Source organism: uncultured Marixanthomonas sp. (assembly GCF_963974425.1).
GTDB lineage: Bacteria > Bacteroidota > Bacteroidia > Flavobacteriales > Flavobacteriaceae > Marixanthomonas.
The window spans coordinates 1-45,912 of record NZ_CAXBCK010000031.1; the positions used below are offsets into that span (position 1 = coordinate 1).

Annotated in this window: 47 protein-coding genes and 1 pseudogene; 16 read left to right on the forward strand and 32 right to left on the reverse strand. The window is 35.5% G+C overall.

Going from position 1 to position 45,912, the window contains the following annotated elements; translation table 11 throughout:
• The 6 genes from AACZ92_RS10115 to hemW all read right to left on the reverse strand — a co-directional run.
• A partial coding sequence (locus tag AACZ92_RS10115; RefSeq protein ID WP_339700645.1) for an MmcQ/YjbR family DNA-binding protein occupies window positions 1-297 on the reverse strand: 297 nt, incomplete at its 3' end.
• 2 nt (window positions 298-299) lie between these two features.
• Window positions 300-1,259, reverse strand: a complete 960-nt coding sequence (locus AACZ92_RS10120; RefSeq protein ID WP_339700648.1) for a transglutaminase domain-containing protein — start codon at window positions 1,257-1,259, stop codon at window positions 300-302.
• Complete coding sequence (locus tag AACZ92_RS10125) at window positions 1,249-1,875, reverse strand: DUF4230 domain-containing protein (protein WP_339700651.1); 627 nt, start codon at window positions 1,873-1,875, stop codon at window positions 1,249-1,251. The genes AACZ92_RS10120 and AACZ92_RS10125 overlap by 11 nt, the downstream gene beginning before the upstream one ends.
• Before the next feature lies 1 nt (window position 1,876).
• Window positions 1,877-2,230 (reverse strand): DUF4260 domain-containing protein, encoded by a 354-nt coding sequence (locus tag AACZ92_RS10130; protein WP_339700654.1) that lies wholly within the window; start codon window positions 2,228-2,230, stop codon window positions 1,877-1,879.
• A complete protein-coding gene (locus AACZ92_RS10135; RefSeq protein ID WP_339700657.1) occupies window positions 2,231-2,977 on the reverse strand; it encodes a cyclase family protein in 747 nt (248 codons plus the stop codon).
• A gap of 43 nt (window positions 2,978-3,020) precedes the next feature.
• Window positions 3,021-4,145 carry a radical SAM family heme chaperone HemW gene (gene hemW / locus AACZ92_RS10140; protein ID WP_339700660.1) on the reverse strand — a complete coding sequence of 375 codons (1,125 nt, stop codon included), beginning with the start codon at window positions 4,143-4,145 and terminating at the stop codon, window positions 3,021-3,023.
• Window positions 4,146-4,240: 95 nt separating this feature from the next.
• Here hemW and AACZ92_RS10145 point away from each other — a divergent pair, with 95 nt between their 5' ends.
• On the forward strand, window positions 4,241-5,308 hold the full coding sequence (locus AACZ92_RS10145) for a transporter substrate-binding domain-containing protein (RefSeq protein WP_339700663.1): 1,068 nt from the start codon (window positions 4,241-4,243) through the stop codon (window positions 5,306-5,308).
• A gap of 9 nt (window positions 5,309-5,317) precedes the next feature.
• On the opposite strand, the gene AACZ92_RS10150 is transcribed toward AACZ92_RS10145, so the two are convergent.
• Window positions 5,318-6,013 carry a geranylgeranylglyceryl/heptaprenylglyceryl phosphate synthase gene (locus tag AACZ92_RS10150; protein WP_339700666.1) on the reverse strand — a complete coding sequence of 232 codons (696 nt, stop codon included), beginning with the start codon at window positions 6,011-6,013 and terminating at the stop codon, window positions 5,318-5,320.
• Window positions 6,013-6,654 carry a 4'-phosphopantetheinyl transferase superfamily protein gene (locus AACZ92_RS10155; RefSeq protein WP_339700669.1) on the reverse strand — a complete coding sequence of 214 codons (642 nt, stop codon included), beginning with the start codon at window positions 6,652-6,654 and terminating at the stop codon, window positions 6,013-6,015. Before AACZ92_RS10155 ends, AACZ92_RS10150 begins: the two co-directional genes overlap by 1 nt.
• Window positions 6,655-6,746: 92 nt before the next feature.
• Here AACZ92_RS10155 and ahcY point away from each other — a divergent pair, with 92 nt between their 5' ends.
• From ahcY to AACZ92_RS10170, 3 genes are all read left to right on the forward strand, one after another.
• A complete protein-coding gene (gene ahcY, locus AACZ92_RS10160; RefSeq protein WP_339700672.1) occupies window positions 6,747-8,063 on the forward strand; it encodes an adenosylhomocysteinase in 1,317 nt (438 codons plus the stop codon).
• 185 nt (window positions 8,064-8,248) lie between these two features.
• Window positions 8,249-9,244 (forward strand): alpha/beta hydrolase, encoded by a 996-nt coding sequence (locus tag AACZ92_RS10165; RefSeq protein WP_339700675.1) that lies wholly within the window; start codon window positions 8,249-8,251, stop codon window positions 9,242-9,244.
• Between the two features lie 42 nt (window positions 9,245-9,286).
• Complete coding sequence (locus tag AACZ92_RS10170) at window positions 9,287-9,946, forward strand: transglutaminase domain-containing protein (protein WP_339700678.1); 660 nt, start codon at window positions 9,287-9,289, stop codon at window positions 9,944-9,946.
• 81 nt (window positions 9,947-10,027) lie between these two features.
• On the opposite strand, the gene rpmA is transcribed toward AACZ92_RS10170, so the two are convergent.
• The 8 genes from rpmA to mutY all read right to left on the reverse strand — a co-directional run bounded on the left by rpmA (window position 10,028) and on the right by mutY (window position 16,135).
• Window positions 10,028-10,291: a 50S ribosomal protein L27 gene (gene rpmA, locus AACZ92_RS10175; RefSeq protein WP_339700681.1), complete on the reverse strand. Its 264-nt coding sequence runs from the start codon at window positions 10,289-10,291 to the stop codon at window positions 10,028-10,030.
• A gap of 23 nt (window positions 10,292-10,314) precedes the next feature.
• Window positions 10,315-11,016 (reverse strand): 50S ribosomal protein L21, encoded by a 702-nt coding sequence (gene rplU, locus AACZ92_RS10180; protein ID WP_339700684.1) that lies wholly within the window; start codon window positions 11,014-11,016, stop codon window positions 10,315-10,317.
• A 121-nt stretch (window positions 11,017-11,137) separates the two neighbouring features.
• Complete coding sequence (locus tag AACZ92_RS10185; RefSeq protein WP_339700687.1) at window positions 11,138-11,593, reverse strand: DUF4199 domain-containing protein; 456 nt, start codon at window positions 11,591-11,593, stop codon at window positions 11,138-11,140.
• Window positions 11,594-11,653: 60 nt separating this feature from the next.
• Window positions 11,654-12,526 carry an EamA family transporter gene (locus AACZ92_RS10190; protein WP_339700690.1) on the reverse strand — a complete coding sequence of 291 codons (873 nt, stop codon included), beginning with the start codon at window positions 12,524-12,526 and terminating at the stop codon, window positions 11,654-11,656.
• Window positions 12,527-12,605: 79 nt separating this feature from the next.
• Window positions 12,606-13,157 (reverse strand): gliding motility lipoprotein GldD, encoded by a 552-nt coding sequence (gldD, locus tag AACZ92_RS10195; RefSeq protein ID WP_339700693.1) that lies wholly within the window; start codon window positions 13,155-13,157, stop codon window positions 12,606-12,608.
• Entirely contained in the window at window positions 13,154-14,485 is a 1,332-nt protein-coding gene (locus AACZ92_RS10200; protein WP_339700696.1) for a gliding motility-associated protein GldE, read from the reverse strand. Before AACZ92_RS10200 ends, gldD begins: the two co-directional genes overlap by 4 nt.
• A 46-nt stretch (window positions 14,486-14,531) precedes the next feature.
• A complete protein-coding gene (gene ssb, locus AACZ92_RS10205; RefSeq protein WP_339700699.1) occupies window positions 14,532-15,014 on the reverse strand; it encodes a single-stranded DNA-binding protein in 483 nt (160 codons plus the stop codon).
• Window positions 15,015-15,067: 53 nt separating this feature from the next.
• Window positions 15,068-16,135: an A/G-specific adenine glycosylase gene (mutY, locus tag AACZ92_RS10210; protein ID WP_339700702.1), complete on the reverse strand. Its 1,068-nt coding sequence runs from the start codon at window positions 16,133-16,135 to the stop codon at window positions 15,068-15,070.
• A gap of 118 nt (window positions 16,136-16,253) precedes the next feature.
• Between mutY and AACZ92_RS10215 the strand changes: the two genes are divergently transcribed.
• The 3 genes from AACZ92_RS10215 to AACZ92_RS10225 all read left to right on the forward strand — a co-directional run bounded on the left by AACZ92_RS10215 (window position 16,254) and on the right by AACZ92_RS10225 (window position 19,031).
• Window positions 16,254-16,544 carry an HU family DNA-binding protein gene (locus tag AACZ92_RS10215; RefSeq protein ID WP_116693152.1) on the forward strand — a complete coding sequence of 97 codons (291 nt, stop codon included), beginning with the start codon at window positions 16,254-16,256 and terminating at the stop codon, window positions 16,542-16,544.
• Between the two features lie 367 nt (window positions 16,545-16,911).
• Window positions 16,912-18,453, forward strand: a complete 1,542-nt coding sequence (locus tag AACZ92_RS10220; RefSeq protein WP_339700710.1) for a ribonuclease E/G — start codon at window positions 16,912-16,914, stop codon at window positions 18,451-18,453.
• 104 nt (window positions 18,454-18,557) lie between these two features.
• On the forward strand, window positions 18,558-19,031 hold the full coding sequence (locus AACZ92_RS10225) for a regulatory protein RecX (protein WP_339700713.1): 474 nt from the start codon (window positions 18,558-18,560) through the stop codon (window positions 19,029-19,031).
• Between the two features lie 52 nt (window positions 19,032-19,083).
• Here AACZ92_RS10225 and AACZ92_RS10230 read toward each other — a convergent pair whose 3' ends face one another.
• From AACZ92_RS10230 to AACZ92_RS10245, 4 genes are all read right to left on the reverse strand, one after another.
• Complete coding sequence (locus tag AACZ92_RS10230; RefSeq protein ID WP_339700716.1) at window positions 19,084-21,516, reverse strand: ribonucleoside-diphosphate reductase subunit alpha; 2,433 nt, start codon at window positions 21,514-21,516, stop codon at window positions 19,084-19,086.
• Between the two features lie 125 nt (window positions 21,517-21,641).
• Window positions 21,642-22,619 carry a ribonucleotide-diphosphate reductase subunit beta gene (locus AACZ92_RS10235; RefSeq protein WP_117157932.1) on the reverse strand — a complete coding sequence of 326 codons (978 nt, stop codon included), beginning with the start codon at window positions 22,617-22,619 and terminating at the stop codon, window positions 21,642-21,644.
• A gap of 409 nt (window positions 22,620-23,028) precedes the next feature.
• Complete coding sequence (locus AACZ92_RS10240) at window positions 23,029-23,631, reverse strand: hypothetical protein (protein ID WP_339700721.1); 603 nt, start codon at window positions 23,629-23,631, stop codon at window positions 23,029-23,031.
• A 237-nt stretch (window positions 23,632-23,868) separates the two neighbouring features.
• Window positions 23,869-24,432, reverse strand: a complete 564-nt coding sequence (locus AACZ92_RS10245; RefSeq protein ID WP_339700723.1) for a DUF3109 family protein — start codon at window positions 24,430-24,432, stop codon at window positions 23,869-23,871.
• Window positions 24,433-24,552: 120 nt separating this feature from the next.
• Between AACZ92_RS10245 and AACZ92_RS10250 the strand changes: the two genes are divergently transcribed.
• Both AACZ92_RS10250 and AACZ92_RS10255 read left to right on the forward strand, forming a co-directional pair.
• Window positions 24,553-25,134, forward strand: a complete 582-nt coding sequence (locus AACZ92_RS10250) for a MarC family protein (RefSeq protein ID WP_339700725.1) — start codon at window positions 24,553-24,555, stop codon at window positions 25,132-25,134.
• A gap of 9 nt (window positions 25,135-25,143) precedes the next feature.
• Window positions 25,144-25,350, forward strand: a complete 207-nt coding sequence (locus AACZ92_RS10255; RefSeq protein WP_339700728.1) for a hypothetical protein — start codon at window positions 25,144-25,146, stop codon at window positions 25,348-25,350.
• Window positions 25,351-25,384: 34 nt separating this feature from the next.
• On the opposite strand, the gene AACZ92_RS10260 is transcribed toward AACZ92_RS10255, so the two are convergent.
• From AACZ92_RS10260 to AACZ92_RS10270, 3 genes are all read right to left on the reverse strand, one after another.
• The gene (locus tag AACZ92_RS10260; protein ID WP_339700731.1) at window positions 25,385-26,983 is read right to left on the reverse strand and encodes a S41 family peptidase; all 1,599 of its coding nucleotides are present in this window, start codon (window positions 26,981-26,983) and stop codon (window positions 25,385-25,387) included.
• A gap of 3 nt (window positions 26,984-26,986) precedes the next feature.
• Window positions 26,987-27,415, reverse strand: a complete 429-nt coding sequence (locus tag AACZ92_RS10265; protein WP_339700734.1) for a dCMP deaminase family protein — start codon at window positions 27,413-27,415, stop codon at window positions 26,987-26,989.
• A gap of 130 nt (window positions 27,416-27,545) precedes the next feature.
• Entirely contained in the window at window positions 27,546-28,133 is a 588-nt protein-coding gene (locus AACZ92_RS10270) for a HupE/UreJ family protein (RefSeq protein WP_339700737.1), read from the reverse strand.
• Window positions 28,134-28,215: 82 nt separating this feature from the next.
• On the opposite strand from AACZ92_RS10270, the gene AACZ92_RS10275 reads away from it, so the two are divergent.
• Window positions 28,216-28,917 (forward strand): T9SS type A sorting domain-containing protein, encoded by a 702-nt coding sequence (locus AACZ92_RS10275; protein ID WP_339700740.1) that lies wholly within the window; start codon window positions 28,216-28,218, stop codon window positions 28,915-28,917.
• 238 nt (window positions 28,918-29,155) lie between these two features.
• Complete coding sequence (locus AACZ92_RS10280; RefSeq protein WP_339700743.1) at window positions 29,156-30,370, forward strand: site-specific integrase; 1,215 nt, start codon at window positions 29,156-29,158, stop codon at window positions 30,368-30,370.
• A 142-nt stretch (window positions 30,371-30,512) separates the two neighbouring features.
• On the opposite strand, the gene AACZ92_RS10285 is transcribed toward AACZ92_RS10280, so the two are convergent.
• The 3 genes from AACZ92_RS10285 to AACZ92_RS10295 all read right to left on the reverse strand — a co-directional run bounded on the left by AACZ92_RS10285 (window position 30,513) and on the right by AACZ92_RS10295 (window position 35,556).
• Complete coding sequence (locus AACZ92_RS10285) at window positions 30,513-32,042, reverse strand: T9SS type A sorting domain-containing protein (protein WP_339700746.1); 1,530 nt, start codon at window positions 32,040-32,042, stop codon at window positions 30,513-30,515.
• Between the two features lie 114 nt (window positions 32,043-32,156).
• Complete coding sequence (locus tag AACZ92_RS10290; RefSeq protein ID WP_339700748.1) at window positions 32,157-35,231, reverse strand: tetratricopeptide repeat protein; 3,075 nt, start codon at window positions 35,229-35,231, stop codon at window positions 32,157-32,159.
• A 40-nt stretch (window positions 35,232-35,271) separates the two neighbouring features.
• Entirely contained in the window at window positions 35,272-35,556 is a 285-nt protein-coding gene (locus AACZ92_RS10295; protein ID WP_339700751.1) for a transcriptional regulator, read from the reverse strand.
• 297 nt (window positions 35,557-35,853) lie between these two features.
• On the opposite strand from AACZ92_RS10295, the gene AACZ92_RS10300 reads away from it, so the two are divergent.
• Together AACZ92_RS10300 and AACZ92_RS10305 are read left to right on the forward strand one after the other, a co-directional pair.
• Window positions 35,854-36,639 carry a sigma-70 family RNA polymerase sigma factor gene (locus AACZ92_RS10300; protein ID WP_339700754.1) on the forward strand — a complete coding sequence of 262 codons (786 nt, stop codon included), beginning with the start codon at window positions 35,854-35,856 and terminating at the stop codon, window positions 36,637-36,639.
• Between the two features lie 2 nt (window positions 36,640-36,641).
• Window positions 36,642-37,730, forward strand: coding sequence for a hypothetical protein (locus AACZ92_RS10305; RefSeq protein ID WP_339700757.1), 1,089 nt, complete (start codon window positions 36,642-36,644; stop codon window positions 37,728-37,730).
• A gap of 173 nt (window positions 37,731-37,903) precedes the next feature.
• Here the strand turns inward: AACZ92_RS10305 and AACZ92_RS10310 are convergent, their stop codons facing one another.
• A complete protein-coding gene (locus tag AACZ92_RS10310) occupies window positions 37,904-38,245 on the reverse strand; it encodes a BfmA/BtgA family mobilization protein (RefSeq protein ID WP_339700761.1) in 342 nt (113 codons plus the stop codon).
• Between the two features lie 784 nt (window positions 38,246-39,029).
• Between AACZ92_RS10310 and AACZ92_RS10315 the strand changes: the two genes are divergently transcribed.
• The 3 genes from AACZ92_RS10315 to AACZ92_RS10325 all read left to right on the forward strand — a co-directional run bounded on the left by AACZ92_RS10315 (window position 39,030) and on the right by AACZ92_RS10325 (window position 40,599).
• A complete protein-coding gene (locus AACZ92_RS10315) occupies window positions 39,030-39,236 on the forward strand; it encodes a hypothetical protein (RefSeq protein WP_339700764.1) in 207 nt (68 codons plus the stop codon).
• A complete protein-coding gene (locus tag AACZ92_RS10320) occupies window positions 39,185-40,120 on the forward strand; it encodes a Fic family protein (RefSeq protein ID WP_339700767.1) in 936 nt (311 codons plus the stop codon). Before AACZ92_RS10315 ends, AACZ92_RS10320 begins: the two co-directional genes overlap by 52 nt.
• Before the next feature lie 257 nt (window positions 40,121-40,377).
• On the forward strand, window positions 40,378-40,599 hold the full coding sequence (locus AACZ92_RS10325) for a tyrosine-type recombinase/integrase (RefSeq protein ID WP_339700782.1): 222 nt from the start codon (window positions 40,378-40,380) through the stop codon (window positions 40,597-40,599).
• A gap of 194 nt (window positions 40,600-40,793) precedes the next feature.
• Here the strand turns inward: AACZ92_RS10325 and AACZ92_RS10330 are convergent, their stop codons facing one another.
• The 5 genes and pseudogenes from AACZ92_RS10330 to AACZ92_RS10350 all read right to left on the reverse strand — a co-directional run.
• Window positions 40,794-41,762, reverse strand: coding sequence for a hypothetical protein (locus AACZ92_RS10330; protein WP_339700770.1), 969 nt, complete (start codon window positions 41,760-41,762; stop codon window positions 40,794-40,796).
• Window positions 41,763-42,167: 405 nt separating this feature from the next.
• Entirely contained in the window at window positions 42,168-42,434 is a 267-nt protein-coding gene (locus AACZ92_RS10335) for a hypothetical protein (RefSeq protein WP_339700773.1), read from the reverse strand.
• Window positions 42,435-42,514: 80 nt separating this feature from the next.
• A complete protein-coding gene (locus AACZ92_RS10340) occupies window positions 42,515-43,435 on the reverse strand; it encodes a type IX secretion system membrane protein PorP/SprF (RefSeq protein ID WP_339700776.1) in 921 nt (306 codons plus the stop codon).
• A 17-nt stretch (window positions 43,436-43,452) separates the two neighbouring features.
• Window positions 43,453-44,673: a gliding motility-associated C-terminal domain-containing protein gene (locus tag AACZ92_RS10345; protein WP_339700779.1), complete on the reverse strand. Its 1,221-nt coding sequence runs from the start codon at window positions 44,671-44,673 to the stop codon at window positions 43,453-43,455.
• 169 nt (window positions 44,674-44,842) lie between these two features.
• Window positions 44,843-45,912: pseudogene (locus AACZ92_RS10350) on the reverse strand (hypothetical protein); the annotation flags it as partial.

A 45,912-nucleotide genomic window follows, 5' to 3' on the forward strand; every position in this document is an offset into this window, starting at 1 on the left:
ATGGTCAATTAACTCTAGTAGCAAATCGGCTGGAATGTTGCGTTCCAATTCGACAGTGTTCCAGTGTTTTTTGCTCATATGATAACCGGCTGTGATGAAGCCGTCATATTCCTCTCTCAATTCAATAGCCCGTTCTGGATCGCATTTTAGGTTGGCAGTAGCAGGCATTTTTTCTAAAGCACATAAGGCAAACATTTTATCCATTACTTTAAAAACTAAAACATCTGGACCAAATGGTAGCGATTCGGTTACGCCTTTTTTTGATAAGCAATAGTCTCGAAATGCTTCAATATTCATCCTTAATCAATTTTATAGCCTAACGCTGGTTCGCCGTCAAAGTAAATTAAAAGTGTGGAAACACCTAATTGCAACGGAACTTTAAACGTAATGACATTCGCTTCTTTTTTAATTTCTGAAATAGCAATCGGTTTTTCCCCGAAGCTGTACGAAATGGTGGAAGCATTACTATTTCGGATTTGAAAATCAATATACCCATCATCATCTTCCGAAGAAATAACACCAGCTAACGGCTTCTCCACATCTTCCCTTCGTAGGGTTTCTGGAATAATAATCGGCATATTAGCGAATACTTCTTTTGAAATTACAGCATCAATCAACGCATCTTCATACATCGCCGGATAATGGGTTTTAAAAAACAGTTTAGGTGGCGTTTTGTAATAAAAATAAGTAGGTTCTTTTATAAACTTCCCATTGTATTTTCCCGCTCCCCACGTAGGATCGAATAGGTATTGCTTTCCATCAATGGTGGCGATATTCCACATATGTGTGTTTTTAAAAGGGCGGCCAATATCATTAAAACTGGCTTTTATATCACCCCTAACCAAATAGTTTTTAATTCCCTGAAGTTCACACAAACGCTCAAAAAGCATCGCATAACCTTCGCAAACGGCGATTCCTTCTTGTAGGGTACGTTCGATTATTTTTTTTCGAGTCGCTTCTTCCTTTTGGTTTCGCTCTCTAAAATTTTTAAAGTTATAATTGAATTTTTTGTATTCCGAAGGTTCATAAGCCACGTTGTTTATAATCCAAGTATAAATGGCGCGAACTTTATCTTCTTCGGAAATAAAATCGCGCGAAATAAACTTTGAAAGCTTTTCGGGGTTGTCAAACTCATTAGGATACAATTGAATAGTAGCATCTACTTGCTCATAGTTTTGGGCTTTCACAGAAAATGAACCGCTCCCAAATAGAAAGCAGAAAATTATTGCTTTAACATATGAATAAAGCTTACTTCTCACCTCTTTCTGAAATTTTTTCTTGAGCGTTGCGATCGGTTTCCAAAGCCGAATAATCCAATTTCCAATTGATGGTTTCTACCAATTTTTCCATCAGTTTTATAGTTTCCATCGCTTGGTTGGAAGCTTCTAGTAACAAACCACTGCTTGGTACTTTATCGATAATATGTTGTTTGGCTTCGCGGTTAATATCGGTTAAGTCGGATGACGTAAACGGGTTTGCCCACCCTTCGCGTTTGTCGTAATATTTAAAGTCGGTTTCGATGGTCATCAGTTCCGGTTGGGGGAAATTGGTCAACGTGATCATTTTATTTTTGGTATCGGCATTCATGTTAATCTTCGTGAGGTCGAACCCCACGTGAGCTTTCGCTTCAATTAAAATAAGCGCTTTTTTCTTTCCTAAAATAACGTTGAGCCATTTGTCCTTTACGCTTTCGTAGTGGTAAATTTCAGAAAAATCGCCTTCCACCGTGATAAACTTACAGACACTGCGAATGCGCTCCATCAATACCACGGATTGTGAATGTACTTTCTCTTTTTTTCGAGAACCCACAAACCAAGAGAAAATAAAGTACGCCACTACAGCTCCGACAGCCAGACCTATAAAAAGTAATTCCATATTAATTGTTTCCTATGCTTCCTAAATGTGTGTTTTTAAAACTGTCTGGATATTTTAAGCCATACTCAAAAATCCGATCCATTGCTGAATGGGAAAACAGAATAACACCTATTAAAGTACAAATTTCACCAAAATAAAGCATTCCTGCTATAATAAATAGGATTGCGACTGCTTTATGATGAAACAAATTATAGGTGACCGCACCTACTTTTGTATTAAACAGATATCCCAACATACCTATATCGGGCAGTAATAATAGGATGGGGAAAACCCACCACGAAAATTCCAGTTGTGAAAACAACAAGATTCCAAATATAAACTGGGCAAACTCCTCAATTTTAAGTGTTGTTTTCATCTAGATAAATTTATACAAAACTGGTTTACTCGGCGTCGCATCGTTATGAAACGAAGCAATTTGTAGGTTTAGCAAGTAACTGCCGTCTTTCACTTGGTTGGGCACATAAATAAATTCGGTTATGGTTGCTTGGTATCTTGGCTTTTCTGGATAGTTCCAAAATGCTTTGTGTGCCAACAGTTTTCCCTCGTCCTTTTCTTTATCTACTGAAGGCAAATCTATCAACAGGTGTTTCACTCCTTTTTCACGTAACAATAACGCGGCCTCTTCATGTAAATACGGCCAATTGGTGTTTGAATAGTGTCTTTCTTTTTTTTCTGAAGTATTCGGCAAGGTTCTAATGACAATTGCTTCGGGGTTTCTGTTTTCAAGGGCTGATTTAATTTCGCAAGCCGGAATTATTTGATCTTCACCTATTTTTTCTGGAACGAGTGAAATTACTTCCGCCGAAAAAAAGAAGGTTTTTAATGCTTCGTTCACTGAATAAAATTCTTCTGAAATATGCCCCACACATTCCGTATGCGTTCCGTGGGCATGTGGATTAAAAGCAATGTTATTAAAATTAACCGAAGCGCCTTCGCTTACTTTTGCCACCCAATCGTCCATTTTAACGGGTTCAATTTTAGGCGGTTTTAAATACCAAGCTTCCGGATTCTTTTCTGAAGCTCGTAATGGGATTGAAAGATCTAAAGGCTTTGAAAGATCGACCGTTTTTAAAATTCCGTCTATGTTAAAAGTGGCGCGCAAATACTTGGTTTTTAAAAATGTAATATACGATTCTATTGTGAGATTAATCTGTTAAAAACAAATCGGAAGCAATGCCATCACTTAAGAACTTTCCCTTTTTTGAAACTTTAAGCGAGTCTTCTTCTAAAAACAACAAGCCTTTATCTAAATGCTGAGTCGCTTGTTCTAACGCGTACTCTTTATATTTTTTTCCGAAGGAATTTTCCAATTTATCCAAGGAAACACCCCATTTGGTTCGTAAACCAGTCATAATATATTCGTTGTAACGATCTTTTATTGAAAGTATTTCCTGCTCTTGCGGAAGTTCTCCGGCAGTAATTGCCTGAATGTATTTGGCATTGTTGGCAACATTCCAACTACGCGTCTTACCGTCAAAACCGTGTGCCGAAGGACCGATGCCCAAATACGGTTTTCCTTGCCAATAAGCAGTGTTGTTTCGGGAATAATAACCCGGTTTTCCAAAATTTGAAAATTCGTAGTTTTCAAATCCGGCGCTTTCGGTTTCTTTGAGCAGCGTTTTATAATGCGTTTCAGCAACGGCATCTTCGACTGGCGGAACAATCCCTTTCTCAATAAATTTTTTCAAGGCTGTTCTAGGCTCAACAGTTAAAGCATAACACGATAAATGTGGAATATCAAGCGAAATGGCAGTATGCAGATTCTGTTTCCAGCGTTTATTGGTCATTCCCGGAATACCGTAAATAAGGTCGATACTTATATTGTCGAAATTCTTTTTAGCTTCTTCAATACATGAAAAAGCTTCTTTTTCATTGTGGGCGCGGTTCATTAGGGTTAAATCTGCTTCAAAAAAAGATTGTACACCGATGCTTAACCGATTAATTGGACTGTTCGCTATTGTTTCAATTCGGTCTTTTGTTAAATCGTCTGGATTAGCTTCAAGGGTGATTTCAGCATCGGTAGCTACTGTAAAATTTTTAAATATCGTTTCAAAAATCTGCTTTAATTCTTCTGAAGTTAGCAATGACGGGGTTCCGCCTCCAAAATAAATAGTTTGCACGGTTTCAGTTACTTCTTTTTTCCGAAGGATTAATTCTTCACACAATGCATTGACCATTGCTCCTTTTTTCTTTATCGAAGTTGAAAAATGGAAATCGCAATAATGGCAAGCCTGTTTGCAAAAAGGGATATGTAAGTAAATTCCGCTCATTCAGTACTAAAAAGGGTTCAGTTATTGTTTTTGACAAAAATACGCTATATTTTATGGCAGACCTTACAGTCCTTATATAAACCCAATTCATTTTTATGATCAAAAATGCTATTTATCTTTTATTTTTTGCCATTAGCCTTTCAGTTTTAGGACAAACAGCAAAGGATTCTACCTCATTACGGGTGGGTATTGCTGGCTCTGCTCCTTTCTACATTAATAATGAAAAACCTGAAGGCATTGTACCCGATTTATGGCGAGAAATCGCTTTTAATATTGATAAACAATACACGTATAAAAATTACGCCTCGGTGGAAGAAGGCATGCAAGCCACTACAGATGGGGATATTGATGTGCTAATCGGACCTATAACTATTAACTCGTTACGGGCAGAAACCGTTAGTTTTTCACATCCGTTTTATGACACCGAATTAGGTATCTTAGCTCCGGTATTGGAGCTCACGTTTTGGGATCATTTAAAACCTTTCTTTTCTTCTACCTTTTTATATGCTGTGGGCTTTTTACTAATTGTCCTTACCATCGTAGGTAAATTATTTTGGTTATTGGAAGGTCGTAAATTCCCTGATGAATACAGCAAACACCCTATAAAAGGAATTGGTGGCGGAATCTGGCTAGCGATTGTAACGATGACGACGGTTGGGTACGGTGATTATGCCCCTAAAACAATACCGGGACGCTTTTTAATGGGCGCTTGGATGATTATTTCTTTAATTATGGCAACTTCTTTTGTAGCGGGAATTGCCACTACTTTGACCGTGAGCAGCCAACAGGAAAAAACAATTAAATCATTAGGACAATTAGAAGGAAAAAAAATTGCTACGCCAAGCTATGATAAAGTACTTAATCAAGTACGAAACGTAGGCGGAACGCCCGTTCCAGTAAAAAATGTAAATGAAGCGTATGATTTACTTTTAAACGAAGAAGTAGATGCAGTTTTATATGATGTAGTTCCGTTGGAATATGTTTTCAGTAATAAGGAAAAAGAAAATTTTGAATTGAGTAAAAAAAATATTCAACCACAACATTATGGTTTCATTTTTCCGTTAGACAGTCCTTTACGAAGAGAAGTGGATTTACAGATTATTCAATTGCGGGAAGACAATGAAATTGAAGATATTGTTACGCAATGGATTAATACGAAGTAATGAGCTACATTATTTTTCAAAAACGGTACCCATTACTATCAAATCTGCTCCGGCGATGTAAGCTGCTTGTTTCTGGGCTTCGGTTTTAATACCGCCACCTACAATAAGGGGAATGTTAATGGCTTTTTTTACTTCGGAAATAATTTCTGGCCTCACCGGATTAATCGCTCCGCTTCCGGCTTCTAAATAAATTAATTTTGCGCCCATAAATTCGCCAGCAATTGCCGTATGTACAATTGTTGAAACTGCACCTTGGGAAAGCGGTTTTGTATTGCTAACTCGTGCTACGGCAGATTCAGTTCCACCATCCACCAAAATATAACCGGTAGGAATTACTTCCAATTTTGATGCTTTTAGCTTCTCAACAGCTTTTAATTGTTGGCCTACCAAATATTCTGGATTGCGACCTGAAAGTAGGGAAAGAAATAAAATAGCATCTGCAAACTTGGTGATATGTGTATGATCGCCTGGAAACAAGATTACAGGCAACTGAGAATGATTTTTTAGTGCTTTTACTGTAGCTTCGGTATGACCATTGGCATCTGTACTGCCACCTACAAATAAATGTGTAGTTTCGGTTGGCAGTTGTTGAAGAAAAGAAGCGGTGTCAAACGTTGAAAATTTATCAGGGTCTATTAAAATTGCTAAGCTTTTTTTCCCTTCGGAAATATCACTTAATATATTTTGATAATGAAACTGGTTCATTATCTAATTTTTTCAGAAATTAGCGCGTAAGCACACGTAAACCCTTCAAATTCTAAAAACCATACTTTATAGGTTTCTTCTTTGTCTTCAAAAGAAACTTCGGCAGTAGATTGCAGATCGTCCAACCTGAAATCCTCAACATAAATATGTTCTAAAAAACTGACGCCTTTTCGGGCAAAACTTTTATACAACGATTCCTTTGCGCCCCAAACCATGGTGAGTTTCCGCATCACGGCATCATCGTTAGCGAGGGTTCTATATTCTTCAATCGGGGTAAATTTATGAGCGATTTTTAATATTTTTTGACGTTGTTTTTCAATATCAATCCCCACTTCTTGGTCACTGATTATAATCGCCGAAAAAATAAAAGAATGCGTAATCGAAATATGTTTATCATCGGTTAAATGTGGCTTGCCTTTATCATCATAATACAAGTCGTGATCCGTATAACCGGCAGCTGCCAATAAATGACGAACGCTCATAAATCCGCGCCGGTGTAGGTCGCTTTTCATACCATCTACACGTTCTTGGCAATGATTGGTTAGTGAAATTCCGTCCGAAAGAAATTCGTACGATTCTTCTATCTTCCAAATCAAGACCTTAGTCGTTTTATTTACTGTTATAGTTTTGTAAAGTGGCATAAACGTTTACTAGATATTATGTATTTTTGCAACCTGAAAACTGAGCAATATCAGTTAGCAGATAAAAAAATTGTTAATTCAAAGATAAGAATATGTCAACGAAAACAGTGCCTTACACGGCGTATAAAGTAAAAGATATTTCCCTAGCAGATTGGGGACGTAAAGAAATTGAGCTAGCTGAAGCAGAAATGCCAGGCTTAATGTCGCTACGTGAAGAATATAAAAACGAGCAGCCTTTAAAAGGTGCCCGTATCGCCGGATGTTTGCACATGACCATACAAACTGCGGTTTTAATTGAAACCCTTATTGAATTGGGCGCAGAAGTAACTTGGAGCTCGTGTAACATTTTCTCTACCCAAGATCAAGCTGCCGCAGCCATTGCTGATGCTGGAATTCCGGTATATGCTTGGAAAGGAATGACCGAAGAAGAATTTAACTGGTGTATTGAACAAACACTTTTCTTTGGGGAAGATCGTAAGCCGTTAAATATGATTCTTGATGATGGTGGAGACCTTACTAATATGGTTTTTGATAAATATCCAGAACTGGCTTCTGGAATTAAAGGCCTTTCTGAGGAAACAACAACTGGGGTGCACCGTTTATACGAACGTATGAAAAACGGAACATTGGTCATGCCAGCAATAAACGTAAATGATAGTGTTACTAAAAGTAAATTTGACAACAAATACGGATGTCGCGAAAGTGCCGTAGATGCTATTCGTCGTGCTACCGATGTTATGCTAGCTGGAAAGCGCGTTGTGGTATGTGGCTATGGTGATGTAGGTAAAGGTACTGCTGCTTCTTTTAGAGGTGCTGGAGCGATTGTTACGGTTACTGAAATTGATCCAATTTGTGCATTACAAGCTGCAATGGACGGTTTTGAAGTGAAAAAACTGGAAACTGTTGTTGGTAAAGCTGATATTGTAATTACCACAACTGGAAATAAAGATATTGTTCGCGGTGAGCATTTTGAAGCGATGAAAGACAAAACCATCGTTTGTAATATTGGCCACTTTGACAATGAAATTGCTGTTTCTTGGTTAAAAGAAAACCACGGAAATTCGCACGTAGAGATAAAGCCACAAGTAGATAAATATACCATTGATGGTAAAGATATTATTTTGTTAGCTGAAGGTCGTTTGGTAAACTTAGGTTGTGCCACAGGTCACCCAAGTTTTGTGATGAGTAACTCGTTTACAAATCAAACATTAGCGCAAATTGAATTGTGGAAAAACACAGATCAATATGAAAACAAAGTGTATATGCTACCAAAGCATTTAGATGAAAAAGTAGCGAAGTTACATTTAGAAAAAATTGGTGTAGAATTGACTGATTTAAGCGAAGAGCAAGCCAAATACATCGGCGTGGAAGTAGAAGGCCCATTCAAGCCTGAATACTACAGATATTAGATCGCTTCGCTATTAGAATTTAGACTGCGCTCCGCGCATTAGAAAAAAGAAAACCCTCACAGTTATTGTGGGGGTTTTTTATTTTTGAGACTAATTTAAGCTGTAAAACCTTAAGGTCTACTTAAAACTTTCACTATTACAACTAGCTTTCATAACTTTATATAGATTTAATTTAAAACACTCTTATGAAACTTAAAGTAGCTATCCTCACTTTATTTATATGTTTTAGTTCGTATGCCCAAAAAGACGATTTAAAGCAACTAGATATCATGTTGAATAATTATGAATATCCTTTTAAAGTAGATTTCATCAATCTTGATATTCAGCAGCAGGAATTAAAAATGGGTTATATGGATGTTACCCCAGATAATTACAATGGAAAAAACATTCTTTTATTCCACGGAAAAAACTTCAATGGTGCTTATTGGGAAACTACCGCTAAAGCACTTCTTAAAGAAGGTTTCCGAGTTATCATGCCTGATCAAATTGGATTTGGTAAATCTTCAAAACCAGCGCATTTTCAATATACATTTCAGCAGTTAGCAGAAAATACAAAACAGCTTTTAAATACTTTGGAAGTTTCAGAAACAGCAGTTTTAGGGCACTCGATGGGAGGTATGTTAGCTACCCGATTTGCCTTAATGTATCCTGAAGCCATAGAAAAATTAATTTTAGAAAATCCAATTGGCTTAGAAGATTGGAAACTAAAAGTTCCGTATCAGTCTATAGATTGGTGGTACAAAAATGAGTTGAAAAAAGACTACGAAAAAATTAAATCGTACCAGAAAAGTAATTATTACGATGGAAAATGGAAGCCTGAATATGATGAATGGGTTAATTTATTAGCAGGATGGACACTAAGTCCTAACTATGAGACCATCGCTTGGAATGCTGCCTTAACTTATGATATGATTTTTACACAACTGGTGGTTTATGAGTTTAAAAAAATCACTAGTCCTACGCTATTAATTATAGGAACGAGAGATAGAACAGCTTTAGGAAAACCATTGGTTAGTGAAGAGGTGCGAAAAACAATGGGTTTATATGATAAGCTAGGAAAGGCTACTCAAGAAAAAATCCCGAATTCAAAATTAGTAGAGATTGAAGGTATTGGCCATTTACCTCATATTGAAAGTTTTGATAAGTTTATTACGCCTTTAATTCAGTTTCTAAAAAAATAAATTGATTTGTTACTCGTTTTAGCATAAGGTAATACTTCTGCTATGGGCAAATACACTTTAGTTATTTTTTTATGCATTGGTCTTTCTGTTATGAATGGCTATGCTCAAATAGGCGATGTAATTAATACACGTGTTTCTTCTGAAAGAGTAAAGGTTTCAAAAAAAGGAATGCCAATCAATACTAAAAGCCTAGCAAAGCAGATTACTAAATATAGCCGCACAGACTTCGAAAAAGCAAAAGCTATTTTTTTATGGATAGCCAGCAATATTGAATATGATAATGAATTGCGCACCGATGCTAACCTTCAGAAGTCAATATACACTTCAGAATACAATGTACTTAAAAGCGTATTGAAACGTAAAAAAGCACTGTGTGGTGGGTATGCATTTTTATATGGAGAGCTTTGTAAGCAAGCAGGGATTGAGAGCCAAGTAATACACGGCTATAGTAAAAAGTATTACAGTACAAATAATAGAAAGCAAGTTGACCATACTTGGAATGCAGTGAAAATTAATGGCAAATGGCATTTATTGGATATTAGCTTAGCAAGCAGTCAAAAAAGAAACCACAAACCAAACATGTATTGGTTTAATACGGATCCTACATATTTTATTAAAACACATTACCCAGAAGATATAAAATGGACCTTAATGTCCAACCCTATATCTAAAAAAGAGTTTGAACAGCTTCCCACTATATAATGGAATAGAACCAAATTAGAACACAAAAAACCCTTAGATAAAAGTTAACTAAGGGTTTTAAAAATTTGTAATAACAATTACTTATGCTTCTGCACTAGGTACAATAGAAACGTACGATTTGTTATTTCTCTTCTTGGTAAATTTCACAACACCATCTACTTGTGCGTGCAATGTATAATCCTTACCGGCATATACATTATCTGCTGGGTGATGCTCCATACCTCGTTGTCTTACGATGATATTTCCTGCGATAGCTGCTTGGCCACCATAAATCTTCACACCTAAGCGTTTCGATTCTGACTCTCTACCGTTTTTAGAACTACCTACTCCTTTTTTATGTGCCATAATTCAGGGGTTTTTAAATGTTATTATTTTCTTCCACCGTCAAGTTCGTCTTGTAACTTTTCTAGTTCGTCCCACTTACCATCTGCAGCTAATTGAGCTTGCTGTGGCCAAGTGTCGGTAACTAAATGAGCTAATCTTGAACTTGCTTCAGTTAGAATTTCAGTTAATTTTTCAGGTTTTGCCTTTGCTACTTTTGCAAAAGTATCAATTCCTGCATCAACCATCGCTTCCATAGCTTTTGGTCCAACTCCTTCAATCTTTTTAAGGTCGTCTGCCTTAGTTGACTTTTTTGGAGCTGCCTTTTTAGGTTCAGCTTTTTTGGTTTCTGCTTTAGGAGCAGCTGCTTTGGTTTCTTTTTTCGGAGCTGCTTTTTTAGTCTCTTCTTTTTTAGCAGAAGATTTCTTTTTAGCTCCAGAAGAAGCAATACTTTCAATTACGATTTCAGAAAGGGCTTGTCTGTGACCGTTTTTAACACGGTAACCTTTTCTACGTTTCTTTTTGAAAACTATTACTTTGTCACCTTTTAGGTGTCTTAAGACTTTTGCTCCAACAAGAGCTCCGTCTATAGCCGGGGCGCCAACAGTAACATTGTCTCCGTCACCAATAAGAAGTACGTTGTCGAAATCGACATTTTTTCCTTCTTCTGTGGCCAAACGGTTAACAAAGACTTTTTGGTCTTTCGCAACTTTAAATTGCTGCCCTGCTATCTCTACAATTGCATACATAGCGTATCGTTTATGATATTAATTTATTTAAAGCTTTTCACTATAAAAAGCCCGCCTATATTTAAGGCGGGTGCAAATATAATTCTAATAATTTAAACTTACAACCTGTTTTGAGAGTAATTTACATTGTATTTCGTTTACCCTCAGGGGTGTTCCAAGAGTCTTTTAATAATTGCATAAATGCCAAGGTTAGCACCAACGATGTGGAAATCCCCATCATAGCAATTGAAATAATTAAAATAAGCGTTCCTTTATTAAAGTTCATATTCCACGAATCTAATATATAATGCGCGAATTCAGTATCCAATTCAAAAATATACAAAGACATAAAAATAGTGAAAAGCACGGTTGCTATCCCTCCGCAGAGGAAACCGACTTCAAACCCTTTTTCATACTGAAATTTAGTGGCTTCAGCTTTGTATTTCTTTATAGCTAGTAAAATACCTGCTCCATAAATTACACCATTTGCAGCACTTAAAATAGGATATTGATGTAAACCAAATAATTTCAATAACAAAAAATAGATAATTAGTGCCACTGCAATTATAACTCCGTACCGTGAATAAATTTTAAACATAATAGTTGGTTTAGCTTTTAAAGCTACTGAAAGTTACAAAATATTCTTCTAAAGAGTTTGTTAACTTTTCTTTGAAAGTAGCACACCAACTAAAATAACTGCTGCCGCAAACAACTGAAATAAACTAAATTGTTCACCATCTAGAACCCCCCAACATAAAGCAATAATAGGAATGGTATATGTTACTGAAGAAGCAAAAACCGGCGTGCTCATTTGCACTAAACTATTAAATAGAACCTTTGCCAAGCCAGTACCAATGACTGATAAAATTAATAAATATCCTAAGGATGGATATAATTCTTCAGACTGCATTGTAGCTTCAGAAAAAAAGTCCGAACTAAATAAAACAAGGATGGCTGGTACAATAATTACTGAAAATTGCCCTGCGGTAATAGCCAATGCAGAAACATTTTGAAGGTGTCGTTTTATAATATTTACATTACAAGCGTAACAAATCGATGCGCAGAGTATTAATCCGGCATACCAATAATTTTGATTGGGGTTTACCTCACTACCACTCCAAATAAGAAGAAAACTCCCTAAAAGCCCTACTACAACACCAATTAATTGATTTCTAGTAAAACCAATGCTAAAAGCAATAGCCCCCAAAAGAAGAGTCATTATTGGCGTAGTGGAATTTAAAACGGAAGCAATAGCACTATCAATTTCAGTTTCGGCAAAAGCAAAGAGAAAAGCAGGTATAAAGGTTCCTAAAAAGCCAGAAACAGCAATCCATTTCCATTCTTGCTTTTTTATGGTTTTTAATTTTCTGAAACCAATAATCAACAAAAAAATAGCGGCAAATAAGCTACGAAGCGCGCCCAACTGAAGTGGCGTAAGACCAATTAGCGCTTTTTTTATAAGAATAAATGAACTACCCCAAACCACTGAGAGAATAGCCAAATAAATCCATTTTTTATCAATGCCTTTCATGCTTCAAAAATTGAAGCGGCAAAGTTCGGGAAATAGGATGGATTTTTAACCCTTCAGAAGTTCAAAAAAGTAAAAGGGATTATTTCCATTCCATTGTTTCCATCAATACTCTAATATCTTCCCGAAGGTACATGGCTGCCGGATAAATAGAATCGAAATTAGGTTTGGCTTTAAAGTATAAGGAACCAGTGATAAAATGGTTTACACTGTCGGTTACATAAAACTGTGATTGCGTTGCGGCATTGCCATCAATCATATAAAACATACCATACACCTTGTTTATAGAATCTACCCTCGGCTGTTCTAAAATGCTATTGGCTTTTATGGTATGATCGTAGGTGAGCTTTTGAGCATCATACAACAACGAGTCAATATTGTGGTTTTTCACAGATTGGTAGGTAAGGTAAACAGTAGCTTTCATATCTGGATACTCAACATCAAGGTTACAGCCGTGAGTAGCGTCCAATGTAGCATTGGTGTTCATTTTAAAAGAAAACGGACAATCAATAGCCACTTTTTTATAGTTATTTTTCGGGTACTCTAACCTTAGTTTTGCAGCAGGTTTTACAACCACCTCTTCATTACAGGCTATTATAAAAATACAAAGGAAAAGAGCTGCTAAAAACCTCATATTTTGATAGAAAGTTTAATTTGTTTAATACGTTTATTTTCGAACGCTTCAATAGTAAACGAATAGCTATGGAAGGTTATTATTTCGTTTTTCTTCGGAAATCCTTTTGAAATCTCCAATAAGAAGCCTGCAAGAGTCTCGGCCTCTCCTTTTTCAGATTCAAAAACTTGTGGATCTTCCACACTAATTACTTTGTAAAAATCTTTCAATGGCGTTTTACCTTCAAAAACATAATTGTTTTCGTCCAATTTTGAAAAAACCAAATCTTCATCGTCAAACTCATCACTAATTTCACCTACGATTTCTTCAATAATATCTTCTAAAGAAATCAATCCGCTAGTGCCTCCGTATTCATCTACTACAATAGCAAGATGCATTTTCATTTCCTTAAACTCATTAAGCAAATCATCCAGTTTTTTATTTTCGGGCACAAAATACGAATCGCGTTTTAAAGATTTCCAATCAAACGTTTTTCGGTCTATATACGGCATTAAATCTTTTACATATAGAATACCAGTTATATTGTCAATACTATCTTTATACACAGGAATACGGGAATAACCGTTTTCCATAATGTGCGGCATTATTTCCTTATACGACAACTCTTCGTTGAGCGCAAAAATATCCATCCGCGGTTTCATAACCTGTTTGGTGTCAGTATTCCCAAAAGTGACAATACCTCTTAGTATTTTTTGTTCTTCATGAGTGGTATCGGCTTCACTTGTTAAATCTAATGCCTGCGATAGTTGATCTACACTAATATTTGCTTTTTGTTTACCAAACCGATTATGTATATAAATAGTAGTACTTCGCATAGGCAAACTGAGCGGCGAAAATACTTTGTCAAGCACTTGTAATGGATACGCCATGAACAACGAAAAGCTCACCTTATTCCGACTAGCATATATTTTTGGTAAGATTTCTCCAAAAAGCAAAATCAAGAAAGTAGCAACTCCAATTTTTAAAAGTAGCAACAAACTCAATTGAAAAAAGTAAAGGTTTATCGTATAATCTATCCCACTAAACCAGCTATCGCTCAGTGATTCAAACAACAAGACAATAGCTATATTTATAAGGTTATTGGCTATCAATATAGTCGCCAATAGTTTTTTCGGACGATTTAATAACCTTTGGACAATCTCCAGTTTTTTTGAAGCTGCATTATTTTCTTCAGCATCAAAATCGGTTGGAGCAAGTGAAAAAAAGGCCACTTCTGCGCCAGATATTAATGCCGAGCAAAGCAGTAAAACCACAAGTGTGACAATACCGGGTATTTCAGTATAACTTAGTAATGCAGTAATAAATAAACTCGGGGGTTCCGGATCCAAAATTATATGTTATATTAAACTTGAAAGCTTATATTCTCCTTTTATTCTAAAAAGGAAGGTCATCCTCCTCTTCACCAGCAGGTTGTTGAGTTTGCTGCGGTTGATTTTGACGCTGCTGCTGTCCAGAATTAGCGTTATTTGAGTGACTAGTACTTTTATTTTGAGGCATCGCGCCACCTCCTTCGTTTTCATTTTTAGGACTTAAAAAAGTAAAATCGGTACATTGTATTTCGGTGCTATAACGATCGTTCCCGCTATCATCTTGCCACTTACGTGTTTTTATACGTCCTTCAATATAAACCTTATCCCCTTTTTTAAGGTATTTTTCGCAAATTTCAGCACCCTTATTACGCACAACAACGTTATGCCATTCGGTATTAGAAACTCGCTCACCAGTATTACGATTGGTATATGTCTCATTGGTTGCCAGAGGGAAACGCCCAATGCTTCCGCCACCTTCAAAATAATGCATTTTCACTTCATCGCCCGTGTGCCCAATTAGCATCACTTTATTTAATGTTCCACTCATAATTATTGTATTAATTTACAAAGGTATATATAGTTTTAAAGATAGCGAATTTTTCAGTTTTTAAAAACCGAAAAGTTTGAAATAAAATTTTCAATTAAGACGGGTACAGCGTATTGCTCTATTTCTGAAAAAGGAATAGTTTTCTGTTTTATTTCTGAAACTTCAACAATCCAAAAACGTGTAAAAAGATGTTGGTGTGATAATTTATGCACTACTAAAGTGTCATTATATAATGAAATAGAATCAATTTGTATTTTTTCGAAAAAGCTTTGAAACGATTCTAATGCTACTAATTCTTTTTCGGAAACTTCCTTTTTACTTTCAAGCAAGGGAAATTCATACAATTGTTGCCAAATTCCTTTCCCGGTTCGTTGATTAAGTACAGTTTCACCGTTTTCAGAAAGTAATACCATATAATTAAAGTAACGTTTCTTTACTTTATTCTTTTTCAATTTTACCGGAAGAGAGGAAACTAAATCTTTTTTATAAGCTTCGCAACGCTCATTAAATATACAAGTTTCACATTGTGGATTTTGAGGCACACAATACCGAGCACCAAATTCCATAACAGCTTGATTGTAGGTCCCCGGCTCTTTTGTATCAATTAGTTGTTGCGCAAGGCTTTTAAATTCTTTTTTTCCGGCAGTACTATTAATAGGTGTAGCGATTCCAAAAACTCTAGAGAGCACTCGATACACATTACCATCTACCACCGCTTCGGCGGCATCAAAACAAATAGACGCGATGGCACTAGCGGTATAATCTCCTACTCCCTTTAATTTTAAAAGACCTTTATAGTTTGTAGGAAACTCTCCATTTAATGTTTCTGAAACATATTTTGATGAGGCATGTAAGTTTCTAGCACGTGAATAATACCCTAATCCCTGCCATAACTTTAAAACTTTTTCCTGCGGAGCAGCCGCAAGATCGAAAACGGTTGGAAACTCCTCAATAAATGCTAAATAATAGGGTAAACCTTGTGCAACTCGTGTTTGCTGAAGTATAATTTCACTCAACCAAATATGGTATGGATTGGTCGTTTTTCGCCAAGGTAATTCTCGCTTATTATCTAAGTACCACGCTATTAGCTTATTACGAAAAAAATTTGTATTTTCTGGCATCTAGCAAAAATAGGGTTTATCTGTTTATATTTTAAAGGATTAAGGTTTGAGTATTTGATTTTAAAATTGTTATATTTGCCCTCTTGAAAAAAATAACCCTAAATAAAAATTTATAATAATGACGAAAGCAGATATTGTAGCGAAAATCTCAGAAAAGGAAGGAATGGAAAAAGCTGACGTACAGGCAGTGATTGAAACTTTTATGAGTGAAGTTAAAAACACCCTTGAAGGTGGTGACAATGTTTATCTAAGAGGTTTTGGAAGTTTTATCATCAAGAAAAGAGCTGAAAAGACAGGTAGAAATATCTCTAAAAACACAACAATCAAGATTCCCGCACACAACATTCCCGCTTTTAAACCAGCAAAAGTATTTGTAGAAGGTGTAAAAACCAATGTGGAAGTAAAATAATAATAACACAAAAACAAGCTTAATATGCCAAGTGGTAAAAAAAGAAAAAGACATAAGGTAGCGACACACAAGCGTAAGAAAAGAAGACGCGCTAATCGCCACAAAAAGAAAAAGTAGTTTCTAAACTACTTTTTTCGTTTAAAGACCTTTCATTTTGTTGCTTCAAAACTGAAGCAACAAAATGAAATAAAGAAATTTAAAACGTTCTTTGAAAATGAAATTACAACGTTTGCTTACCTTAAAAACTGCGTAGTTTCGACGGGTTATTCTGAATATATTAGTATTCTGAATACAAAAAAACCTGTGATAAAATATTGTTTAATCCATCCCGGAACCCCAATTGGGGCGGGATAAAAATTAATTACAAGTGAGCTACGAATTATTTATTAGATCCAGTTCACAAGAAGTTGATTTTGCCCTTTTAAAAGATGGAAAACTATTAGAATTACATAAAGAAGAAGAGGACAATAAGTTTTCGGTAGGTGATGTGTTTATCGCCAAAATACGGAAAACAGTTCCCGGTCTTAACGCAGCCTTCGTTAATGTTGGTTACGAAAAAGATGCATTTTTGCATTATCACGACTTGGGACCAAAGGTCACTTCTCTTTTAAAATTCGTAAAACGTGTAAGCACAGGTAAACTTAAAGACTATTCTTTAAAGGATTTCCCTTTTGAAAAAGAGATTGATAAAAACGGCGGCATTAATAATGCTTTAAAGTCTAATCAATCTATTCTGGTACAAATTGTAAAAGAACCTATATCCACTAAAGGCCCGCGGATAAGCTCAGAGCTTTCCATTGCTGGTCGGTATATAGTATTGGTTCCTTTTTCAGACCGTGTTTCTATTTCACAAAAAATAGACAGCAAAGATGAAAAAGAAAGGCTAAAACGCCTAGTAACCAGTATAAAACCCAAAGGATTTGGCGTAATTATACGTACTGTAGCAGAAGGCAAAAAAGTAGCAGAACTGGATGGAGATTTACAAAATCTCATGGATCGCTGGACAGCGATGTGTAAAAAGCTACGGGGAGCGCACCACCCCAGCAAGGTGCTAAGCGAGTTAAACCGAGGAGCTTCAATTATTCGAGATGTATTTAACGACGATTTTTCGGCAATACATATCGACGACGAAACCCTTTACTTGCAAATAAAAGATTATGTGCAGCAAATTGCACCTGACAAAGAGAATATTGTCAAATTGTACGACTCGAAAGTACCAATGTATGAAAAATTTGGTATTGAGCGTCAAATTAAAACGTCCTTCGGAAAGACTGTTTCCAGTAGCAGAGGAACCTATTTGGTGGTTGAACACACGGAAGCCATGCACGTAATAGACGTGAATAGCGGTAACCGTAGTAACAAATCGAAAAACCAAGAAGACACTGCGCTTGAAGTAAATTTAATAGCAGCAACCGAAGTGGCCAGACAACTACGCCTACGGGATATGGGAGGTATTATTGTGGTAGATTTCATTGATATGGGAAATGCCAACAATCGTAAAAAGCTCTACAATCATCTTCGTGATGAAATGAAAACAGATAGAGCAAAGCATAAAATACTACCCCCAAGTAAATTTGGATTGATCCAAATTACCCGCCAACGTGTTCGTCCAGAGATGAACATTAAAACAGCTGAAGAAGCTCCAGGCGGTGAAAATGGTGAGATTGAAGCTCCCATAGTAGTAGTAAATAAAATTACCGAAGACCTTAAAAAACTCTTCAACAAGAACCATAAAAAGATGACTTTAAACACACATCCTTTTATAGCAGCCTTCTTAATAAAAGGCTTTCCATCTGTGCGAACCAAATGGTTTATGGAGCACAAAAAATGGGTGAAAATTCAACCAAGAGATGCTTACACGTATCTGGAATATCATTTTTACGATAAAGACGGAGAAATGATTAAATAAATCCAATTAAAAAACCCTTTCAATTTGAGAGGGTTTTTTTTTGCCTTAATTTTTAAATCAACACTTATTCCTTTTTTCTGAAAAACTATCCTTATTTTTCACTTGTGAATACTACAAAAACATATACAGTAGATGAAGCTCGGGCAAAGCTAGAGAATTACTGCGCCTACCAGGAGCGTTGCCATAAAGAAGTAGAGCAAAAGCTAAAGGACATGCGCATGATTCCTGATGCCATTGACCATATAATTCATCATTTATTGCAATATAATTTTTTAAATGAAACTCGTTTTTCCCAAGCATTTGCAAGAGGGAAATTCAAAACTAAAAAGTGGGGTAAACACCGGATTGTTCGTGAGTTGAAATTTCGAGATGTTTCAGCCTACAACATAAAAAAGGCCCTTCAGGAAATTCCTGAAAAAGATTATTATACTACTTTTCACGAACTTGCAGACAAACGAATAAAACAATTAGAGCGAGAAACTAATCTTCAGAAAAAGAGAAAAAAACTGGCTGATTATTTATTGTATCGCGGCTGGGAAAGTAGCTTGGTGTATGAAAAAGTACGCGAAGTGACCTAATAAAAAAAGGAGAGCAAAAGAGCTCTCCTTCTTTCTATAATTAACACAAAAATTAAGATCCACACATCAAGCAATCGTCATCTTCTTCTGCTGTACGTGATTTGGCTAGCATTTCACGTAATTCTTGCGGTGATAGTGGCTTATTGGTAACTGCCGACGTTGCTTCCACTTCTGTTTCGGCTACTTCAGCTGTTTCTTTTACAGGTTCTTTTTTAACTTCTTTTTTCAAAGTAAATTTAATGGCATCTACCGCACTCTTGGTTCGTAAGTAGTACATTCCTGTTTTAAGTCCGTTTTTCCATGCGTAGAAATGCATCGAAGTCAGTTTTGCATAGTTTGCATTTTCCATAAACAAGTTAAGCGACTGTGACTGATCGATAAAATACCCTCTGTGGCGCGACATATCGATAATATCTTTCATACTCAGCTCCCAAACGGTTTTATATAGTTCTTTTAAGTCTTGAGGAATAATATCCACTCCCTGAACTGAACCATTAGCACGCATAATTTCTTCTTTTACATCATCGTTCCACAGTCCTAATTCAACCAAATCTTCCAATAAATGTTTGTTTACCACGATAAATTCACCAGAAAGCACTCGACGCGTATAGATATTTGACGTATATGGCTCAAAAGCTTCATTATTTCCAAGAATTTGAGAGGTTGAAGCAGTTGGCATAGGCGCAACTAATAAAGAGTTACGAACGCCGTTCTTTTTAACTTGCTTACGTAGTTTTCCCCAATCCCAACGGCCGCTTAACTCTTCATCTTTAATCCCCCAAAGGTTATGCTGAAACTTCCCTTCGGAAATAGGAGACCCTTCATAACTTTGGTAAGGGCCATCTTCTTTAGCTTCTTCCATAGAAGCTGTTAGCGCCGCATAATAAAGTGTTTCAAAAATCTCTTGGTTTAGTTTTTTAGCCTCGTCACTAGTAAATGGCATACGTAGCATAATAAATGCATCTGCCAATCCTTGAATACCTAAACCAACCGGACGGTGACGGAAATTAGAGTTTTCGGCTTCTTTTACTGGGTAATAGTTTCTATCAATTACTCGGTTTAAGTTTTTTGTTACTCGTTTTGTTACACGGAAAAGTTCTTTATGATCGAATTCTCCTTTTTTCACAAACATTGGTAAGGCAATGGATGCTAAATTACAAACAGCAACCTCATCCGGCGAAGTATACTCCATAATTTCGGTACAAAGGTTAGAGCTACGGATTGTCCCAAGGTTCTGCTGATTGCTTTTTCGGTTAGCTGCATCTTTATACAGCATATAAGGTGTTCCCGTTTCAATCTGAGATTCTGTTATTTTCTCCCACAGTTCGCGAGCTTTAATGGTTTTACGGCCTTTATTTTCAGCTTCATATTTCGCATATAATGCTTCAAATTCTTCTCCGTGACAATCAAATAACCCTGGGCATTCGTTAGGACACATTAAAGTCCACTCGGCATCTTCTTGAACACGTTTCATAAATAAATCTGGTATCCACATCGCGTAAAATAAATCGCGAGCGCGCATTTCTTCTTTCCCGTGGTTCTTTTTCAAATCAAGGAAATCGAAAATATCTGCATGCCAAGGCTCTACGTAAATTGCAAAAGAACCTTTACGCTTTCCTCCTCCTTGATCTACATAGCGAGCGGTATCATTATATACACGCAACATAGGCACAATCCCGTTTGAAGTTCCGTTGGTTCCTGCAATGTATGAACCAGTCGCTCTCACATTATGGATTGACAACCCAATACCACCGGCAGATTGTGAAATTTTTGCCGTTTGCTTTAACGTATCGTAAATACCATCAATACTATCGTCTTGCATAGTCAACAAGAAACAAGAAGACATTTGTGGCTTTGGAGTACCACTGTTAAATAAGGTTGGTGTTGCGTGTGTAAAGAACTTCTTAGACATGAGCTCGTACGTTTCTTTAGCCGAAGCTAAATCATCTAAATGAATCCCAATAGAAACACGCATTAACATATGCTGTGGGCGCTCTACAATCTGACCGTTTAACTTCAATAAATACGAACGTTCTAATGTTTTAAAGCCGAAATAATCATAGCCAAAATCGCGGTTATAGATAATGGTAGAGTCTAATTCTTCTGCATTATCCATGATTACTTTGTGTACCTCATCACTAAGTAATGGTGCCGCTTTTCCTGTACGAGGATTTACATATTCGTACAGATCGGTCATTACTTCAGAAAAAGTCTTCTTTGTATTTTTATGTAAGTTAGAGACAGATATTCGCGCAGCCAGTCTTGCATAATCCGGGTGCGAAGTAGTCATTGTTGCCGCAATTTCAGCAGCTAAATTGTCCAATTCACTCGTTGTTACACCATCGTATAACCCTTCAATTACGCGCATGGCAACTTTTACTGGATCTACCAATTCATTTAAACCGTAGCATAACTTACGTACGCGGGCGGTAATTTTATCGAACATGATGGGTTCTTTGCGGCCGTCTCTTTTAATTACATCCATACTTTTTTTAATTTGAGGTTAGTGATATAGTTGACTATTATCCTTCTGCGCAGTATTACCTTGCACATTATCAGTTAATTACAAAAAAGCCCGCCCCTTGGGGAGAAAGCGGAAACTTTTATTTTTTAAAAATCTGCGTCGAAGCTGATTTTGTTAGATTCTTTATCTTTATTGGTAACACCTGCTTTTTGGTATTCAGAAACACGTTTTTCGAAGAAGTTCGTCTTTCCTTGTAGGGATATCATATCCATAAAGTCGAATGGATTGGTGGCGTTATATTCTTTTTCGCACTCGAGTTCAACCAATAAACGGTCTGTTACGAATTCTAGGTATTGCGTCATTAGTTTTGAATTCATCCCAATAAGACTTGCGGGAAGAGATTCGGTAATAAATTCACGTTCTATATTAAGCGCATCAACAAGTATTTCTCGAATGCGTTCTTTTGGTACTTTATTTACTAAATGGTGATTGTGAAGGTGAACGGCAAAGTCACAGTGCACACCTTCGTCACGAGAAATTAACTCGTTAGAGAAGGTCAAACCAGGCATTAAACCGCGTTTTTTCAACCAGAATAATGAGCAGAATGACCCTGAAAAGAAAATACCTTCAACCGCAGCAAAAGCGATAAGACGCTCTGCAAATGAATCGGATTCGATCCATTTTAAGGCCCAATCTGCCTTCTTTTTAATAGCTGGGAAGTTCTCTATCGCATTGAAAAGCTTATCTTTCTCTTCTTCATTTTTCACGTAGGTATCAATTAACAATGAATAAGTTTCACTGTGAATGTTTTCCATCATAATTTGGAAACCATAAAAGAATTTCGCTTCGGAGTACTGTACTTCACTTACAAAGTTTTCAGCAAGATTTTCATTTACAATACCATCTGAAGCAGCAAAAAACGCAAGAATATGTTTTATAAAATATTTCTCATCCTTATTTAGTTTGTCATTCCAATCACTAAGATCTTGATGTAAATCTATTTCTTCCGCAGTCCAAAAACTCGCTTCACTTTTTTTATACCAATCCCAAATGTCGTGGTGCTGAATTGGAAAAATTACAAATCTATCTTTGTTTTCTTGCAAAATCGGTTCTACTGCGCTCATTGTCCTTCGTTTTTATATTTGTTAAAATTCGGTGCCACTTGGGACTAACAAATATGGAAAAAATTAAAGGGAATTACCGTAAAATACTGTTTGGGTTTTTAACAAAGTTTTCAACACAACGTATTTACTGGGCCTAAGCAGGGTTAACTAAATAAATAATATATAAAACTGACAAACAGGTTTTTATGCAGTTTTGCTGTCCTGTAACTAACATCAAGTTTTGAAGCTTTAAAACAGCGGTGAACAACCAATTTACAATAGTCTACACAAAGTTTTAATAACTATTTTTAATTTAACATTTTAGCAATTTGCGATTACAAATTTTAACATTTCAACAGCTATTGAATTAACCCATGAAAAAAACCGGAAGTATTTGCTTTCGGTTTTTAAAAATAAAGAAGTTGATTAATTACACTAAATCATCAAGATCTAATTCATCAATAGCATCCCAGGTTTCATCAATATCCATATTGGTACCGTTGGCTTTTATATAAAAACGGCCATCTTCCATTAATTGGATTTCACTGTTGTTATTGTTTTTCTTGTATTCTTCGATGGCTTTATTACCATTCTTTTTTACAGTTCTACGGGTTTTGTACTCGTCTTCCTCTTCAAAATCTTGTGATAGCATCATACGCATTCCGGCAGTGGCAGAAGCGCCCATTTGTCCCGCACCATCGATTACCTGAAATTTAAACTTTTTAGATTTGTCTTCATTAGCATACGTAGCTTCAATAGAAGCAATTTTCATGTAAGAAGCTTGTCCTGCCTTATATGCAATACGTTTCATTCCATCTACCTCATCAGGCAACCATTCTTTAAACTCTTCATTGGTAAGAGGTTCCATTTTTTGAAGCTCTTTGATGTCGTCCCCCATTTTATTCATTTCTTTTACTGCTTTTGTAGTATTTGAAACATTATCACGGGTTTCTTTAATCTTTTTTGAAACGGGATTGTCTTTACAACTGTAGCATATTGCTAATGCACATATTGCTAATAGTACTTTTTTCATTTTTTTGTAAATTTTAAGTTAGTTAGTAGTATATCTAAAATACTAATATACTAAATATCAAGGGTATTCACCTATAAAAAGAAAAAATAAGGGTGTTTACCCCCCTTGCATTTCAAATATAGATGCACTAATTTTAAAGCACTGTTAGTTATGTAACAATAGGTATCACTAATGTTACACTTGCTTAAAAAAGGGATTTTATTAAAAATGAAAGAATTCTATAGAAATACAGTGTTTTTAGTAGTTAGCTGCCACTTTTTCTAATTCGGCATACCAATCTTCGCCATATTTACGTATTAAAGCGTCTTTTACAAACTTATAGATAGGAACTTGTAGTTCTTTCCCCAAAGTACACGCATCATCACATATAGGCCACCTATGATAATTTATGGCTGAAAATTCACTATAATCCTGAATACGGACGGGATACAAATGGCAAGAAATTGGTTTTCTGAAGTCAACCTCGCCAGCATTATAGGCATCTTCTATACCACAACTAGCTGTACCGTTTTCGGTAAAAGTTACATAGGCACATTCTTTTCCGTTTACCAATGGGGTTTCCAGATCAGCTTGCGGGCTTTTTATAAACGTGCCTTGAGCTTCGATGGCCTGAATACCTTCTGGGCGTAAAAAAGGCTTTACTTTTGGATAGATTTCCTTTAATATCTTAGTCTCCTCTTCTGTCACAGGTGCACCAGCCTCTCCTTCAATGCAACAAGCCCCTTTGCACGCACTGAGATTGCACACAAATTCTTTCTCAATAATATCCTCTGAAATAATCGCTTTTCCTAATTGAAACATATGGCAAAGGTACTTGGTTTTCTATGTTTTTAGTGAAAAAAATTTACTAAAAATTTAACACCATTATATAGTTTAAAAACTTCCAATATTAATTACTTTTGCCGGCTTAAATTTTAGGATATGGAATTCAGTTTCAAACAAATAATAACGGCAACTATGGTATTGTTTGCTGTTATCGATATTATAGGAAGTATCCCTGTTATTATTTCGTTACGGGAAAAATCTAAAGAAATAAAAAGTGGTCGTGCCTCTATTATTTCGGCTATTGTTTTAATCGTTTTCTTATTTATTGGAGAGCGTATTTTAAACCTCATTGGCATTAACGTGAACGAATTTGCCGTAGCCGGAGCATTGGTACTTTTCTTTATTGCTTTGGAAATGGTCTTGGGCATTACTTTGTTTAAACAACAAGACAACGATTTAAGCATGGCAACTGTTTTTCCTATTGCTTTTCCCATCGTTGCAGGGCCTGGAAGTTTAACTACATTACTTTCATTACGAGCAGAATTTGAATTGGAAAACATTATTGTTGCTATATTAATCAACATAATTGTTGTTTTTATTGTTTTAAAAACCTCTTCCTCTCTTCAGAGATTTCTAGGTAAGAATGGAATTGGTATTATTGAAAAGATATTTGGGGTAATCTTACTTGCTATTTCAGTAAAACTGTTTACATCGAATATTCAAGAATTATTTAGTTAATTTTGTAGTATGAAAATATTCACATACATACTCATAGCTTTAGCCGTAGGTTTAATAATTTTTAATGCTACAAAATTAGATTTTGATCATCTTTTTGAAGGTGATAGCATGGTGGCCGTAATTAGTGTATTGGCCGGTGCTTGTGCTATTTTACTGTTGGTAATTTTACAGATTTCGCAAATAATCCAGAAGAAAAGTAAAAGAAGAAGATCTTAATTAGCAGGTGGTAATTTCTCTTGTGTTGAGAAAACTATTGCTCTTCTTTTTCTTTCGCCTCTAGCTCCAATACTTTGGTAAGCATAAGGTCTCCTTGGTTTAAAATTAATTCATGAGCATTGGGGCCATAAAGTTGTTGAGCTATATTGGCTTTTAGAGCTTTTTTCAACCTCGCTTCGTAGCCCGTTAAATTTATTTGGGCCTCGTTAAAACGAGCATACTCAATAAATTCTTTTGACAGCGACTCATTGACGGTATAATTTTCAACAAAATCCTTGAAGTTCATTCCGCTGAATTGCTTTCGGTTTTGTTCTAAATATTCAAAAATAAAATAACTCATAAAACCACTCCGCGAAACATAATTAATGGTTTCGCTACCCACACTAGTATCTTTTGGCACAAAAATATCAGGGATTATGCCTCCACCGCCATAGACGATTTTTCCTTTTGGTGTCACAAATTTTAAAGAATCTACCACTTCAATATCTTCTTTATGTTCCAATTCGCCATTTTTATAACGTTTTTCGTAATCACTGTAATAAGCATCGTTGCCATTACCATACGGTCTTTGAATGGAACGACCGGTGGGGGTGTAATATCTGGCAATTGTTAATCGTACAGCGCTACCATCTCCTAAAGACATTTCACGTTGCACCAACCCTTTCCCGAAGGAACGTCGCCCAATAATCACGCCTTTATCGTTATCTTGAAGTGCGCCGGCTACAATTTCGCTAGCCGATGCTGAGTTTTCATTAATAAGCACATAAACTTTTCCATCCTCAAAATCACCACGTCTCGTGGCATAATCTTTATTGATGTCACCACTCTTGTTTTTAGTGATCAATACTAATTTATCATCTTCCAGAAATTCATCTATCACACGTTCAGCAGTTGAAATATACCCACCAGGATTATTGCGAAGGTCTAGAACCAAACTTTCTATATCCTCGTCGATTAAATCATCTAACGCATCTTTAAATTCATTGTAGGTGGTTTCAGAGAATCGATTCAATTTTATATAACCTACATCATCATTGAGCTTATATGAAGCATCTACGCTCACTAAAGGCACTTCTTTTCTTCTGAATTTAAAATCTAGGAACTCATTTTTGTTTTTTCGGTAGACTTTCAGCTTTATCTTAGAGTTTTTTTCACCTTTAAGATACGATATCACGCTATCGCGGTTTATGCTGTCTCCAAAAATTTTTCTTTCATCTGCATACAAAATACGATCACCACCTTTAATTCCGGCTCGTTCTGCTGGCCCTCCTTTTATGGAGCGAATTACAGCAATTGTATCTTTATAGATGTAATAACTAACGCCAATGCCTACAAAATTGCCACGCATATCATCGGCATTTTCTTCATATTCATCACTAGGAATATAAACAGAATGTGGATCGAGGTTTTCCAAAATACCGTTAACGGTAACATCTACAATACTATCGGTATTCACTCGATCTACATATTCGTAGTCTATGTAATCGATAAGGCGATTAAGTTTATCTTTTTTGCTGTTAGTGGCAAAAATCTTTTCGGTAGTGTCGTTAAAATTGAGTTTTGATCCCACAAAAACACCAGCGGCCAATGCCGTACCAATAATTAATGGTAAGTATTTTTTATGGTAGCCCATTTTCTATTCTAAATTTTCAATATGCGTTATGGTAACGCCTGCTTTTTCTAAAAATTTTATACCGCTATTGTCTTTATAGCCCTTATGGTACACCAAACGGGTTATTCCTGCTTGGTGAATTAACTTACTACATTCTTTGCAAGGTGACAGAGTAATATATAACGTGGCACCGTTGCAGGATTGTGTTGACGAAGCTACTTTTAATATGGCATTTGCCTCGGCATGGAGCACATACCATTTGGTATAGCCTTCTTCATCTTCACAAAAATTTTCGAAGCCACTGGGAGTACCATTATATCCGTCGCTAATAATCATTTTATCTTTAACAATAAGCGCGCCAACTTGTTTGCGTTTGCAATAGGAAAGTTTGCTCCATTCTTGCGCCATACGTAAATAGGCGTTGTCGTACTGTCGTTGTTTACTGATATTCATTGAATAAGTAGCGAAATTAGTAGGAAGTTACACGATTGCAAAATATACAGTGTTAAGCATTTGCAAAAGCTTTAAAGTAATAAAAGTATAATTATTTACTGAAACTAAAATGGTTTAACTCCAAGATATTTCAGAAAAAAATAGGAAAACAATTGTCAATAAGCATCGGGATAACCAAACCTATTACTATCGACGAAATTACCAACACCCAATCCCGTTTATTAAAGCGGAAGATAGTTTGTACCAAAAAGGCTAAAATAAGCACTAAAATTACTACAATTAACTGTGCAGCTTCAATACCGAGGGCAAATTCTAATAAGTGCAAAATATCATTATCTCCGCTTATCATCTTAAAATAACCGGCAAAACCAAAGCCATGAATCAATCCAAAAAAGACAGTGGCAACATATAACACCCCTAACTTTTCAGCACGTTTTTCCTTTCCGGCCGTAAACAAATTAAACAAAGCTGTGACCAAAATGGTAATAGGGATTAAACACTCAATCCAACTACTAGAAACACTTACTACACCATAGTTAGCCAATAGAAGCGAGATGGTATGCCCTACGGTAAAAAGGGTTACTAAAATGAGTAATTTTCGCCACGCGTTAAAGTTGTAAGCAGCACAAAGCACTATAATAAAAAGCACATGGTCGTAAGCTTGCCAGTCGAGTACATGTTCTAATCCTAATTTAAAAAAAAGCCAAAAATCGGTCATTGAGGAAGGGTTTAAGATTTTTCAAAGGTAGGAAAAGTCAGCAAAATTTTATAACTTAGTAACCAACTGACAACCAACTATTATGAAAACACTATTACTTTTAGCAACATTTTTAATGGGTTTCACATCCATAAGCCAAGAACCAGACCCAGATTTATACCAAACGTGGTTTTTATATAGTTATGAATATGACCTCGGCGATTATATTTTAGTTTCTGAAATTGATCCAGCTATTTCTCCCAATTTAATAATTGAAGAAAGCTTAGATTTTTTCGGAAATGGTGCCTGCAATGGATACAATGGTAACTTTATATATGACGCTACAGCTGAAACTTTGACACCAGAAAATTTTGTGCAGTCCCTATTAAACTGTGATTATCAATCTCATACAGATTTTGAGCAAGGTTATTTTGGTTTCTTTAGTCCCAACGGAGGGTTTGAATATACAATAAGTACTGTTCCGAATAGTCCCGATGAGCAAGAATTGATTTTATCATTTGCACCAGGGTTTGACCTTACCTATAGAAATATAGAACTTTCCATTTCAGAAAATGAGGCGGTTACTTTTAAAACATACCCCAACCCAGTTTCAGAAACACTTTTTATCACTTCAGAAAAAAATACTATTGAAAAGCTGAATGTTTATTCCATAAACGGACAATTAATCCTTTCAGAGAAAGAAAACACCAGTCAACTAGATATTTCGGCACTTTCCAACGGATTGTATTTTGTGGAGATTACTTCGGAAAACGGAACGAGTGTGGAAAGGTTTGTAAAAAAATAAAGCTCCAACATCTCTGTTGAAGCTTTGTACCTTGGGCGGGAATCGAACCCGCACGTCGTTAGACACTGGATTTTGAATCCAGTTCATTTTTTAACAAATTTCACTAACAATACTCATAATCAATTAATTAACAGTCTTTTAATTTTTTATGATTTTAAATAATATCGATTAAAATCATAATTTGTTGTACCTATGTTGTACCAAAAAAGATTATCTTTATACTATACTACTCAAAGGTATGACTTCAAATGCTAAAATAGTTGTAAGAAAAAAACCGAATAAGGAAGGACTTTATCCATTGGCAATTCGTATTACCAAGAATCGTCATTCTACGTATCATTATATTGGTCATTATATTGATCTAAAATATTGGGATGGAAAGAATATCCGGGTTAGAAAGTCACATCCCAATTCAGATAGGTTAAATCTTTTACTTTCGACCAAACTTTCTGAGGCTAATAAAATGCTAATTGATTTACAATCACAACAGAAAGACATATCAGCTAATCAAATAAAAAAGCAACTTTATTCCTCTCCTGAATCTACTAGCTTTTTTGAAGTAGCAAATGACTTCCTTCATGAGTTAGAACTGAACAATAAACTGTCGAGGCTCTCCGCAGATAAAGCGCGTGTAAAACACGTTTTAAAATTCACCAAATCAAAGCAATTAACTTTCCCGGAGATAAACGAAACGTTTTTAAAAAGATTCCAAACGTACCTACGCAAAAAACACAATCTTTCAGAAAGGTCTATTGTCAATAATTTAGTTGTAATCAGGACTATTTATAATAGGGCTATTAAAATGGGTGTGGTTGATAAAAAGCTATACCCTTTTGGGGCTACTAAAATAAGAATTCGCTTTCCTGAAAGTGAAAAGGCAGGACTTACTAAAGAAGAGGTGAAAAAAATTGAATCTGTTACAGGCTTAACTGAAAATGAAACACATGCTCGAAATGTCTGGCTTTTCAGTTTTTATTTTGCGGGAATTCGAGTATCAGATGTTTTGAAGGTTCGCTGGGATGATATTTATGATGGTAGGCTTCACTACCGTATGAGTAAAAATGCTAAACTACTCTCCCTCAAGATACCAGATAAAATAGTTCCTATTTTAAAACACTACTTAGACGATAAACAGTCAAATACTGATTTTGTTTTTCCGGAATTGAAAAAAGCCAATTTAAGTGACCCAAAGGATATTTTTACCAAATCAAAAACAGCCAACAAAAAATTCAACAAATATCTAAAACAGGTAGCTAGTAAAGCTGAAGTGCAGAAAAAGATTACCATGCATATAGCCCGGCATACCTTTGGAACTATTTCTGAAGATAAAATCCCAATTAATATGCTACAAAAACTATACAGACATTCCTCGATAACTACCACAATAAATTACCAATCAAACTTCATCCATAAGGATACAGACGATGCTTTAGATAGCGTTATCAATTTCTAATAATTATTTGCCGAATTTCACAGAATCATAAAAAAAGAAACCTACAAATACACCTTTATTTTGAATTCCATTTAATAATATAGAAAAGAGCTGTCTATTGTAGACAGCTCTTTAGGTATTAACTATTAACTAAACTCTACTCTCATTTAATTTTTACGATTTTTTTGGTCATTGCTTTTCCTTGGCTAGTTATTATTTTCAAAAAATATATTCCAGTTTTTAATTGAGATACGTTAATAATTTGATCACTAAAAGTTGGAGTCATAACTAGTTTCCCTAAAGCATCATAAATTCCAATTTTAGAGATTAGATTATTGTTAGCATTAATGTGAAGTGTGCTGGAAACAGGATTAGGGTATAAAGATATTTGACTATCAAAATCAGATAACCCTAGATCTTCCGGGATTATTTTCAAAACCCAAATATCAATCCCTCCATTGTTATTTGTAAGGTCTATATCATTAGAGGTACTCTGGCCTGTTATAACAAAGCCACCATCATTTGCCTCTATTATATCATATGTCTGTTCATCTCCTGAACCTCCAAAATTTTGTTCCCAATCTATCTCACCATTTTCATCTAATTTTACTAGCCAATAATCATATCCTCCAAAATTTTCAGAAACATCACCATCAGTTGAGTTAGAATGACCAGAAACAATCCAGCCGTCATTTCCCATAGGTGCTATACCAAAAGCATTTTCTGTACTAGTCCCTCCAAGTGACTTTTCCCATATCATCTCTCCATTACTATCAATTTTTAAAACTAAATAATTCCAATCATCTGGAGCTATAACTTGAAAATAACCAGATACAATAAAACCTCCATCAGATGTTAGCTGTAAATCTTGACTACTATCTGCATTTGTACCTCCAAAAGATTTTTCCCATTCAAGCTCACCTACATCATCAATTTTTATTAACCAAATATCAAAATCACCATTGTTCCCCGTAACATCTCCATCGTTTGATGCAGATGATCCAGTAACAATATACCCTCCATCGCTTGTTTGTTTAATCTTGGTAGGACTATCACCGTTTGAACCTCCATACGATTTCTCCCATTCTATAGTTCCAGAAGAATCAATTTTAACAATCCAATAGTCATTACCTCCTTTGTTTTCGGAAACATCACCATCGTTAGAACCGGATTGACCAGCAATAATGTATCCTCCATCTTCAGTCTGATCTATACTTGCAGCGATATCAAGTCCAGATCCTCCATATGATTTCTCCCATTCTATAGTTCCAGAAGAATCTATTTTAACAATCCAATAGTCGAAAACACCGTTATTGGTTGTAACATCACCATCATTTGAAAGTGATAAACCCGCCATTATATAGCCTCCATCTAAGGTTTGAATTATTTCGTTAACACTTTCGATTTGAGTACCTCCATAGGATTTTTCCCATTCTAATCCACCTAATTCATTTAGTTTTACCACCCAATAGTCAAATTGCCCCTGATTTTCGGATACGTCACCATCTGTAGAGTCTGAACGTCCTGCAACAATGTATCCATTATCTGCGGTTTTTTCTATCGAATAAGAAGTATCATCTCCTGATCCGCCTAGTGAAATTTGCCAGTCAATATCAGCTTGAGCCCATAAAAAAAAGGGAGTGAAAATAAGTAAATAAGTAAGTTTAACTAAAATATGATTAATTTTTTTCATAATTGTTATAATTAATTGAGGTTAAAATTTTATTCTTACAATGTTAAGACAGACCTAACTATAAGACCCAAAAAATTGTAACAACTATCCATATAAATGTAACATGTGAATTAATCAGCTACTTTTTTTTACATATTCTGTTGGTGTTAGTCCAAACTCTTCCTTAAATAGTTTTGAAAAGTAATCAGGAGTATTAAACCCCAAAATATAAGCTACCTCAGCTATATTCTTTTCCACTTTTAAAATATTTTTCGCCTTTTTTAAACGTTCTTTTTTTAAAAATTCAATTGTAGAAAACCCTGACAGTGATTTTAATTTTCTATGTAGTTGCATACGACTCATGCCCATTTCAGTCGCAAATTTTTGAGTAGAGAAGTTTGGGTTAAATAACTGTTCGTCCAAAACTTTTTGTAAATGTATTATAAATTTTTTCTCGGTAGAATTTAAAACTATTCCTTTTGGGTTTAATACTAACTCTTTTCTATAATGGTTACGAAGGTTTTCTCTGGTATTTAAAAGGTTTGAAACTTTCTTTTTTAAAATTTCATGATTAAAAGGTTTGGTTAAGTAAGCATCTGCTTGACTATTGACTCCTTCCAAATAGGATTCATCTCCGGTTTTCGCTGTTAACAAAATAATTGGAATGAATGAGGTTATCTTACTTTCTTTTAGCTTTTTGGTTAGGCTATATCCATCTAATTTAGGCATCATTACATCACTTATAATAATATCCGGGACTTTTTTTTGAGCTATTTTTAAAGCCTCTTTTCCATTTTTGGCTTCTATAACTTCGTAAGATTCTAAGAAAATTGACTTTAATACTGCTCTTATATCCTTATTATCATCCGCGACTAAAATAACAGGGGCATTTTGTTTATTTTCATTCGAACTTATAAGGAATTTTTTATTTTCTTCTACCTCATCATCTAAAAAAACACTTACATCTTTAAGTTTTTCTTTATCTAAAGGAAGTCGCACTAAAAAAGAAAGTGTTTCTTCTTCATTAGTAATAGAAATAGTTCCTTTGTATAAAGTTACAAGCTCTTTTACTAATGCCAAACCTATTCCCACGCCATCAAAAGATTCATTTTTTTGGTAATAACGTTCAAATATTTTTTCTAACTCATTTGGATTCAATTTTACCCCAAAATTAGAAATATTTAAAATAAGTATTTTATTTTCTACTATTGCCTCAAAATTTATTGTATGATCTTTAGGTGTATATTTTAAAGCATTTGAAAGTAGGTTACTTATAATTTTTTCTATAACATCCTTATCAAACCAATTTTGTGCTATTTGAATATCTATTCTTTTTTTGAACACTATTTTCCTTTTTTCGGCTTGATAAGCATAAGGTTCTAATAGTGTTTGTAGAAACTCTTGAATATTTTCTTTCTTTAATAATAGCTTTATGTTATTTGATTCTAATTTAGAAAGCTCTAATAATTGATTGACTAGGTCTAATAGGCGATTGGTATTTTGATCAATTAGTTTTAAATGTTTTTGATCTTCATTAGATAAATGCTTTGAATTCAAAATTTGTAATGGACTTTTTATCAGGGTTAAAGGAGAGCGGAATTCGTGAGAAATATTAGCAAAAAATCTAGATTTTAGCTCATCGATTTCTTTGAGCTTTTGTGCTGTTTTAATTATATTTTGATACCCATAATAAAGAAAAACGCCTACTAATAATAGAACTATAAATGTACCAATAAATAGATTTCTTTGATTTCTTTTCTTTTCTTCTAAAAGACTATTATTAATAGATAGCATTTCAATTTCTTGCTCTTTCTTTTTGCTTTGATATTTTTGTTCTAACTCATTAATCTGTTTTCTATTTTGAATTTCCAATACTTTGTCTTTTAGAGGAATGTATTGTTGATAATAATAAGACGCTTCCTCATATTTCTTCATCAAACTATTTATTTTTGCCAATTTTAAAGTTGCAGTGGATAAAGCTTGAATGTCGTTTGACTTTTTCGATAATTTTTCTGCCTCCAAAAAAAATGGAAGACTTTTCGAATATTCATTTTCGTTTAAATATAGCTCTCCAATTATATAATTTGTTTTAATAATACCGTTTGAATCTTCAATCTGTTCATTAATTTTCAGAGATTTTAATAGTAAATCAAGTGCTTTTGAGTGATTATTAGTCTCGGAGTAAACTTGTCCCAATAAATAAGAAGCTTCTGCATCTCTCAGCATATTTTTTGATTTTTCAAAATACTCTTGAGCTTTTTTTAAATTTATTTCAGCTTCTTCATATTTACGTTGTAAAAGAAATACTCCTCCTAACCCTAAAAGAGCTATCATTTGATTGTTTTCATGAGAAGTTTTTATACTTTGCTCTAACGATCGTGAAAAATAGCTTTCCGCTTTTTCAAAATCATTTATTTCTAAAAATACTCCACCAATATTATACAAGATAGCTGCAACAGCTGGACTATCCTCTGCCTTAGATAAAATTGAGTCAGCTTTAATACAATAGTGAATTGCTTTATTTAATTCTCCTTTTTTATAATAAACCCCTCCTAAAACATTGTAAGCATTAGCCTCTCCTATGGAATTTTTTAAATTAAAATTTAAGGCTCTTGTTTTTTTTATGTGTTTTATAGCTTCATCAAATTGATTTAAATCAGTGTAAGTTATTCCTAATTGATAATGTGTAGAAGCTCGTAGGTTTTTGTTATTTATGTAATTAGCAGCAACCAACGCTTTTTTATAGTATTTCAAAGAACTATCACTTTGGTTGAAACTTGAGAAGTAAATTGCTTTGGTATAGTTCGCAATATGTATTGCATACAAATTGTGGTTTTTCTCCCCAATTTCAAAAATTTTCTTATTATAAATCAGAGAAGAGTCTTTATCTTTTTTTAACGAAGAGAAAAATAATTTTTTTAAATGACTTATTTTAAGGGAGTCACTTGATGTCTCATAAAGTGAAGAAGTGTTATAATCATCAACAATATTTTTTTTTATTTCTAGTTGTCTTTCATTCTTTTGCCAAGAATTATTAATTTCATATAATTCTTGTTGATTCTCAGTTGAATCTCTTATAAAAATATTTGATTCTAAAAGTTCAGTTGTATCACCGACTTCAAGGTTTTCCTTTTCAATTATGGAGTTATTTTTTTGGGTGCAGGAAATTGAACATAAAATAAAAAAATAAGAAAGTTTATTTAAGTTCATATTTAACTTTTACTAAATTATTTAAACTTTCTTTTATTATTCATTTCTTAACCAATTTAAAAAATTCAGAAAGTGTAATATTTCTAGATTGACAGATTTTATAAAGTGTTTCTACAGGAATACGGTATTCTTCAGTACTCTTTATTTTTCTAACAATACTTTCTTCTATATTATGATGGTCGGCAAAAGCTCTTTGGGATTTGTTAGAATTAAGCCAAGGTGTTAACCATTCTTTAGTTATGTATTCAGAAATGAGTTTATTAATGTCAGCCATATAACAAAAAAATAGAATACTTGAAGAATAATTGCGTACGTTCGTGCGCATAACAAAAAGTTTTATTATATTTGTATTAGTTTATTACATTTGCGATACTTCTTAAGTTAAATTATTAGAAGCAATCGCTTTGAATCTCGTACTAGAAAACTGGTAATTTTTATGCAACGAGACGATAAGCAAGATGCTCACGACCCGGGGCGTGGGCTCTCTTATTGTTGCACGGTATACCAGTACCTCTAGTACAATAAGTTGAGACCTGCGCCCTTCTGTATTTAGGTCCTTCTTTTTCGTATTCAAAGCTCATGTTCTTCTTTAAAGAAGCTTTGCAATACATAATAGCTCGTTATGCCACACCAAGAATATGAACGCTTTAAAATGGGATGTCCCGCTGCCCTTGCCCGTATCTATGCCACCTATCGAAGGCGTATCTTCTGGGTGGGATGGGAGCTGCTAAAGGATAGCTTTGTCATTGAATCCCTCGTGCAGGACACCTTCCTAAAACTGTGGATGCACCGTAACAAGATAGAAAGTGCCGACCATATGTATTATTTCCTGCGCTTTGTGATGAAACGCGAATGTATCTCCTACTATACCCGCCCGAGAAACCGTTTCCACAGGACAGTAAACTCTTTGGATCGATATGAAAACTATCAGGACTATATGGCCGGATACGACCCCTTGGCCGATGCCGAGAACCTGAAACGGCAGGAACGTAAACAGGAACTGTTTGACCGTGTCAAAAAAATACTTCCCCTACTCGATACCGAGAAACGGCACCTTTTGGAACTTTGCCTGAAACACGGTTTTCAATATAAAGCAATCGCGGAGGCGATGGGCACGGGCATTACCGAGACCGCGAACCAAGTAAAGAAAACCATTGAAGAGATCAAGAAAATAGTGGACAATGGGTGTACGCTCGAAACCTCCGGCAAAAACAATCTATCAATAAAGGTACAGGGAGAGATGACAAAGAAACAGATCGAGGTGCTGCGGTTGCGTCTGGAAGGCAAACGCTCCTTTGCCGCCATCGCCAATGAGCTAAAACTGTCACAAAAAGAGGTACACCAATCCTTTATGGCCGCCTACCAATTATTAAAGGAAAGAGATGCGCAGCAATTCCAATCCGCCTAATTATGGAGACCATGAAACTCACCCGAAAAATACAACTGCTGATCGACCTGCCCACTCCAGAGGAACGAAAAAAGGCACTCGACACCCTTTACCGGTGGCAGAACCGATGTTTTAGGGCAGGGAACCTTATTGTCTCGCACCTATATGTACAGGAAATGATCAAGGAGTTTCTGTACCTCTCCGAGGGGGTACGATACAAACTGGTCGATCAAAAGAAAGATGACCTAGGAACATTGAACCGTTCCCGTATCAACACCACCTACCGTTTGGTATCGGATCGCTTTAAAGGGGAACTGCCCACCAACATCCTATCCAGTCTGAATATGGTGTTGCATTCGACTTTTAAAAAAGAGCGGGATTCCTATTGGAAGGGCGAGCGTTCCCTAACAAATTTTCGAAGGGATATGCCCTTTCCTTTTAGTATGGAGGGGGTAAGCAAAATCTCATATAATGCTGAGAAAAAAGCATTTTGTTTCAAGCTCTTTGGCCTCCCGTTGAAAACCTATCTGGGGAAAGACTTTACCGACAAGAGGAAGCTATTGGAACAAGCTGTGGAAGGTAAGACCTCTATCTATACTTCTCACTTGCAACTCAAAGACGGAAAGGTGTTTTGGTTGGCTGTCTTTGGGATCGAGAAAGAAAACAACAACGTAAAACCAGAAGTAATTGCAGAGGCTTCCCTCTCCCTGGAGTACCCGATTACGGTAAAGGTGGGCAGGAATAGAAAAACCATTGGCACCCAAGAGGAATTCCTCTACCGAAGGCTTGCCATTCAGGCCGCCCGAAAGCGCGCACAGTCCGGGGCAAAATATACACGACCCGGAAAGGGGCGTAAACGGAAGCTAAAAGCCGTAAAAAAGTTTGAACGAAAGGAACGCGACTATGTTAGGTACCGGATGCACGTCTATAGCAGGGAACTGATTGATTTCTGTGTACACCACCAGGCGGGCACGCTTCTGTTATTGGAACAAAAAGAAAAAGAGGGCATCGCCAAAGGCAAAGCGTTTGTCCTTCGGAACTGGGGCTATTACGGATTGCTTGAAAAAATACAGTACAAGGCCAAGAAGGCGGGCATCGAGGTACTTCTATAAAGACTATTTTGCGAAAAGAGGGTGCTTGTACACCCGTAGGGTGGGGTCAAGCCGAGGCACCCACTAAGTGTCCAAAGAAAGCACATACAACGCGTGGCTCTCTTATTTTTATTGGAGTTCAGAGGCTTGGTTTAAAAACGGGATATGATTTGAAAAGTCTTTCGTCGGACTGTTCATTGGGTATCTCTGCCAAAACTTTTCTTTTCCCTATACATAGGTTTACTCTCACTTTGTTTTTCGAACAGCCTGTCCAGCATCTCCTTGGTTGGCTTTGTCTGCTCCCTTTCTATTTGCCTCAATATGGCGACAACCGCATCCATACGTTTGTCGATCAATAGCTTTAAACTGTGGATGGAATTGTCAAAGGGCACAAAGGGGTCAATGGAATGTTTCTCAAAAAAGTCCAACATTGCCTCTAGGGTTTCGGTATAATTGACATCATTTTCTATGGCGTACTGTTTGAACCGTTCGACGGTATCGGTGTGGAAACTGACTCTTGAAAATCGTGAACTCATAGCTAAAATTTTTAAATTAGGACAATCGATTGTACTGTGAATGGGGCCTACCAGCCTTTTTTGTGAAATTTGTCGTAAACCTGAATTTTGCTAAAAAAACAAAATAAACGTAAAAAACTGTAAAACAAGGTTTTACAAGCTAAAAACAAATACATAACATCGCGCAGCGTGTTATCCTCTTGCTTCTCATTTTTGTCCGCTACGCTCCCCAAAATGGAACCTTTTTCTCTGTAAGGTACGGCTTAAAAACATCATTAATTTCGATAGCAAATGGTACCAGATAAAATGCCAAGAAAAACCATTTACTTATTATATCCAGAGCGTTTTCCTTTCCAATCATGTTAAGTAACACAATCAGTTTTAAAGTATCTCTTTAAAAAAGAATTCATTTTTTTAAACTCATTTCATTTACTTCCTATAGCGCCTTCGCTGTTACCTTTCCGAAACACCTACTTAAATTTAGACTGAGTAAGGACTTATAAAAGGGAGTAGGCGACCGGTTATGCAGTCTGTCTCAGACTAAATTTTATTTCTTTGTGAAGGGAAGGTGATGGTGAGTTGGGATGTTGAATTTTAATGGAGAAGCTATTCACTATATAAATTGATACGCAAATTATAAAAACAAGTAAAACTCAACGGACTCTATTTTAAAATTTTAATTTCGACCTTTCAATTTTTACGGATATTAAAAAAAAAAATTGAGATTGTATCCAAGACAAAGCAATGAAGCGGAAATGGGATGGAACGGGTTAAGTGTAACAAATGTAACTTTTACTCCTTACAGATGGCCGAATTTAAAAGAAATGAGCCTTATAATACTTTGCCAGTACTACCACCCAAGGCAGATTTAGAAACAACAATAGTACTTCGTAAAACTATTGAAGCAAGTAGAGCGTTGGCAAAACTTAATGGGATGCTCATTAATTTACCCAATCCAACTTGTTCCTGGACACTATCCATTTACAAGAAGCAAAAGCAAGTTCAGAAATAGAAAATATCATCACAACAAATGATGATTTATATAAAGCCACTGTTGCAGATAAAAAATTTGAGAATACAGCAATTAAAGAAGTAATAAGCTATAAAGAAGCCTTATGGAAAGGATTAAATACAATTGACAAAAAACCATTTATAACCACAAATCTATGTGTCGAGATCGTCCAGAGTATTAAGAAAAATACAGCTAGCATTAGAACAACACCAGGTACTGCACTCAAAAATTTACAAGGAGAAACTATTTATACGCCTCCTACTGGTGAATCTGTTATAAGAGATAAGTTAGCTAATTTTGAAACCTTTATAAATGAAAAGGAAAACACTATTGATCCAGTAATAAAAATGGCACTAATACATTATCAGTTTGAAGCAATCCACCCATTCACAGATGGCAATGGTCGAACCGGACGAATAATACTCCTACTCTATTTAAAGATTGAAAATCTCTTAAATATTCCAGCCATCTATTTGAGTGAATTCATAATTAAAAATAAAGCGGACTACTATACCAAATTACAAAATGTAACCGAAAAAGGCGCTTGGGAAGAATGGGTTCTATATATGTTAGAAATGATCTCTTTTACAGCAAAAAAGGGATTGAAGTTGTTAGAGCAAGTAAATCAATTAATGCAAGCCTATGCTGAAGAAGTAAAAGTTAGTTTACCCAAGGTTTATTCTAAGGATTTAATTGAAATACTATTCAGGCTACCCTACACCAAAAGACAACATTTAATAGATGCGAGTTTGGGCACTGCTAAAACCGTAGGAAACTATTTAAATGATTTAGAAGATGCAGGTTTTTTATCCTCAGAAAAAGTTGGTAAGGAAAAGCTATATTTCAATTTTAGATTGATGGAGGTCTTGGAAAAAACCAGTTAATTTTACCCTGTCGATAACTTTGACCTAATTATTACATTTGACTAAATTTTCATGATTTGTCGACTATATGGGTGCAATATCCTTCGAATTATTTCTTGCTACACGTTCTTAATTTTCAGACCCTTAATTGAATTACGTTCCCATTCTTAGTCCAAAGTATTAAGAAAAGCATCCATATCATCTCCTCCTCTGCTTTGGATAGCTTGGACAAATATAAAGGTCATCCAAAAGCGTTAAATGATGAATAGGAGCACCCTATATCAAATAACCAAAAGTCAAATGCTTACTTGAAAGAAATTGCTAATCTCTGTAATATTACGAAGAATTTGACGCTCCACTTAGCACGTCACACATTTGCAACAACGGTTACATTGTCTAATGGAGTTTACTTAAAAATAGTTGACAAAACATTAAGGTATAAGAATTTACGAATGACTCAGCGCTATGAAAAAATAATGTACAAGTATTGGTATATATAAACATAAAGGGCAGGTAGGCAAAATATTTTATTAAAAAATATTCTAAACTAACTCTATCTTAACCGTATGTTTGAACATCGATTTTAAGATGCTTTCTAAAAAACCCTAGTGAACTTTCATAATTTTCTAGAAGAAAATATCAACTTGTAATGAAACACACTTTTAAACACTTCGTAAATGAACTTTAAATAATGTTAACCCCCTAAATATATAAATGTATTTACACTTAACGTTTTTGGGGTTATATCTAAGGTTTGTTGTGTCACGCCACCATTAATACTACTAGCTGAAGCCGTATGACCATGGCCGTTCATAGTATTACCTGAAAAACTTGCTGAGTGTGCATGCGTATTCATGGTGTGGCTATGGTTTCCGCTAGATTGGGTACTAACATAATGATCATCACCAGCATATTTTTCATTATCACCAGTAGGATATTGTCCATCACCATTTGAAAAGTTACCATCGTCTTTTTCAACCATATTAAGGCTATGAGTATGGGTTCCATTACTACTCATAGTAGATCTTGTAGAGTTTACATTTACACTTCCAGTAGGTGTGCCTGCACTAGCGGCATTTACTGATACCGTAGGAGTAATATCAGGTAATTGTTCTTGCGCTATTGTTTTTTGATTACTGCTACTAATACTACCTAATGCTGTACCATTTTGAGACAAATAGCTATTGGTAGCATTAGGCAACGTACCAGTAAAACCTAACGCAGTTGCTTGAGCTTGTTGTGTGGCAGTTAAACTACTTATATTTCTACCATCTAACTTTACCCAACCATTATGATCTACTCCTTGAAAGCCTTGTTTAACATCTCCATATACACCATTTGCTACTTCTCCTACCGTTTCCCAATTTGTCCCATTAAAAAAATAATATCCAGTGTCAGTCACTAAACCAGTTTGACTATTATCTGGGTCAGTTCGGGGAGCTGTTATATACACCAGAGCACCCACTTGGTCTGTTGTATATGTTTTGTTATTTAATTCATTACCGGTTAGTCGAGGCGGAATAATACCGTCCATTTCTGATACAACTGAAGGGTTTCCATTAATATCTAAGGTAGCTTTAGGAGATACAGTGTTTATTCCTACTTGAGAATAAACAGTAACAACTATTAATAAAGACAATAAACTTAGTAAATTTCTTTTCATGGTTAAATACTATAAATAATTAAAAATGCTATACTTTGTGGGGAATTTCTTATTTTTTTTCAAAAACATGCCAAATATAATAATTATTATAAGAAATAAATTTTGATAAGCTACTATTTCCACAAATACAAATATGAAGCTATATCGGCTCTATAAAGTAAGATACTGGTAATTAAAATATGTTGTTATTTAATTGGTATTAATTGGACTTAGATAGCTAAGTCAATACTAAGGTAATTATTATATTAAACTCATTAATATTTTTTCTGCAAACTGATGTCAATTCTTACCTCTACCAGTCCCTATTGCCCATCTACTTAAATAATTGGACCGCTTCGCAGCCGTGGCAAAAGACCTTATAATAAACTCAAAGCCATCCGAATTAACACCGGTATGTATAAATTTCTAAATCTGTATTTTAGGCTTTCTTTCCACGCTGCATAGTGCCATACTAAACATGCCAAAATTTTCTGAAAATGTCATAATCACTTCAACCAGATAATATATCTGCCAAATAAGTAGATGGGGGAATATCAAGACATTAAAATAGTAGGAATTGGCCAATTTCTCGAACAGTTCTTGAGATTCAAATCCCGTTTCCACCACATCCCTGTAAATCTCTGCAGCTTTTATATAGGCATGCTCTTCATATTTCTTGTTGGCATCAGTCAATTTTTTCCTGTTGGGCAAAAAGTAACGGATAGCAAAACAATAATTCGATAGTGAGTGTTTTTTTTTCATAATTCTCATAATTAGAAAAATCTTGGACTAATAGTTCTTTGAGTGCGGGTTCCGAGTTCAAACCTCAGAAAGATTTCATGGGAGCCGGAATTGTAGTTTCCAAGTTCTGTAGTATTGTAATCATAGGAGTATCCCAGCATAAGCCCATCACTTACTTGAAACCCTGCCAATGTGCTAAAGGTAACATCATATCGGTATGCCATTCCCAAAGTAAATTTTTCCTGATACATAAAATTGGCAGAAATGTCAACAGAAACAGGAGCACCACTAACCATTTTTGTAAGCACAGCCGGTTTAAACTTAAAGTCTTCATCAAGTTGGAACACATACCCTCCGATAAGATAAATATGGATTTTTTCTGAAGCTGTAGAAACAGCTATTTCATCATAATGTTCCGTCTCTAGAATGTTGGGAGAGGAAAGGCCAAAGTACCAGCGATCACTGTGCAGGTAGAGTCCCGTTCCAACTACAGGAGATTTAACGTTTGTACTTGTCAAATTCACATCGGTTGGATCGTGAATTTCGAGTTTATTTATGTCTATATCCAGTATGTTCAGCCCTCCTTTTAATCCCAAAGAAAGCTTGGTGGATTGGGAGACTGGAATGGTATAGGAAAAGTCGGCCGTAAAGATGTTCTCTATGGAAGGCCCAATTTTATCACTATAGAAGTTAACTCCTAGACCAACGCCTTTTACCCCGACTGGTGAATTAACAGAGAATGTCATGGTTTCAGGTGCACCTTCCATTCCCACCCATTGGTTTCTGTAGATTCCGTTTATACTTAAGACTCCCCTGCTTCCAGCATAAGCCGGATTGATAATAACAGTATTATACATATACTGAGTAAACTGAGAATCCTGTTGAGCAAGTCCGGTATTAGCTGTAAATAGTAACAGACCAAACAATATAACCTTTATATATTTTAATATCATATTATTGTGCTTAAATTTTAATTTCCATTAAGGTACAAGTAGCCTTGCTTTTGAAAAGGCTTTCGATCTCCTTTCTCTGTTTCATATTCAAATTCAAGAACATAGAAATAAGTACCGGCTGGCAGCTGATCTCCTTTGTTCGAATGACCATCAAAAACACGTCCCGCCAACCCATAATTCGTCGTTTCAAAAACTTTCCTACTCCAGCGGTTGAAAATTTTCACAGAAATATTCTGGGCACAGCCTCCATTGTTCAATTGATCAATAAGAAAATAATCGTTTTTCCCGTCTTTATTAGGTGTTATAGCATTATACACCACTAACTCACAGGGTAAAATGTCATCTGTCTCTACAATTGCCAGCGTAAAAATTCCTTTATTAGAAACCACGGCCGACACACTTTTATTCCATTCATCAACCACTCCTCCTTCATCTACCCAAAGTTGTTGTTCTTCATCCCAACGCACAATATGTAATGCTTCTGTATTTTGCAACATTAAATCAGAGGTGGTCGCTTCATTCCAAGAAAGAGTTACAACTACTTCTGAATGCGTTCCAACGGGTTCTAACTTCCAATATTCTGCATTATTAATCGTATTTATAACATCTGCTTTGCTTAGTAAAGGGTATTGGGTATCTGGGTTCTCCAAAAAATAGGTGGCTTTATAAAGAGGGTTTATAGCTTGTGCGTCTGAAATGGCAAGCGTTCTATAATAGCCTTGATGTCCTATGGGGAATTCAAATTCGGTGTTTCCAATTTTTTCGACCGAGCCATCTACATAACTAATATTAGAAGCATTTTTATAGCGAGCTGTTTCTCCAAAAAGAAAACTACCTCCATAATTTCTGTTATCGATAATCCCATTGTTAAAATCCACTTCCCCTTCAATATTGATATCAGCTTGTAATAAAAAAGGAACGGGGTACGTTTTATTTTTAAAGAGGATATTTGAAAAAAAAGTGTCTCCTTCTCCACTTATAAGTTGAGCATCAAAACCAACAAATTGTACTTGAGCGTTTGCTTCATAGTGATCTACCTCTCCGTTATTATAAAAATTGGCATAGCAAAACAGGGTGCCATCGTTAAACAAACTTCCCGTATCAGTATTTTTAAGATTAGAGAGCGTTGAAAATTCTGTGTTAGGAGAAACATACAGCTTTCCTGAATTTACAGTCTGAGCTATTAAAAATGACCCAGAAAAACAGAATGTAACAAGAAAAATAAGAGTCTTATCCATAATCATTAGGTGTTTAATTACAAGGAAGGAACCTCCTAGCCTCTTTTGTAATACGTGCAAAGACGCATTGATCTCTTTTTTTTTGTTTCCTATAACTCCTAACAGTTTTGCTATTAGGAGCGTTAGGGAAAACATTTCTTTTATAAACATATTTGGTGATTTGTAATTATTATTTTACTACAAACACAATGTTCATATAAGAAGAAGGAGTAGCAGTCCCTATAATATCATAGGTTAAAACTCCATTGGCATTAATACTTAAGTTTGAGAATACACTTGCATCATAATGTGTAATGTGGTATTCCAATTCGTTAGCATTTAAAGTAGGTATAGAGGTATTAGCACCTGTACTACTTACCAAAGTTGTTTCAAACTGGTTTTTATATTCCTGAAACAGGTCTTTAGTTAATGCTGTGCCTCCTGCCGAGGTATCAAATATTATTGCTGGCATATAGAAAAACTTAGGCATCGCGGCTTTAACGGATTTTAACACCCCGTCAGCATCTACAACCACTACCTTATCTGTATCCACATTACCAGCCTCATTGGGAAGGTCTGCAATTCTTGCATTCCCGTTTACCTGCAATTTTTGATCAAAGGTTGTGGTTTCAAAATTATCAAACCCAACACCCGTTTTTCCATTTTTCAGGATGGTAAAGGCATCGTGTCTATTGGTATCATGTAATCCAGCTCCTATATTAAATAAACGATCGTTTATATCCCAAGTAGATGAATTAGCCGGTGTGTAATTTGTACTGAAATATCCACCGACAATTTCATAAGCAGAATATGCTGTGTTTTGGGCACCACCTATCACAACAGAAAGAGCACCCGTAGCTTGGTTATCACTACCACCCGAAACGGTTGAACTTTGTCCTGTTACACTATTTTTATAACCTCCAGCGACCACTCCATAAATTCCCGTAACCGTATTGGTAGAACCTCCAGAAATAGTCGAAGCATTTGCTGAAGCTGTATTCAACAGACCCCCAGACACTGTTGCAGCCAAATCAGAAGCTGTGTTTGAAGCACCTCCTCCAATTGTAGAAACGATACCAGAGGCTGTTTGACCTTCGCCAAAAGCCACAGAATAGTTTCCAACACTACCCTGATGATTGCTACCACCACGCACGGCTCCTTCTATATCTATAGCAGCACCTGTATAGGCAGCATCTTTACCTATGGCAATAGTACCCATTTGGTAAATGTTTTCAGTGTTGGAAGTCGCTTCATCTGTGG

Bases quoted from the DNA above. Each gene is read 5' to 3' on its own strand.
- AACZ92_RS10170 (WP_339700678.1), top strand. From the start codon at position 9,287: ATGGGCAAATACACTTTAGTTATTTTTTTATGCATTGGTCTTTCTGTT.
- AACZ92_RS10340 (WP_339700776.1), bottom strand. From the start codon at position 43,435: ATGATATTAAAATATATAAAGGTTATATTGTTTGGTCTGTTACTATTT.
- AACZ92_RS10310 (WP_339700761.1), bottom strand. From the start codon at position 38,245: ATGAGTTCACGATTTTCAAGAGTCAGTTTCCACACCGATACCGTCGAA.
- AACZ92_RS10345 (WP_339700779.1), bottom strand. From the start codon at position 44,673: ATGGATAAGACTCTTATTTTTCTTGTTACATTCTGTTTTTCTGGGTCA.
- rplU (WP_339700684.1), bottom strand. From the start codon at position 11,016: ATGTATGCAATTGTAGAGATAGCAGGGCAGCAATTTAAAGTTGCGAAA.
- gldD (WP_339700693.1), bottom strand. From the start codon at position 13,157: ATGAGGTTTTTAGCAGCTCTTTTCCTTTGTATTTTTATAATAGCCTGT.
- AACZ92_RS10255 (WP_339700728.1), top strand. From the start codon at position 25,144: ATGAAAATATTCACATACATACTCATAGCTTTAGCCGTAGGTTTAATA.
- mutY (WP_339700702.1), bottom strand. From the start codon at position 16,135: ATGCCAGAAAATACAAATTTTTTTCGTAATAAGCTAATAGCGTGGTAC.
- AACZ92_RS10250 (WP_339700725.1), top strand. From the start codon at position 24,553: ATGGAATTCAGTTTCAAACAAATAATAACGGCAACTATGGTATTGTTT.
- AACZ92_RS10315 (WP_339700764.1), top strand. From the start codon at position 39,030: ATGGCCGAATTTAAAAGAAATGAGCCTTATAATACTTTGCCAGTACTA.
- AACZ92_RS10155 (WP_339700669.1), bottom strand. From the start codon at position 6,654: ATGCCACTTTACAAAACTATAACAGTAAATAAAACGACTAAGGTCTTG.
- AACZ92_RS10300 (WP_339700754.1), top strand. From the start codon at position 35,854: ATGCCACACCAAGAATATGAACGCTTTAAAATGGGATGTCCCGCTGCC.
- AACZ92_RS10290 (WP_339700748.1), bottom strand. From the start codon at position 35,231: ATGAACTTAAATAAACTTTCTTATTTTTTTATTTTATGTTCAATTTCC.
- ssb (WP_339700699.1), bottom strand. From the start codon at position 15,014: ATGAGTGGAACATTAAATAAAGTGATGCTAATTGGGCACACGGGCGAT.
- AACZ92_RS10270 (WP_339700737.1), bottom strand. From the start codon at position 28,133: ATGACCGATTTTTGGCTTTTTTTTAAATTAGGATTAGAACATGTACTC.
- AACZ92_RS10235 (WP_117157932.1), bottom strand. From the start codon at position 22,619: ATGAGCGCAGTAGAACCGATTTTGCAAGAAAACAAAGATAGATTTGTA.
- AACZ92_RS10145 (WP_339700663.1), top strand. From the start codon at position 4,241: ATGATCAAAAATGCTATTTATCTTTTATTTTTTGCCATTAGCCTTTCA.
- hemW (WP_339700660.1), bottom strand. From the start codon at position 4,145: ATGAGCGGAATTTACTTACATATCCCTTTTTGCAAACAGGCTTGCCAT.
- rpmA (WP_339700681.1), bottom strand. From the start codon at position 10,291: ATGGCACATAAAAAAGGAGTAGGTAGTTCTAAAAACGGTAGAGAGTCA.
- ahcY (WP_339700672.1), top strand. From the start codon at position 6,747: ATGTCAACGAAAACAGTGCCTTACACGGCGTATAAAGTAAAAGATATT.
- AACZ92_RS10125 (WP_339700651.1), bottom strand. From the start codon at position 1,875: ATGGAATTACTTTTTATAGGTCTGGCTGTCGGAGCTGTAGTGGCGTAC.
- AACZ92_RS10295 (WP_339700751.1), bottom strand. From the start codon at position 35,556: ATGCGCACGAACGTACGCAATTATTCTTCAAGTATTCTATTTTTTTGT.
- AACZ92_RS10240 (WP_339700721.1), bottom strand. From the start codon at position 23,631: ATGAAAAAAGTACTATTAGCAATATGTGCATTAGCAATATGCTACAGT.
- AACZ92_RS10260 (WP_339700731.1), bottom strand. From the start codon at position 26,983: ATGGGCTACCATAAAAAATACTTACCATTAATTATTGGTACGGCATTG.
- AACZ92_RS10275 (WP_339700740.1), top strand. From the start codon at position 28,216: ATGAAAACACTATTACTTTTAGCAACATTTTTAATGGGTTTCACATCC.
- AACZ92_RS10190 (WP_339700690.1), bottom strand. From the start codon at position 12,526: ATGAAAGGCATTGATAAAAAATGGATTTATTTGGCTATTCTCTCAGTG.
- AACZ92_RS10280 (WP_339700743.1), top strand. From the start codon at position 29,156: ATGACTTCAAATGCTAAAATAGTTGTAAGAAAAAAACCGAATAAGGAA.
- AACZ92_RS10150 (WP_339700666.1), bottom strand. From the start codon at position 6,013: ATGAACCAGTTTCATTATCAAAATATATTAAGTGATATTTCCGAAGGG.
- AACZ92_RS10230 (WP_339700716.1), bottom strand. From the start codon at position 21,516: ATGGATGTAATTAAAAGAGACGGCCGCAAAGAACCCATCATGTTCGAT.
- AACZ92_RS10305 (WP_339700757.1), top strand. From the start codon at position 36,642: ATGGAGACCATGAAACTCACCCGAAAAATACAACTGCTGATCGACCTG.
- AACZ92_RS10130 (WP_339700654.1), bottom strand. From the start codon at position 2,230: ATGAAAACAACACTTAAAATTGAGGAGTTTGCCCAGTTTATATTTGGA.
- AACZ92_RS10165 (WP_339700675.1), top strand. From the start codon at position 8,249: ATGAAACTTAAAGTAGCTATCCTCACTTTATTTATATGTTTTAGTTCG.
- AACZ92_RS10265 (WP_339700734.1), bottom strand. From the start codon at position 27,415: ATGAATATCAGTAAACAACGACAGTACGACAACGCCTATTTACGTATG.
- AACZ92_RS10215 (WP_116693152.1), top strand. From the start codon at position 16,254: ATGACGAAAGCAGATATTGTAGCGAAAATCTCAGAAAAGGAAGGAATG.
- AACZ92_RS10330 (WP_339700770.1), bottom strand. From the start codon at position 41,762: ATGAAAAGAAATTTACTAAGTTTATTGTCTTTATTAATAGTTGTTACT.
- AACZ92_RS10245 (WP_339700723.1), bottom strand. From the start codon at position 24,432: ATGTTTCAATTAGGAAAAGCGATTATTTCAGAGGATATTATTGAGAAA.
- AACZ92_RS10185 (WP_339700687.1), bottom strand. From the start codon at position 11,593: ATGTTTAAAATTTATTCACGGTACGGAGTTATAATTGCAGTGGCACTA.
- AACZ92_RS10285 (WP_339700746.1), bottom strand. From the start codon at position 32,042: ATGAAAAAAATTAATCATATTTTAGTTAAACTTACTTATTTACTTATT.